Source organism: Hazenella coriacea, from assembly GCF_004341825.1.
GTDB classification, from domain to species: domain Bacteria; phylum Bacillota; class Bacilli; order Thermoactinomycetales; family Thermoactinomycetaceae; genus Hazenella; species Hazenella coriacea.
The window spans coordinates 57,672-115,342 of sequence record NZ_SMAG01000002.1; the positions used below are offsets into that span (position 1 = coordinate 57,672).

The 57,671-nt window shown below is 40.0% G+C and carries 59 protein-coding genes (2 of these 59 cut by a window edge); 40 read left to right on the top strand and 19 right to left on the bottom strand.

Annotated elements, in window-relative coordinates; translation table 11 throughout:
- On the bottom strand, positions 1-694 hold the 5' portion of the coding sequence (gene dnaN, locus EDD58_RS03580; RefSeq protein WP_131923483.1) for a DNA polymerase III subunit beta. The gene continues 440 nt to the left of window position 1, outside the view; 694 of the gene's 1,134 nt are visible here — the first part of the coding sequence; the start codon lies at positions 692-694; the stop codon falls past the left edge of the window.
- 396 nt (positions 695-1,090) lie between these two features.
- Positions 1,091-2,437 (bottom strand): chromosomal replication initiator protein DnaA, encoded by a 1,347-nt coding sequence (dnaA, locus tag EDD58_RS03585; RefSeq protein WP_131923484.1) that lies wholly within the window; start codon positions 2,435-2,437, stop codon positions 1,091-1,093.
- Between the two features lie 578 nt (positions 2,438-3,015).
- Here dnaA and rpmH point away from each other — a divergent pair.
- The 8 genes from rpmH (at position 3,016) to rsmG (ending at position 9,682) form a co-directional block, all read left to right on the top strand.
- Positions 3,016-3,150: a 50S ribosomal protein L34 gene (rpmH, locus tag EDD58_RS03590; RefSeq protein ID WP_131923485.1), complete on the top strand. Its 135-nt coding sequence runs from the start codon at positions 3,016-3,018 to the stop codon at positions 3,148-3,150.
- 160 nt (positions 3,151-3,310) lie between these two features.
- A complete protein-coding gene (gene rnpA / locus EDD58_RS03595; RefSeq protein ID WP_131923486.1) occupies positions 3,311-3,652 on the top strand; it encodes a ribonuclease P protein component in 342 nt (113 codons plus the stop codon).
- 41 nt (positions 3,653-3,693) lie between these two features.
- The gene (gene yidD / locus EDD58_RS03600) at positions 3,694-3,933 is read left to right on the top strand and encodes a membrane protein insertion efficiency factor YidD (RefSeq protein ID WP_131923487.1); all 240 of its coding nucleotides are present in this window, start codon (positions 3,694-3,696) and stop codon (positions 3,931-3,933) included.
- A gap of 35 nt (positions 3,934-3,968) precedes the next feature.
- Complete coding sequence (gene yidC / locus EDD58_RS03605) at positions 3,969-4,721, top strand: membrane protein insertase YidC (protein WP_131923488.1); 753 nt, start codon at positions 3,969-3,971, stop codon at positions 4,719-4,721.
- Positions 4,718-5,341 carry an RNA-binding cell elongation regulator Jag/EloR gene (gene jag / locus EDD58_RS03610; RefSeq protein ID WP_131923489.1) on the top strand — a complete coding sequence of 208 codons (624 nt, stop codon included), beginning with the start codon at positions 4,718-4,720 and terminating at the stop codon, positions 5,339-5,341. The genes yidC and jag overlap by 4 nt, the downstream gene beginning before the upstream one ends.
- 104 nt (positions 5,342-5,445) lie before the next feature.
- Positions 5,446-6,822: a tRNA uridine-5-carboxymethylaminomethyl(34) synthesis GTPase MnmE gene (mnmE, locus tag EDD58_RS03615; protein ID WP_131923490.1), complete on the top strand. Its 1,377-nt coding sequence runs from the start codon at positions 5,446-5,448 to the stop codon at positions 6,820-6,822.
- A 14-nt stretch (positions 6,823-6,836) separates the two neighbouring features.
- Entirely contained in the window at positions 6,837-8,723 is a 1,887-nt protein-coding gene (gene mnmG / locus EDD58_RS03620) for a tRNA uridine-5-carboxymethylaminomethyl(34) synthesis enzyme MnmG (protein ID WP_131923491.1), read from the top strand.
- Positions 8,724-8,962: 239 nt separating this feature from the next.
- Positions 8,963-9,682, top strand: coding sequence for a 16S rRNA (guanine(527)-N(7))-methyltransferase RsmG (gene rsmG / locus EDD58_RS03625; RefSeq protein WP_131923492.1), 720 nt, complete (start codon positions 8,963-8,965; stop codon positions 9,680-9,682).
- A gap of 53 nt (positions 9,683-9,735) precedes the next feature.
- Here rsmG and EDD58_RS03630 read toward each other — a convergent pair whose 3' ends face one another.
- Entirely contained in the window at positions 9,736-11,244 is a 1,509-nt protein-coding gene (locus EDD58_RS03630) for a hypothetical protein (RefSeq protein WP_131923493.1), read from the bottom strand.
- Positions 11,245-11,454: 210 nt separating this feature from the next.
- Positions 11,455-12,654, bottom strand: a complete 1,200-nt coding sequence (locus EDD58_RS03635; RefSeq protein ID WP_131923494.1) for a ParM/StbA family protein — start codon at positions 12,652-12,654, stop codon at positions 11,455-11,457.
- A 307-nt stretch (positions 12,655-12,961) separates the two neighbouring features.
- On the opposite strand from EDD58_RS03635, the gene noc reads away from it, so the two are divergent.
- From noc to EDD58_RS03655, 4 genes are all read left to right on the top strand, one after another.
- Positions 12,962-13,783, top strand: coding sequence for a nucleoid occlusion protein (gene noc / locus EDD58_RS03640; protein WP_243648646.1), 822 nt, complete (start codon positions 12,962-12,964; stop codon positions 13,781-13,783).
- Positions 13,784-14,396: 613 nt separating this feature from the next.
- Positions 14,397-15,161 carry a ParA family protein gene (locus tag EDD58_RS03645; protein WP_131923495.1) on the top strand — a complete coding sequence of 255 codons (765 nt, stop codon included), beginning with the start codon at positions 14,397-14,399 and terminating at the stop codon, positions 15,159-15,161.
- A complete protein-coding gene (locus EDD58_RS03650) occupies positions 15,154-16,014 on the top strand; it encodes a ParB/RepB/Spo0J family partition protein (RefSeq protein ID WP_131923496.1) in 861 nt (286 codons plus the stop codon). The genes EDD58_RS03645 and EDD58_RS03650 overlap by 8 nt, the downstream gene beginning before the upstream one ends.
- A 130-nt stretch (positions 16,015-16,144) precedes the next feature.
- Complete coding sequence (locus EDD58_RS03655; protein ID WP_131923497.1) at positions 16,145-16,834, top strand: DUF554 domain-containing protein; 690 nt, start codon at positions 16,145-16,147, stop codon at positions 16,832-16,834.
- A gap of 310 nt (positions 16,835-17,144) precedes the next feature.
- Here the strand turns inward: EDD58_RS03655 and yyaC are convergent, their stop codons facing one another.
- Positions 17,145-17,744, bottom strand: coding sequence for a spore protease YyaC (gene yyaC / locus EDD58_RS03660; RefSeq protein WP_131923498.1), 600 nt, complete (start codon positions 17,742-17,744; stop codon positions 17,145-17,147).
- 96 nt (positions 17,745-17,840) lie between these two features.
- Between yyaC and EDD58_RS03665 the strand changes: the two genes are divergently transcribed.
- The 13 genes from EDD58_RS03665 (at position 17,841) to EDD58_RS03730 (ending at position 29,081) form a co-directional block, all read left to right on the top strand.
- Positions 17,841-18,890 (top strand): YkvI family membrane protein, encoded by a 1,050-nt coding sequence (locus tag EDD58_RS03665; protein WP_131923499.1) that lies wholly within the window; start codon positions 17,841-17,843, stop codon positions 18,888-18,890.
- A gap of 50 nt (positions 18,891-18,940) precedes the next feature.
- The gene (locus tag EDD58_RS03675) at positions 18,941-19,561 is read left to right on the top strand and encodes a lysophospholipid acyltransferase family protein (protein WP_165875781.1); all 621 of its coding nucleotides are present in this window, start codon (positions 18,941-18,943) and stop codon (positions 19,559-19,561) included.
- 55 nt (positions 19,562-19,616) lie between these two features.
- Positions 19,617-19,823, top strand: a complete 207-nt coding sequence (locus EDD58_RS03680) for a DUF951 domain-containing protein (protein ID WP_131923950.1) — start codon at positions 19,617-19,619, stop codon at positions 19,821-19,823.
- Positions 19,824-19,998: 175 nt separating this feature from the next.
- The gene (gene ychF, locus EDD58_RS03685; protein ID WP_131923502.1) at positions 19,999-21,099 is read left to right on the top strand and encodes a redox-regulated ATPase YchF; all 1,101 of its coding nucleotides are present in this window, start codon (positions 19,999-20,001) and stop codon (positions 21,097-21,099) included.
- Between the two features lie 176 nt (positions 21,100-21,275).
- Positions 21,276-21,566: a 30S ribosomal protein S6 gene (rpsF, locus tag EDD58_RS03690; protein ID WP_131923503.1), complete on the top strand. Its 291-nt coding sequence runs from the start codon at positions 21,276-21,278 to the stop codon at positions 21,564-21,566.
- A 50-nt stretch (positions 21,567-21,616) separates the two neighbouring features.
- Positions 21,617-22,087, top strand: coding sequence for a single-stranded DNA-binding protein (gene ssb / locus EDD58_RS03695; protein WP_131923504.1), 471 nt, complete (start codon positions 21,617-21,619; stop codon positions 22,085-22,087).
- Between the two features lie 48 nt (positions 22,088-22,135).
- Complete coding sequence (gene rpsR, locus EDD58_RS03700) at positions 22,136-22,363, top strand: 30S ribosomal protein S18 (protein WP_131923505.1); 228 nt, start codon at positions 22,136-22,138, stop codon at positions 22,361-22,363.
- Positions 22,364-22,479: 116 nt separating this feature from the next.
- Entirely contained in the window at positions 22,480-22,791 is a 312-nt protein-coding gene (locus EDD58_RS03705) for a MazG-like family protein (protein WP_131923506.1), read from the top strand.
- Positions 22,792-22,798: 7 nt separating this feature from the next.
- Positions 22,799-23,704 carry a DUF2232 domain-containing protein gene (locus EDD58_RS03710; RefSeq protein ID WP_165875782.1) on the top strand — a complete coding sequence of 302 codons (906 nt, stop codon included), beginning with the start codon at positions 22,799-22,801 and terminating at the stop codon, positions 23,702-23,704.
- Between the two features lie 127 nt (positions 23,705-23,831).
- Entirely contained in the window at positions 23,832-25,799 is a 1,968-nt protein-coding gene (locus EDD58_RS03715) for a DHH family phosphoesterase (RefSeq protein WP_131923508.1), read from the top strand.
- Positions 25,799-26,245, top strand: coding sequence for a 50S ribosomal protein L9 (gene rplI / locus EDD58_RS03720; protein ID WP_131923509.1), 447 nt, complete (start codon positions 25,799-25,801; stop codon positions 26,243-26,245). Before EDD58_RS03715 ends, rplI begins: the two co-directional genes overlap by 1 nt.
- A gap of 71 nt (positions 26,246-26,316) precedes the next feature.
- The gene (dnaB, locus tag EDD58_RS03725) at positions 26,317-27,663 is read left to right on the top strand and encodes a replicative DNA helicase (RefSeq protein ID WP_131923510.1); all 1,347 of its coding nucleotides are present in this window, start codon (positions 26,317-26,319) and stop codon (positions 27,661-27,663) included.
- A 128-nt stretch (positions 27,664-27,791) separates the two neighbouring features.
- Positions 27,792-29,081: an adenylosuccinate synthase gene (locus EDD58_RS03730; RefSeq protein WP_131923511.1), complete on the top strand. Its 1,290-nt coding sequence runs from the start codon at positions 27,792-27,794 to the stop codon at positions 29,079-29,081.
- A 143-nt stretch (positions 29,082-29,224) separates the two neighbouring features.
- On the opposite strand, the gene EDD58_RS03735 is transcribed toward EDD58_RS03730, so the two are convergent.
- From EDD58_RS03735 to EDD58_RS03765, 7 genes are all read right to left on the bottom strand, one after another.
- Positions 29,225-29,443 (bottom strand): type II toxin-antitoxin system HicA family toxin, encoded by a 219-nt coding sequence (locus tag EDD58_RS03735; RefSeq protein WP_131923512.1) that lies wholly within the window; start codon positions 29,441-29,443, stop codon positions 29,225-29,227.
- On the bottom strand, positions 29,436-29,861 hold the full coding sequence (locus EDD58_RS03740) for a hypothetical protein (RefSeq protein ID WP_131923513.1): 426 nt from the start codon (positions 29,859-29,861) through the stop codon (positions 29,436-29,438). Before EDD58_RS03740 ends, EDD58_RS03735 begins: the two co-directional genes overlap by 8 nt.
- 262 nt (positions 29,862-30,123) lie before the next feature.
- Positions 30,124-30,570, bottom strand: coding sequence for an SUKH-3 domain-containing protein (locus tag EDD58_RS03745; protein WP_131923514.1), 447 nt, complete (start codon positions 30,568-30,570; stop codon positions 30,124-30,126).
- Between the two features lie 492 nt (positions 30,571-31,062).
- The gene (locus EDD58_RS03750; RefSeq protein ID WP_131923515.1) at positions 31,063-31,431 is read right to left on the bottom strand and encodes an HsmA family protein; all 369 of its coding nucleotides are present in this window, start codon (positions 31,429-31,431) and stop codon (positions 31,063-31,065) included.
- A 203-nt stretch (positions 31,432-31,634) separates the two neighbouring features.
- Positions 31,635-32,114, bottom strand: coding sequence for a 23S rRNA (pseudouridine(1915)-N(3))-methyltransferase RlmH (gene rlmH, locus EDD58_RS03755; protein WP_131923516.1), 480 nt, complete (start codon positions 32,112-32,114; stop codon positions 31,635-31,637).
- Positions 32,104-32,304, bottom strand: a complete 201-nt coding sequence (locus EDD58_RS03760) for a CxxH/CxxC protein (RefSeq protein ID WP_131923517.1) — start codon at positions 32,302-32,304, stop codon at positions 32,104-32,106. Before EDD58_RS03760 ends, rlmH begins: the two co-directional genes overlap by 11 nt.
- Before the next feature lie 102 nt (positions 32,305-32,406).
- The gene (locus EDD58_RS03765) at positions 32,407-33,582 is read right to left on the bottom strand and encodes a S1C family serine protease (protein ID WP_131923518.1); all 1,176 of its coding nucleotides are present in this window, start codon (positions 33,580-33,582) and stop codon (positions 32,407-32,409) included.
- Between the two features lie 297 nt (positions 33,583-33,879).
- Here EDD58_RS03765 and EDD58_RS03770 point away from each other — a divergent pair, with 297 nt between their 5' ends.
- Positions 33,880-34,125 (top strand): hypothetical protein, encoded by a 246-nt coding sequence (locus EDD58_RS03770; protein ID WP_207903243.1) that lies wholly within the window; start codon positions 33,880-33,882, stop codon positions 34,123-34,125.
- 35 nt (positions 34,126-34,160) lie between these two features.
- Here the strand turns inward: EDD58_RS03770 and EDD58_RS03775 are convergent, their stop codons facing one another.
- The 5 genes from EDD58_RS03775 to yycF form a co-directional block, all read right to left on the bottom strand.
- Positions 34,161-34,961: an MBL fold metallo-hydrolase gene (locus tag EDD58_RS03775; protein WP_131923519.1), complete on the bottom strand. Its 801-nt coding sequence runs from the start codon at positions 34,959-34,961 to the stop codon at positions 34,161-34,163.
- Positions 34,962-35,137: 176 nt separating this feature from the next.
- Positions 35,138-35,881, bottom strand: a complete 744-nt coding sequence (gene yycI, locus EDD58_RS03780) for a two-component system regulatory protein YycI (protein ID WP_131923520.1) — start codon at positions 35,879-35,881, stop codon at positions 35,138-35,140.
- Positions 35,882-35,884: 3 nt separating this feature from the next.
- The gene (gene yycH / locus EDD58_RS03785) at positions 35,885-37,288 is read right to left on the bottom strand and encodes a two-component system activity regulator YycH (RefSeq protein ID WP_131923521.1); all 1,404 of its coding nucleotides are present in this window, start codon (positions 37,286-37,288) and stop codon (positions 35,885-35,887) included.
- The gene (locus EDD58_RS03790) at positions 37,285-39,093 is read right to left on the bottom strand and encodes an ATP-binding protein (RefSeq protein WP_207903244.1); all 1,809 of its coding nucleotides are present in this window, start codon (positions 39,091-39,093) and stop codon (positions 37,285-37,287) included. Before EDD58_RS03790 ends, yycH begins: the two co-directional genes overlap by 4 nt.
- A 4-nt stretch (positions 39,094-39,097) precedes the next feature.
- Positions 39,098-39,817, bottom strand: coding sequence for a response regulator YycF (gene yycF / locus EDD58_RS03795; protein ID WP_279389090.1), 720 nt, complete (start codon positions 39,815-39,817; stop codon positions 39,098-39,100).
- Between the two features lie 307 nt (positions 39,818-40,124).
- Here yycF and EDD58_RS03800 point away from each other — a divergent pair, with 307 nt between their 5' ends.
- The 6 genes from EDD58_RS03800 to EDD58_RS03825 all read left to right on the top strand — a co-directional run bounded on the left by EDD58_RS03800 (position 40,125) and on the right by EDD58_RS03825 (position 45,789).
- A complete protein-coding gene (locus tag EDD58_RS03800; protein ID WP_131923524.1) occupies positions 40,125-40,880 on the top strand; it encodes a YheC/YheD family protein in 756 nt (251 codons plus the stop codon).
- A 215-nt stretch (positions 40,881-41,095) separates the two neighbouring features.
- Positions 41,096-41,701 carry a hypothetical protein gene (locus EDD58_RS03805; protein ID WP_131923525.1) on the top strand — a complete coding sequence of 202 codons (606 nt, stop codon included), beginning with the start codon at positions 41,096-41,098 and terminating at the stop codon, positions 41,699-41,701.
- 331 nt (positions 41,702-42,032) lie between these two features.
- Entirely contained in the window at positions 42,033-43,814 is a 1,782-nt protein-coding gene (locus tag EDD58_RS03810; protein WP_131923526.1) for an ATP-binding protein, read from the top strand.
- Positions 43,815-43,839: 25 nt separating this feature from the next.
- Complete coding sequence (locus tag EDD58_RS03815; protein WP_131923527.1) at positions 43,840-44,331, top strand: YwhD family protein; 492 nt, start codon at positions 43,840-43,842, stop codon at positions 44,329-44,331.
- A 902-nt stretch (positions 44,332-45,233) separates the two neighbouring features.
- Positions 45,234-45,425 (top strand): hypothetical protein, encoded by a 192-nt coding sequence (locus tag EDD58_RS03820; protein ID WP_131923528.1) that lies wholly within the window; start codon positions 45,234-45,236, stop codon positions 45,423-45,425.
- A gap of 133 nt (positions 45,426-45,558) precedes the next feature.
- Positions 45,559-45,789: a hypothetical protein gene (locus EDD58_RS03825; protein ID WP_131923529.1), complete on the top strand. Its 231-nt coding sequence runs from the start codon at positions 45,559-45,561 to the stop codon at positions 45,787-45,789.
- Positions 45,790-45,851: 62 nt separating this feature from the next.
- On the opposite strand, the gene EDD58_RS03830 is transcribed toward EDD58_RS03825, so the two are convergent.
- Positions 45,852-46,241, bottom strand: coding sequence for a hypothetical protein (locus EDD58_RS03830; protein WP_131923530.1), 390 nt, complete (start codon positions 46,239-46,241; stop codon positions 45,852-45,854).
- Positions 46,242-46,386: 145 nt separating this feature from the next.
- Positions 46,387-48,435 carry a transglycosylase domain-containing protein gene (locus EDD58_RS03835; protein WP_131923531.1) on the bottom strand — a complete coding sequence of 683 codons (2,049 nt, stop codon included), beginning with the start codon at positions 48,433-48,435 and terminating at the stop codon, positions 46,387-46,389.
- 493 nt (positions 48,436-48,928) lie between these two features.
- Here EDD58_RS03835 and speE point away from each other — a divergent pair, with 493 nt between their 5' ends.
- The 8 genes from speE to kamB form a co-directional block, all read left to right on the top strand.
- Entirely contained in the window at positions 48,929-49,768 is an 840-nt protein-coding gene (speE, locus tag EDD58_RS03840; protein WP_131923952.1) for a polyamine aminopropyltransferase, read from the top strand.
- Positions 49,769-49,771: 3 nt separating this feature from the next.
- Positions 49,772-50,644, top strand: a complete 873-nt coding sequence (gene speB / locus EDD58_RS03845) for an agmatinase (RefSeq protein WP_131923532.1) — start codon at positions 49,772-49,774, stop codon at positions 50,642-50,644.
- A 68-nt stretch (positions 50,645-50,712) separates the two neighbouring features.
- Entirely contained in the window at positions 50,713-51,213 is a 501-nt protein-coding gene (locus EDD58_RS03850) for a YwiB family protein (RefSeq protein ID WP_165875783.1), read from the top strand.
- A 4-nt stretch (positions 51,214-51,217) separates the two neighbouring features.
- Complete coding sequence (gene argS / locus EDD58_RS03855) at positions 51,218-52,870, top strand: arginine--tRNA ligase (RefSeq protein ID WP_131923953.1); 1,653 nt, start codon at positions 51,218-51,220, stop codon at positions 52,868-52,870.
- Positions 52,871-53,310: 440 nt separating this feature from the next.
- Positions 53,311-54,723: a sigma-54 interaction domain-containing protein gene (locus tag EDD58_RS03860; RefSeq protein ID WP_341539262.1), complete on the top strand. Its 1,413-nt coding sequence runs from the start codon at positions 53,311-53,313 to the stop codon at positions 54,721-54,723.
- A 471-nt stretch (positions 54,724-55,194) separates the two neighbouring features.
- On the top strand, positions 55,195-56,250 hold the full coding sequence (kdd, locus tag EDD58_RS03865) for an L-erythro-3,5-diaminohexanoate dehydrogenase (RefSeq protein ID WP_131923534.1): 1,056 nt from the start codon (positions 55,195-55,197) through the stop codon (positions 56,248-56,250).
- Positions 56,251-56,275: 25 nt separating this feature from the next.
- Entirely contained in the window at positions 56,276-57,568 is a 1,293-nt protein-coding gene (kamA, locus tag EDD58_RS03870; protein WP_131923535.1) for a lysine 2,3-aminomutase, read from the top strand.
- Between the two features lie 15 nt (positions 57,569-57,583).
- On the top strand, positions 57,584-57,671 hold the 5' end (the start) of the coding sequence (gene kamB, locus EDD58_RS03875) for a lysine 5,6-aminomutase reactivase subunit KamB (protein WP_131923536.1). 953 nt of this gene lie beyond the right edge of the window; 88 of the gene's 1,041 nt are visible here — the first part of the coding sequence; it begins with the start codon at positions 57,584-57,586; the stop codon falls past the right edge of the window.

The following is a 57,671-nucleotide window of genomic DNA, read 5'->3' on the forward strand; positions in this document are numbered from 1 at the left end:
TTTGATTTTCAGCCACAATAATATCTACCATACCACTAAAATCTGCCAAAGTCTTGGCTAACTCAGATAAGCTTTTACCGGGTATGACAACATTTTTCAGAGTAAGTTCCTCAGATCCTTCCACACGAGCTTGTTGACGCGATAAACGATGGCTGTCTGTGGCTACACAAGTTAAAACCCCATTTTCTAATTGCAATAACACCCCAGTAAAAATCCCTCTGGATTCTGTAGTAGCTACCGCAAAACCTGTTTGTCGAATCAGTGATTTAAGTGTATCTGCCTCGATGCTAAACATCTGCTCTGTAGACAATTGTGGTAAACGTGGAAAATCATCAGGATTAAAACCATTTAGTTGGAATTCAGCTTGTCCAGATCGAATCACTGCCTGAAAGCGTTCATTGATGATACATTCTACATCTTTTCCTGGTAGCTTACGTACAATATCGCCAAATATCTTTCCTGGTAAAACGACTTGACCTGCCTGTTCGACAAATACTTGATCTACTTCTTCTTTTTGTGTAGGTACAAAAACTTGAATCGTAATATCTGAATTACTTCCAGTTAGTGTGAGTCCCTCTTCATCAGCTAAAAGTTTAATTCCAGTCAATACAGGAATCGTCGTCTTTTGCGAAACGGCTTTGGAGACTTGTGAAACAGCTTCAACTAAAACTGATTTAGTCACACGAAGTTTCATGTGGATCCTCCTAGGTATGAATAATTTATATAAATAATGGCTTGTTACCTCTATGACAATATTACATCATCATTCACTTTTCGCTTTTAAGCTGACTGTTACAGCTGTTGTGTACAAAATGTGATTCATGATGAATAGGAATGGTTATGAATCATCTGTAAGATGGGGAACCGAGCAAAACGAAGATTCAAAAATACTCATTCTAGTTGAGTCATAAAGTTGAGGGCGTTGTGCATATATATATATATTATTTTTTAAAAAATAGTAGTACTAGTAGTAAGGGCTGTGGATATTGTGGATAACTAAGTTCGTATAAGTAAAACCGCCTATACACACTGTGGATAGATTGTGTATAGGCGTGTTCATTTTATCCACAATTATTCACAGAGAGGAATGTTAAGATCCGCGATTAATTCGCTTTTTTAACTCCTGAATAGCCATTTGAAGTTGTGGATCTTGTTCCAAGATGCGTCGAATTTTTTCGTGAGCGTGCATCACTGTTGTATGATCACGTCCACCAAAATCCTCACCGATCTTAGGGAGAGAGTGATCAGTGAGTTCTCGACATAAGTACATGGCGATTTGTCTTGGAAAGGCAACCGCTTTTGTCCTCTTTTTGCTCTTCAAATCCTCTACACGTAAGCGATAATACGTACTCACGACTTGTTGAATATCCGGAATATTAATAACCCGTGGTCGAGAACTGGGCATAATGTCTTTTAAAGCTTCTGCGGCTAAATCAGTAGTAATCTGCTGATTCATCAATGCCGAATAAGCAACGACACGGATTAAAGCCCCTTCAAGTTCACGGATATTTGTATCAATACGATCGGCAATAAAAGCTAACACTTCACTAGGAACATCCAACTGATCTGCGATTGCTTTTTTGCGGAGAATGGCAATTCTCGTTTCCAAGTCGGGGGGTTGTACATCTGTGATCAGTCCCCATTCAAATCGGGACCGTAAGCGATCTTCTAAAGTAGGAATCTCTTTGGGAGGACGATCACTCGAAATAATGATTTGCTTATTTTCTTCATGGAGAGCGTTAAAGGTATGGAAAAATTCCTCTTGAGTTTGTTCTTTTCCAGCTAAAAATTGAATATCATCAATCAATAAGATATCTACAGAACGATATTTGTTTCGAAAGTGAATGGTCTTATTATCACGGATCGAGTTAATAAATTCATTTGTAAATTTTTCTGATGATAGATAGACAACCCGACAAGCTGGATTATGACTTTGCACGTAATGACCAATTGCATGCATGAGGTGAGTTTTTCCTAATCCTACTCCTCCATAGATAAACAAAGGATTGTAAGCTTTGGCTGGGGCTTCAGCAACAGCGAGCGAGGCTGCATGAGCGAAGCGGTTCCCAGAACCAATTACAAACGTATCAAAAGTGTAACGTGGATTGAGCTGGGCTTTTGGGGGTTGTTCAATTTCTTCGATTTCTTCTTTAGGAAGTGCGGAATCAGCTTCTTCTTCAGTAGCATCTGTATTTTGACTAATAAATTTAACTCCGATTGAAGAACCTGTGACCTCCTTCAAAGAGTCACGTACTAAGTCTGCATATCTAGATTCCAACCAGTCTCTTGCAAAATCATTGGGGGCTGAAATACTAAGTATATCATTTTCCAATTCGATTGCTTCTGTTGTTTTTAACCAAGTTTCAAAGCTGGGTTTGCTGATTTTATCCTGAATGGCTTCAAGAGTCTTTGACCATAATTCTTGGATATGTAACATAGTGAAACCTCCTTCCAATAAAAAAAGTTTTAACAGACTTATCCACAGCCAAAAGACAAGCAGTTCAATAACTGAAACCAATTATTAACATTATCCACAACATACTTATTATTTTAATCCACAGCTTGTGAATAGATACCCACAAAGTTATCCACAGGCTGTGGATAACGTAGATAGGAATCCTAAATTATCCACTGGGAAAACAACATAAGAATATCAAAAGATACCAGTATATACAATGAAAAATAATAAGTTATCCACAAATCCACTTGGATGGGGAATCAGTTATACACAGGGAGTGGATACTGTGGATAATTGGGGGATAACGAGGGGATAGATAGTGGATAAGTAAAAGTTATCCACATGTGGATAAAGACAGGCTGTGCATAATTCAATTTCTTGACATGAACCTTATAGGATCGCTATAATAAGAGAGATTGTCATCGGGTGTTTGCCCCAAATTTATGTGAAGGGAGGAATTCCTGGTTCAGTGAGGGATTGGATGATTTTTTCACTGTCCTCAAGATCTAGTCCTTATGTAGATCTAGTGATTGAGTTGATCAACCAGGGAAACATATATGAAACGTACCTTTCAACCAAGTAACCGTAGACGTAAAAATGTTCATGGTTTCCGTGCTCGTATGAGTACAAAAAATGGTCGTAGAATATTAAGCGCACGTAGAAGAAAAGGAAGAAAAGTGTTATCTGCATAATTGAAGGCCACTCTATTTAGTGTGGCCTTTTTTTCCTATCAAAGGACAGTAGCTTATAGATCTTTCTTTTTTTTGTAATAAATTCTTATGTTTAAGTAAGTCCTTTTTTTTCTATAATGGAAAGAGCATCTATAGAATTTAACCGGGAGGAGGTCTATCTTTGCAACAGGAATATCGTCTGAAAAGGCGAAATGATTTTAGAAGAGTGTTCCGGGCAGGAAATTCGAGTGCCAATCGACAATTTGTAGTCTATGTCTCTTCACGATCAGATGATGGTCCCCCCCGAATAGGAATCTCTGTAAGCAAAAAAGTAGGAAAAGCTGTGGTGCGAAATCGTATTAAGCGCACAGTTAAAGAGATAACTAGGCATTGGGTTCCTCAACTGAAACCAAAGACTGATATCGTCATTATTGCCCGTAACCCTGTTGCTCAGATGGATTATCATCAGATGGAGTCCAGTTTGCGCCATGTTTTCTCGAGGGCCAAACTGTTTCAACATTAAGAGAAAGGCTCCAAGGTGAATCGTTTGGGAGGTTGATGGTGGTGAAGGCTCTTGCTTTAGGACTTATTCATATATATCGAAAGTTTATCTCACCATTAAAACCGCCAACCTGCCGATTTGTTCCTACTTGTTCTGAGTATGGTTTAGTAGCGATTCAGCGCCATGGTTTTTGGATTGGAAGTTGGTTGACTTTAAAAAGGATTTTGAAGTGCCATCCTTTTCACCCAGGTGGGTTTGATTATGTACCAGAGAAGAAAGATATTCATTCGTCACATAGATAAGTTTTTGGATTGTTAATCACGAGGAGGAGTTTCTTTTGCAAAAACGGCATCGTTATATCATTCTTACTTTAATAGTCGTTTTTGCCGCTGTAGCGCTTACGGGTTGTGCACCCGATCCGTCAAGTTTCGATAAACTGGACCCAAAAAATGCGGGTTGGTGGGATAAATTTTTAGTCATTCCGCTTTCCGGTCTTTTGGACTGGTTTAAAGATTTACTCGGCAATTACGGTCTGTCAATTCTAGTAGTTACTTTCCTTGTACGTCTTGCTGTTTTACCGTTAACTTGGAAGCAGCAAAAAAGTACAAAAGCTATGCAAGAGTTACAACCAAAGCTAGTCAAGATCAGAGAAAAATATAAAAATAATCAGCAAAAACTCCAGGAAGAAACAATGAAACTCTTCCAAGAAAATAATGTCAATCCGATGGCGGGATGTTTACCGTTACTTGTACAGTTCCCCGTCCTAATCGCCTTTTACCAAGCGATTATGCGTAATGAACATATCTCGGAGTCTAGCTTTTTATATATGGAGTTAGGTTCTCCTGACCCTTATTGGATTTTACCAATCTTAGCGGCATTTACTACATACATCCAATTCATTGCAACGGGTGCGGGAGATAACCCGCAGATGAAGATTATGGTGTGGATTATGCCGATTATGATTTTCTTCTTAGCGTTCCAGTTCCCCGCAGCGCTTTCTCTTTACTGGGTATATGGAAATATCTTTACCATTCTCCAGTATGTATTGCTCTTTAAACCGAAAAAAGCTCAGGAAGGTGCCACACGGTGATTAAAGTGGTTGTAGAGGCCAAAACTGTGGATGAAGCCGTAAAGCTGGCTTGTCAGCAACTTCATACGGATCAAAGCAAAGTGAACATCCATATTTTGGAGTACCCTAAAAAAGGCTTTCTTGGTCTTTTTGCTCGTAAAGCCAAGGTGGAAGTTGAACGAATCATAGATCCTGTGGATGAAGCACTTCACTTTTTAACCCAAGTGACGAAAAAGATGGGTTTTGATGTTCTCATCGATGTGGAGCGTCTAGCAAATTCTGCATCGGTTACGTTTCATATACGAGGATCAGACCTGGGACTTCTCATTGGAAAACGGGGACAAACTTTGGAGTCTCTACAACTTCTTACCAATATAGTAGCTAATCGCTCAGCAAAAAAATCGATTCGCTTTCTATTGGATGCAGATGGGTATCGGAAGCGCCGTGAGGAAGTTTTAATTGCACTAGCGAAAAAGCTGGCCAAACAGGTTTTGCACAATAAGAAGAATGTGGTGTTAGATCCCATGCCACCAAATGAGCGTAAAATCATTCACCATGTGATTCAAAAAGATAAAAATCTGACGACATATAGTGAAGGCATAGAACCTCATCGTTATGTTGTGATCAGTTGGAAAGCATAATAAAAAATCTCCCTCACTAGGGGGATTTTTTATTATCGGCGTTTTGTAATAAATGGAATAGATATGATAAAATGAAGTATTAGATGCTTTTTTGAGGTGAAATGATGGATACAGATACAATTGCTGCGATTTCAACTGCGATGGGAGAGGCTGGGATCTCTATCATCCGCGTAAGTGGACCCAAATCAATCTCAATCGTAGATCAAATATATCAAGGTAAACATACATTGCAAGAGGCTCTTACCCATACAGTTCATTATGGGTATATTGTTCACCCCGAAACCAAAGAGCGTATTGATGAAGTTTTAGTCACGATTATGAAAGCACCTAGAACTTTTACTCGAGAAGATGTAGTCGAGATCAGTTGTCATGGGGGACTGATTCCTGTACAAGAAGTTCTTGAGGCTGTTTTATCTGTGGGAGCTAGATTGGCAGAGCCGGGTGAATTTACAAAAAGGGCTTTTTTGAATGGGCGGATCGATTTATCTCAAGCGGAAGCGGTAATGGATTTGATTCGCTCTAAGACTGATCGGGCAGCCAAGATTGCTCTCCAACAACATGAGGGTAGACTTTCCCGTCTGGTTAGTCAATTGCGGAATGAAATTCTTGAAACTTTAGCTCACTTAGCAGTAAATGTCGATTACCCTGAGTATGATGCGGAAGAGTTAACGGGTCAATTCATTAAAAAGCGTAGTCTAGAGATTCTACGGAAGGTAGAAGAATTATTACAGACAGCACGACAAGGTAAAATTTACCGTGAAGGAATTGCAACTGCTATCGTAGGACGTCCGAATGTGGGGAAGTCTTCTTTAATGAATACATTAACCCAAGAAAATAAAGCAATTGTGACAGATATCCCAGGTACAACTCGTGATGTGATAGAGGAATATGTCAATGTACGTGGGATTCCGTTACGGTTACTTGACACTGCAGGCATTCGTGAGACTGAAGATGTAGTCGAGCGGATCGGGGTGGAACGTTCCCGACAGGCCTTACAACAAGCAGATCTGATCTTGTTGCTATTAAATTATGCGGAACCTCTGCAACAGGAAGATCTGCGATTACTCCAGCTAATTGAACCGATGACTGCCATTGTAATCGCTAATAAAATGGATTTGCCTCAACAACTTGATTTGGATGAAGTTCATAGACTGATTGGGGATAAACCATTGATCACGACTTCATTGAAAGAAGAAACAGGAATTATTCAACTTGAAGAGGCGGTAGCTAGCTTATTTAAAATGGGTCAGGTTCAAGCGATGGATGGCACTTATGTAAGTAATGCTCGCCACATTCATTTATTAGAGAAAGCAAGAAAAAGTATCACAGAAGTAGTAGATGGAATCGATGCAGGTATGCCTTTAGACATGGTGGAGATCGATATGAAGAATGCTTGGCAATATTTAGGGGAAGTCATCGGAGATGCCGTTGCTGAAGATTTGATTGATCAGATTTTCTCCCAATTTTGTTTAGGAAAATAAAGGGGTGAAAGAGAATGCTATATAAGGGTGGAGAATTTGATGTCATTGTAGTAGGAGCAGGTCATGCGGGATGTGAAGCTGCTTTAGCTACAGCCAGAATGGGATGTTCGACCCTGCTATTGACGATAAATTTGGATACCATTGCTTATATGCCTTGTAATCCTTCGATCGGAGGTCCTGCAAAAGGACACGTCGTGAGAGAGATTGATGCACTGGGTGGAGAAATGGGCAAAAATATAGATAAAACTCATATCCAGATGCGGATGTTGAATACAGGAAAAGGACCTGCCGTTTATGCTCTTCGGGCTCAAGCAGATAAAGTGATGTATCAGCGGGAAATGAAAAAAACATTGGAATTAGAACCAAACTTGGTATTATATCAAGGGTTGGTTGAACGGTTGATTGTAGAAGATGGAGTCTGTAAAGGTGTCGTAACACAAACCAATACCGAGTATCTCGCTAAAGCAGTTGTGCTTACGACAGGTACTTATCTCCGTGGAAAAGTAATTATTGGAGACTTGGCTTATGAAAGTGGTCCTAACAACCAACAACCAGCAGTGAATTTAGCACATCACTTGATGGAACTTGGATTTGATATGGTTCGCTTCAAAACAGGAACTCCCCCAAGAATTAATAAAAAATCGATTGATACTAGCCAAATGGAAATTCAGCCTGGAGATGAAGAGCCACGTGCATTTTCATATGAAACAACAGAATATATCACAGATCAACTCCCTTGTTGGTTGACCTATACCAACGAGAAGACGCATGAGTTTATCCAAAATAATTTACACCGTGCACCTATGTATTCAGGGGCGATTGAGGGAAGAGGTCCTCGATATTGTCCTTCGATTGAAGATAAGGTAGTTCGATTTGCAGATAAGAGCCGTCACCAAATCTTTATCGAACCGGAAGGTAGAGAGACATTAGAAATGTATGTCCAAGGATTATCTACAAGCTTACCCGAGGATATACAATTACAGATCGTTCGAACCGTTAAAGGGCTTGAAAATGCTGAAATGATGCGAACTGGATATGCCATTGAGTATGATGCGATTGTGCCAACACAATTATGGCCTACTTTGGAAACAAAACATCTGCCCAATCTCTTTACCGCTGGACAAATCAATGGAACATCTGGATATGAAGAAGCGGGAGCACAAGGGATTATAGCAGGAATCAATGCTGCACGAAAAATCCAAGGAAAAGATCCAATTATATTAGATCGCTCTCAAGCTTATATCGGGGTTTTAATCGATGATTTAGTGACCAAAGGAACGAATGAGCCGTATCGTCTGTTAACTTCACGTGCTGAATATCGATTGTTGTTACGTCATGATAACGCAGATTTGCGGCTCACAGATCTGGGATATGAAGTAGGATTGATTCCAGAAGATCGATACCGCCGTTTTACTACTAAAAAAGAAGCGATCAACAAAGAAATTGATAGGCTTCGGGAAATCAAAGTACGACCCACCCCTGATGTACAAGCTATTTTAAAAGGAATGGGAACAACTGAAATTAATAATGCTGTTGAATTAGCCAACTTAATTAAGCGCCCTGAACTGGGATACTCCGAAATTGCACGCATGTCTCCACCTCCAGAGCCGATTGCTCCAGATGTTGCCGAACAAGTAGAAATCCAGCTTAAATATGAGGGGTATATCAGTAAGTCGCTACAACAAGTGGAGAAAATGCGTAGAATGGAGGAAAAGAGGATTCCTGAGTGGGTCGACTATAGTAAGATCTCTGGAATCTCTTCAGAAGCACGCGAAAAATTAGAGTATGTTCGACCTCTTTCTCTCGGACAAGCTTCACGGATCTCTGGAGTCAATCCAGCAGATATATCGATTTTGATGGTTTATATTGAACAAGGTGGTAAGACTGCTTTAAAATCATAGTCCACTCAAGAAAATGTCTAAAGTGACTAGAAAGTACGTTGTTAATTAGAGGATAGCTGTTTTTCCAACGAGTGGCTTAGGAATAACTTTATCCACAACTGTTTTTTTGCAAGCTATGGGAGTGGGTTTGAGAAATATCTGCTTTGAGGAGATTTGGATCAAGCCGCTACTGAATTTACTCATCATCATGCGTAAAAGGTCTGGTCAACTGATCAGACCTTTTTTAGGAGGAATTATGGATGAATGTAGGAGAGTGGTTACAGAAGCAAGTGGACTCATGGGGAGTCCGTCTTTCTGATCAGCAATTAAAGCAATTCCATCAGTACTATGAATTGTTAATAGAATGGAACCGTGTTATGAATCTAACGGGGATCACGGAGGAGAAAGAGGTATATGTAAAGCATTTTTATGACTCTCTAACTTTAGCAAGGGTCCTTCCTGTAAATTCACTTCAATCCATGATTGATGTAGGAACAGGGGCTGGATTCCCTGGGATTCCATTAAAAATAGCTTTTCCTCACTTACAGGTCGTTCTTCTCGATTCATTGAAAAAGCGAGTGGGATTCTTAGAGGAAGTTTGCCAGGAACTTGGACTGACAGAAGTGAAGTGTATACATGGGCGAGCCGAAGAGTTTGCTCATAAAAAGGAATTTCGGCAGTCTTTTGACTTAGCAACCGCCCGAGCAGTGGCAAAGCTTAATGTCCTTTCTGAATACTGTTTACCGTTTGTAAAAGTGAATGGATGGTTTATCGCTATGAAAGGGATGGAAATTTCTGAGGAAGTCACGGAAGCCAAGCCTGCTTTACATAAACTCGGAAAAGTTTCTATGGAGAAAGTTAAGTTCTCATTACCCGAAGAAATGGGAGAGCGCCATTTACTTGTGATGAAAAAAAGAGATAATAGTCCCAAACAATATCCCAGAAAAGCTGGAATGCCCACGAAACAGCCCATTCAATAATGACAAAAAAGAGGAGAATGATAGATCGAAGATCTAATCAAGCTCCTCTTTTTTTAACCAAGGTTGTTAATGAGGCTGTGTAGCCCTCTTAAAGCAATTTTTCTTTTTTCAATTTGATCTATTTCTTGGCGCTTACGGTTGTTTTGAGAGAAGGGGGTTAAAAATTCTTCCCATGATCGATACCCACCGTAAGCATCTTCGAACTCAATGTTGTCTCTTTTTAGTGAATCATTCGTTTCTGGAGACTCTTCATACACGTCAGAAGTAAAGGCTGTGGTGTCTTGTTGGAGTCTTTGAAAAGGAAGCTCTTGTTGCATCGGTTGAGATGGTTGAGACGGTTGAGATAATTGAGCTTCTTGCTGAAATGGTTGAGCTTCCTGTTGAAATGGTTGGAATGGCATTTCTTGTGGGCTCGATTGAAATGGCTGAACACTTGTTGGTCCATTTCTGAAGAGAAAATCATCATACGGCTGATTTGGATTTACATTCCCGCCTTCGAATCCGGGACCTTCCCAGAGGGCAGGTGGATATGAAGGGGGCTGGATTGCCGAATGCATCTCTTCATTTGGAATGGGTTGATTCTGTTTCAAAAGGTTCTTTTTATGTGAGCGAGATCGTTTTCTGGTCGAGAAAGGGTGAACCCCTGACTCTGAGTAATACGGTGATGAAGGAGATTCTGGGATCTCTGGTTCTATCGTTGATTCAATGCTTGATGGTTCTACATTGGAAAAAGGAATATGTGTTGGCGGTTGCTCCATCGACCAAGAGGGAGGTTCATTGAGTCCCCAATTGGACTGTTCAGGTGTACCTAGTAGTGAAGAACGATGACCTCCAACCAACCGTTTTCTTAATCTAATTTCTCTTTCACGATAGATCGGCTGTTCATATACTGGTGCTTCTTCATGTGATGATTCCTCATGATCAATGATGTAAGTATTTTGTGCTTCCTGCCAGTGTTCATGAGGGATCTGGTTAGATTCATTCTTTTGAAATTCATCTAACTGATAAAAAGAAGTTGGCTCTGAGCTGGACGGCTCTTCGGAAAAAGGATGTATGGTGTTTCGCCGCATCATTTTGTCTCGAAGTGTATTTTCTCGCTCTTGTAAAAAAACATGTGGCGCATTAGTATGTTTTTCTACTTCTTCGGCAATTAATTCATGATGACTTTCATGTACAGATGATTCGATATCCAAATTCGTGTGATGAGAATGGATTTGTTGTTCATCTGGATAGAATGTAGTTGTTTGTTCTAATTCAAGTAGTTCCTCTACATGAAGCGTACTCGTCGTTGTTTTGTTGTTCGCTGTATGTAGAGTTTGTTGATTGAGAGTGATATGTGATTGCTCATCTCCAATAAAAATGGGCTCAGAAATTTCTGAGGAGGGGTGACCATCATGGACTGGTTGACGCGGAGTTTGACAAACCATCGTGGTCACCATCTCAGGCTTCAATTCAATAAATAATGCTGATTTCCCATCCTTTTTTAGAGCTTCCACTGCATCCCGTCCAGACTCACCGGTTCCGATAACGATCACATCATATTGAGTTTCCCTCTGCGACATGATTTCCCCCTCCTTATTTCCGATTACGGTACTACGTTATCGTATTCGATTCTTATCCTATTATCTCTTTTTTCACATGGAATAGCTAGTTACAATTTACAATCATCTACAAATACCGACATTTCCTTCTTCATGGCTGCTTCATTGACGTTTGATTTATAAGGAAATAGCAACATCCCCCCAGTATAGGTCTGGGGGGATTTTCATCATTTATTTTTTGCTTGGTTTTCCGGATTTTTTACCAGCGTTGATCGCTTGTTCATTTAATAGATCTGGTACAGAAAACTCTTGTTGAATCGATGTAGCAGCATCTAACATATCTTTAACTGGGCTTGTTTTTGATTTAGACTGAGCAAACTTGCAAAGACCAAATCCATTGGCAAACTGTGCTTCAATCCCATAATCTTCAGCAAATATTAGTTTGTCGCCAAAGCGTTCTCTATAGAAAGGCTTGAAGGGGATGGAGGCACCACCGGTTAAGATGATATAAGTAATATCGTCTCCATAATCAAGACGCTGCCATACTTCTTCGACGAGTGCTTCGCCCACTTCTTTAATGGACTCTTGGACTAAGTGACTAACATCATGTACTTTACCTTTAAAGCTGATTTCACCTGAACGTACAATTCGAGGTAAGTTCCAAACGGGGTACTCTTTTCCGTTGTTATCAGGATCAACGCTTCGAGTAAATTCTAGCAAACGTTTGGAAAGCTTTTGGTATACATTTAACATTGCATGGCGAGAGGTGAAGCTTTGACGTTTGATAATCGTTTCACCATGAAGGGTTTCAATATCAGATGTACCAAAGCCAAGGTCATTAATACTTACTTTTTGGATAAAGAGGTCTTCATTAAGGAGCTTTCCTTCTCGATCAAGTGCAATATGGAACAAAGTAGCCATGGGTTGGCTGATCACATATAGATTTTCTTTTTTAATTTCGAATTCAACTCTACGCCATGGTAGATTTCCTTGTTTAACATCGAAACTATGTTTCCCGATCAGTCTACGCTTTAACTCATCTTTATAATCAATATAACTATCTGTAGGTAGAGCAACGGATACGACGGGCTCATTGGTTCCTTGTAACATCAGACCTGTACTTACCCGAAACATAATCATATATTCTTGTTCACGGAACCATGTAGGACTAAACAGACGGCGTTTATGAGAATCAAAAAGTTCGTCATCTCCAGACTGTTCAATCGCTAATTTACCACAGAACCATTCCCGATCTCCTTCATGCTCACGGTACATGATGTTGTGTGGGTCATTGTTATAAGTGATTTCCCCTACACGGTTTGGAACAACCATATTACGAATAAACATTTTATAAAACTTTCCGTTAGCGCGACTGACTACTTTTGTACCATAGTAGCCTTGGTCATTTCCTATGTATACGGATGTACTCATCAATTTTCCCCCTATTACAAGAGTGCCCTCTTCTTTCCCCCGATTCTATCAATCAAAGAGGAAAAGGGTCAAGCAGAGAATGTAAATATTAATTCAATTCTACAAGAATAATATAACACAACTTAAACAATTTGATCTTTTGCTTCTTGTAAAATAAACAAACAGTTTTTATGTTTCACGTGAAACATATGGCAATTCAAGCCAAATAAGTTGTAATTTATTTAAGATAGCAGGGCATTCCATATAGATATCGAAATGTAATAAGAGATCATAGTGGCTTTGAGTTGATAGTAAGGTGGTGTTCACATTGAAAGAACCATTTTCACGATGGTTAGGTCTAATGGAAAAAGATCAAGATCAAGTAAGACATATACCGGTCAACAAGATTCAACCCAGCCCCTATCAACCGCGAACAATTTTTGATGATGAACGGATTGAAGAACTATGCCAGACGATTCGAATCCATGGGATTATTCAACCGATTGTAGTCCGAAAAAAAGATCTTTATTATGAGTTGATCGCTGGAGAGCGGAGGTTAAGGGCGGTCAAAAAATTAGAACTTCCCACCATTCCAGCTGTTGTGAAACAAATGACCGATAGCCAAGCAGCCTCGGCCGCATTGATCGAGAATTTGCAGCGTGAAGGATTAACTGCTGTTGAGGAGGCACACGCTTACCAAAAGTTGATTGAACTTCAAGACTTAACTCAAGAAAGCTTAGCCCAACGTCTCGGAAAAAGTCAATCAACGATTGCCAATAAGTTGCGCTTGTTACAACTTCCTTTACCCATTCAAAACGAATTGATCAAACGAACTGTGACTGAAAGACATGCGAGGGCTTTACTTTCACTAAAAGAAGAAGCGCTTCAACTTCAAGTATTAAAGGAAATCTTAGAGCGAGAATTAAATGTAAAACAGACCGAAGAAAGGATTCAGCGACTCTTAGAAGTAACTAAATTGAAGAAAAAACCTCAACGGAAATCCTACTCTCGTGATATGCGGATTGCAGTGAACACGATTCGCCAATCTGTTGATATGGTGAAACAGACAGGTATGTTTGTAGAATCATATGAGAAAGAGCATGAGCGGTATTATGAGGTAGTGATCCGCATCCCCAAAAGTAAATCCTAATTTAGATGAGGGTGAGAAGCTTATTTGAATTACATACTCTCAATGAGCATTTTTAGTAATATATTTATCTAAATTCCGTCGGGTCGCTGTTTCTCTCACTCTCGTAGCGGATCCGCAAAAGTCGTTCGCGAGAGAAACATCTCCTCTCCTAGATTCTCAGGATCAAGCCACTTCGTTTCCCATTCATTCAAGTGATTTTGCTCAAATCGAGTTACATAGATATACAAAGAAGATAAGTGAGGCAGAGCATGGCCTCTTTTTCTTTATCAAAGGTAAATTGGATAAAGGTAGGCTTGATCTGATGTACTACAATCTAAGATCGGAGAGGTGTGTTTTTAGACGTCCAGATCGACTTGATAATAAAAAGTCATGGAGTGCTGGCATCAGTTCATCTAGACGAGGGTTTAAACTAAAAAGTACTATTTTTTTATATAGTGTTATATGTTTAATAATGGCATAGTTAAAGAGAAGAGTTTTATTCTATGATGAAGCCACTTCTTGCTGAATCCCATACGGGCGAGAATTGGATTGATTTTATTAGCTAATAGAAGAATGGAAAGGTTAGGAAAACATCTATGAAAAATACTGTGTGATCTATAGGAGAGGTGGAAGTATGGGGAAAATAATAGCGATTGCAAATCAAAAGGGTGGAGTGGGTAAAACAACGACATCCATTAATCTAGCAGCTAGTTTGGCGGCGATGGGCAAAAAAGTTTTATTAGTTGATATAGACCCTCAGGGAAATACGACTAGTGGATTAGGCATTAATAAAGCGGATGTGAAAAGTTGCATCTATGATGTATTTATTAATGATACTCCAGTTAACCAAGCTCTACTACAAACCTCTGTAGAAAATTTATGGATCGTACCAGCAACGATTCAGTTAGCTGGTGCCGAAATTGAGCTTTCTCAAGCTATCTCCCGTGAATTGCGTTTAAAAAGAGCATTACAGCATGTGAAGAATGATTTCTCCTTTATTTTAATCGACTGTCCACCATCGCTTGGGATCATTACATTAAATGCTTTAACTGCAGCAGAATCTGTTCTAATCCCGATTCAGTGTGAGTTTTATGCATTGGAAGGATTAGGTCAGTTACTAAATACCATTCGGATCGTCCAAAAGCATCTAAACAAACACTTAGAAATAGAAGGTGTTTTATTAACCATGTTTGATGGACGAACGAATTTATCTGTACAAGTAATGGAAGAAGTGAAAAAATATTTTCAGAACAAGGTATACCAAACAGTGATCCCGCGGAATGTTCGGCTGAGTGAAGCCCCTAGCCATGGGCAACCCATTTTAGTCTATGATGCGCGATCCCGTGGTGCAGAGTGTTACAACGAATTGGCTAGAGAAGTGGTGATTCAAAATGAGTAAACGGTTAGGTAGAGGACTAGATGCACTGTTCACGCAAGTGGATGTTTCTGAGCAAGATGAAGTAAATGAAGTGAATATTGAAGAATTACGACCCAATCCGTATCAACCACGCAAATATTTTGATGAAGAGACTCTGAATGAACTGGCAGCATCTATTAAACAACATGGGATTGTACAACCTCTTGTTGTACGAAAAAGCATTCGGGGATACGAGATTATTGCAGGAGAACGTAGATGTAGAGCCGGAAAGTTAATCGGACTTGAAAAAGTTCCTGTTGTTGTTCGGGAATTTAATGACAATCAAATGATGGAGATTGCCTTAATAGAGAATTTACAACGAGATGATTTAAATCCGATTGAAATTGCGATGGCTTATCAAAAACTCATGGATCATCTGGCTGTAACTCAAGAAGTTTTAGCAGAGAGGGTAGGGAAAAGTAGGCCACATGTAACGAATTTTTTACGCTTACTTCAGTTACCCTCGGATTTACAAGAAGATGTTTCACGTGGAACATTATCGATGGGACATGCTCGTGCATTGTTAGGAATTAAAGATCGAGATTTACAAAAGAAACTAGCGGAAAAAGTAAAAACTGAAAAGGCTAGTGTACGTCAGCTAGAAGAATGGATTCAAAAGCTAAATCAATTAGGTTCCCGTAAAGAGAAAGTTCAGACCAAACAAACTGTGGAACCAGTCATCAAAAGATATGAGGATTTATTACAACAAGCTTTTAGTACACCGGTTCGAATTAAACATGGACGGAAAAAAGGCAGAATTGAAATTGAATATTATTCGGAACGTGAGTTAGAACGATTGATTGAATTGTTAAATCAAGAGAGAATGATGGATTAGGAAATTCACCATACATTCTAAGAGAATATGGAAATATTCACTTGCCATCCTTGGTTCACCTTGTAGCTTGTCTTAGCACATGTTACAGGACTGGGGGTGGCTTGATCATTGAATGAGAAGGGGGACATTTATGTTATTAGGAACAATTGTGAATGCAGTAGCGATTATTATAGGAGCACTCCTTGGGATTATATTTAAAAAAATGTCTGATCAGATGAATCAGACCATGATGAGTGGGATTGGATTAGTCACGATTGTGATTGGATTATCTATGGCGTTAAAAAGCAATAATCTGTTTTTAGTACTCTTGTCGATTGTTTTAGGAGGTGTGGTTGGGACTCTATTACAGATGGAAGAGCATTTAGAAAAGTGGAGCCAACGACTGGAGCGAAAGTTTGGGCATAACAATCAATTTGCGAGTAGTTTTGTAACAGGGGTATTAGTTTTTTGTGTCGGACCCATGGCGATCTTAGGAGGCTTAGATAGTGGACTTCGAGGACAACATGATATTTTATTTACGAAATCTTTATTAGATGGAGTAACCGCTACGATTTTTTCTTCTGCTTTGGGTATTGGCGTCTTATTTTCAGCCATTCCAGTATTTCTCTATCAAGGGCTTATCACGATTTTAGCAACATGGATTACTCAGTTTATAGATCAAGCGATGTTAGATCTTGTGATTCAGCAGATGACGGCAACAGGGGGTGTACTCATCTTGGCGATTGGCTGTAATCTGCTAGGGATTACTAAAATAAAGGTAGCTAACTTATTGCCAGCTCTGCCATTGGTCGTGATCGGTGCACCTTATATTCAATTATAGTCATGTCTATGATCTAATGACCATCTAATCTTGCTGGCACTCAAGCTTGAGTTTTATATTCTCTATCAGGTCACGAACCTTCATTTTAAAGTCTTTACAGAAAAGAAACCTCTTTACGATTCCAACTTCTATGAAGTGGGATCGCAAAGGGGCTTTTTTAATGGATAGAGGTTATTGCATACAATCGTGCCATTCCCTTATTGATATGATATCAAGCCTGTTTTTGGCGAAAAAAAACAAGTCATGGCACATAGATGAAGAGATGGGACTCAGATGATGCAATGCGTTCTGTAAAGATGTGTGATTCGATTTAGCTTTCAATGGTAGTGCGAGATGGATTTTGTAAGTCATAACTAGCTTCTAAGATCGAGGATGAAATGACTTCTGCCATTTTCATCACCATACTTAGTCGTGTGTTTTGTAACACAAAATACTCCATAAAACCCGCCACATTTACAATACCAGTAATATATATTTGACCAATCTCTGGTAAGTTTTTATTTACACCTGCTCCTGGACGAAGAGGACCCAATCCCACCTGAATCCAACCGACACTCTTCACCTTTCCAAGACAAGCATCGATCGCTAAAATACAAGCTTGTGGATGTTGCCGATGGATTTGCTCGATCGTTGCTGAAAGATTAACTGCGTGTACAGGATCATCTAATGTCCCATAAATCTGTAATGGACTGTTCACTCTGGATAATAGAGTACCTACTAAAGGACCAAGTGAATCACCTGTAGAGCGATCAGTTCCGATACAAATACAGACGATCTCTGGAGCTGGGTTCGACTGTAAAGCGTAGGATATTTGTTGTGAAAACTTCCTTTCAGCATGTGGGTTAGTAACTTCAATCCGAAAGGGTAAAGAAGAATACGAATTTTTTTGAATGAATGGAATCTCTCTCATATAGAATCCTCCGAGAAAAAGTTCCTTATCAGTATACGGATGAATGGACTGAAATATACATGTAAGGACAACCTGATTTGATAGAGGAGAGATTTTGTGAGAATCAATCTATTATCCACTTTAAAAGTGAGTATGACTATTGTAGGAACAACGATTGGAGCAGGATTTGCTTCAGGTAGAGAGATCTGGGAGTTTTTTGGTTCATATGGTGAGTCTAGTTATCCAAGTATTTTCCTGTCCATGGTTATTTTTTATATCGCTAGTATGATTTTGTTAACGATTAGTTGGAAGAGGAAAACGGAGCATTATTCAGAGCTACTTGAGCAGATTATGGGGAAGTCAATGGCACGAATCTTTGATGGATTGGTCACTTTCTCCTTATTAACTACAACCATTGTGATGATTGCAGGAAGTGGGGCTACTTTTGAACAATGGCAAGGTGAAGATCTCTATTTATTCGGTTGTCTTATACTCGTTTTAGCGGTATTTATCGCTCTCTTATTTGAAACTAATGGCATGCTTTCGTTAAACATGGTGATTATGCCTGTTTTGATCGTGATCCTTATATATGTGTGTCTACAATTTTCACAATCTCACTCAACAGAAGTCATAAATAGGGATCAGGAATTGGTCCTGTCATGGCCTTCAGCAGTGGCCTATGCAGCCTTTAATATTATTTCCTTATTAGCGGTATTATCCACAGTAGGACGTCAGATTCGTCATTCATGGGAGATCTGGACAGCTGGTCTGATCAGTGTTATTTGTCTTGGAGGAGTGGCTATTCTCTATAACCATTCTTTATTAAAAATTGAGCACTTGATTTCCCAATATGATATTCCCTTATTTGCTCTTGTTGAAGATTACTCACCGATTTGGATGCTAACTATTTCGTTACTGTTATGGTTTGCTATTTTTACAACCACACTTAGTAATATGCACGGACTAATTTTTCGGTTATCCCCCTATATATCTTGGCCTCGGTGGTTAGTATCTCTTTCTTGCTTACTCCTGTTGACGCCACTGAGCCAATTGGGTTTTGCTACATTGGTTCAATACCTATATCCCTTGTATGGAGTTTGTAATCTGTTTTTATTGGCCTCGATTTTGATGTATCCTTTTTCTAAGCAGGAGTCTAAGGAAGGGTAAAAAAGAATGTGGTAGAATGTTATTAAATATCAGAAAGGAGGCGAAACGATTTGATTTATGCCATAGCGAAATGGGTGATAAAAATGTTTCTTCATACTTATCACCGTGTAGAGGTTTATGGAATGGAGGACTTACCTCGTCAAGGATCATTAATTGTTGTAGGGAATCATGTTAGTTATTTAGACTCTTTTTATATTGCTTCTTTGCTTCCACGACCTGTTCACTTTATGGCTAGACAAGAGTCTTTCGCTCATCCAATCACCCGGCGTTTACTTCACTTTGCAGGTGCATTTCCTGTGAATCGAGAAAAACCTGAGATTAGAACAATGCGAACGGCGCTTCGATACTTGGAACAACAGGAAGTCGTAGGGATCTTTCCCGAAGGTGGGATTGATGGGGATGGTAGTTTTCAAGAGATCAAACAGGGTGCCTCTTATTTAGCGACCAAAGGAAATTGCCCTATCCTTCCTGTCTACATTGAGGGGACTCAGATCGCACTGCCAGAAGGTCAAAAGTGGATTAAACCTATCAAAATCACTTTATATGTAGGCAATCCCATCATCCCCCCAGATGTAGGGTCAAGTAAAGAAAAGCAGTTATTAGTGAGTGAGCAGATCCAACAACAACTTCGATCTTTAAAAAATGGCATCGACCTAGATCAAACAGGTTGAATGATGGGTCTTAACTTTTTATAATGTTAGCAACAACAAAAGAGGTGTGATGAAGTTGCAACGGAAGCCATTTGGACTCGGTGATCTTGTAGAGATGAAAAAAGCGCATCCTTGTGGAACCAATGCGTGGAAAGTGATTCGGATGGGGATGGATATTCGGATTAAGTGTACAGGCTGTGATCACAGTGTTTTGCTACCCCGAAGCCGCTTTGAACAACGCTTGAAGAAGGTATTAGTTTCAGCAGGTGAATCAGCTGAATGATAGGAATATGTTTCTGTCAAGAACCGAAGCACCTAAAGTGAGGTGCTCTCTTTTTTATGTAGAAGCGTGATATAATAGACAAGGTTTTTGTAAAGAGATGGTCGAGAAAGCAATTACTTAATTGTAGGACCATCTCATAACGGGAACGGAATTAGAGTAAGGGGATGATCCTTTTATGGCATTAACGACAGGCATAGTCGGATTACCAAACGTAGGAAAATCTACACTATTTAATGCAATTACTCAAGCAGGCGCTGAATCTGCCAACTACCCTTTTTGTACGATTGATCCGAATGTAGGGGTTGTGGATGTTCCAGATCCTAGATTGAAACGTTTAGCTGAAATTGTGAAGCCACAGCGGATTGTACCCACTTCTTTTCAATTTGTGGATATTGCCGGGTTGGTAAAAGGGGCTAGTCGAGGAGAAGGACTTGGCAATAAATTTTTATCTCACATTCGTGAAGTGGATGCAATTATCCATGTAGTTCGTTGTTTTGAGGATGAGAATATCACCCATGTGGCTGGAAAAGTGGACCCTGCCAGTGATATTGAAACCATTAGTCTAGAGCTCGTGTTTGCTGATCTTGAAACTGTAGAAAAACGGTTAGATAGAGTTCAAAGACTTAAGAAAAGTGGCGATAAATTAGCAATCGCCGAACATGATATTTTGGTTCGTTTACAAGAAGCTCTTTCAGAAGGCAAACCTGCTCGCTCTGTTGCCTTAGATCGGGACGAAAAGCTAACAATTAAAAGCCTGAATTTGTTGACCATGAAAAATGTTCTATATGCCGCCAATGTGAGTGAAGGTGACATTTCAAATCCATGGGAAAACCCTTATGTTCAGGTCGTACAACAGATTGCTGAAAGTGAAGGGGCTGGTGTAGTTCCAATCAGTGCACAAGTAGAGGCAGAAATTGCGGAGTTGGATGGAGAAGAAAGAGAACTTTTTTTAGAAGAGCTGGGTCTAGAAACATCAGGCTTAGATCGACTCATCTCTGCAGCTTATCATCTACTGGGCTTAATCACTTATTTTACAGCAGGTGAAAAAGAAGTAAGGGCTTGGACGATTCGACAAGGTACCAAAGCACCACAGGCAGCTGCTGTGATTCATACAGATTTTGAAAGAGGATTTATTCGTGCTGAAGTCACTGCTTTTGATGATTTAATGGCGTGTGGTTCATTAGCTACAGCTAGAGAGAAAGGCTTACTTCGGTTAGAAGGAAAAGAATATGTGGTCCACGATGCAGACATTATGACTTTCCGTTTTAATGTGTAAAAGTGATGAATATCAGCATGGAGAGAGTCTCAGAACTTAAATAGTAAAAAACGGGGCAAGCTTCTTGCTTTATTCTAAGTGCTTTGATAGAATATATTATCGTATATTAGTAAAAGTCGTTCTCCTTGCTCTACTGAAAAAAGTAGAGCCGTAGAGTCCAAAGGGAGGTGTAAACTATGCACAAATATGAACTTATGTTCATCGTACGTCCAGACGTAGATGAAGAAACCCTCAAAGCAACCCGCGAGAAAGTACAATCTATTATTGCGGAAAATGGTGGAGAAGTTACCAATGTTGATGATATGGGTAAGCGTCGCTTTGCATACTTAATTGATAAGTATCGTGAAGGATTCTATACAGTTGTCAACTTCCAAGGGAAAGCTGAAGTTGTATCTGAATTGGATCATGTATTGAACATTAGCGACTACGTCATTCGTCACATGACCATCAACATGGATGAAAAATAAGCACCAACGGAATAGGTCATTGACTACCGATCAAAAGGGAGAGGTTATCTATGTTAAATCGGGTCATCCTGATCGGTCGGTTAACTCGCGACCCTGAATTGCGTTATACCTCTGGTGGGATCGCAGTTTCTCGTTTTACTCTCGCAGTTGACCGTCGTTTCTCTAATCAACAAGGTGAGCGCGAAGCAGATTTTATTAATATAGTCACTTGGCGTAACCAAGCTGAGAACTGTGCGAACTACTTGAAGAAAGGATCACTTGTCGGCTTAGAAGGACGAATTCAAACTGGCAAGTATGAGAACCAAGAAGGTCGTACGGTTTATACCACAGAAGTTGTGGCTGATGATGTACGCTTTTTAGAGCCCAAAAATCGTAATGAGTCAGCTCCTTCCTCTTCGTTTGGTCGAGGAAACTACGGGGGAAGCCCTAGTGGTAGCAACTATGGTAATAAACCGATGGATGACCCATTTGCAGATGACGGTAAACCAATTGATATCTCGGATGATGATCTACCATTCTAATTGAACGGATCAACCAACCACCATGCTTAAGCTAAAGGAGGGAACGAGATGGCACGTCGTCGTGGACATAAACGTCGTAAAGTTTGCTTTTTTACAGTAAACAAAATCGAATATATTGACTACAAAGATGTGGATTTACTACGTAAATTCATCAGTGAACGTGGTAAAATTTTGCCACGTCGTGTAACTGGAACCAGTTCCAAGTACCAACGGCAATTAACCCGTTCAATCAAAAGAGCACGTCAAATGGCTCTTTTACCATATACCAACGATTGATTTCTCATACAGGGGCGGGAGGACCGCCTCTGTTTTTTATTTACTTAGCAGGAAAATGAGCCGGACATGTGGAAAGTTCTCCTTAATATGTATATTTTTGAGGGAGTGCTAGATGAATGAACCGGCCAGAACGAGGGGTGCAGTTTGCAAAAAGCGTCAAAGTGATTGATTGGCTTCGGACAGAAATTCTAGATCAGGTGGCTACTTTGTTTAAAGGTTTGCATCATGCCAACCAGCATGTCATTATAGATAGCCTTTCAAGCTTGGTCGTAACCATCTACATTATAGCTCGTCGGATCGGTTTCTCTTTTCGCGAATTGGATCAAGCTGTGATACAAAAGCTAAAAGAGCACGCAAGAGATGGACACCAATTGGAGCAGTGGTATGGTGATTTAACTTCTCTTGAAGAGTACATAAATAAGAGGTGAAACTCGCTTGTCTCATAATACAAAAGGAGTAGTGAAAGATAGTCTGATTACTTTTGGACTGTTCTTGCTACTTCTTGCCTCGTTAATCATCCCAGGTGTCAACTTAATCAGCTTATGGCTTCTCCCGCTCCCTTTTTTCTATTTAAAAGCAAAGCAAAGTTGGGGGATCACCCTTTTTTATACATTGGGAATGGGACTGATGTTTTTTATTTTTCCATTAACCCCTTTTCAATTTATCTATTTCCATATTGTAGCTGTTGGTTTAGTGATGGGAGAATTGTATCGTAGAGAAAACACGACAGGTACTGATATTGTATTAGGTGGAATGATTACAGGATTAGTGGGCTCATGGATTCTGTTGTTGATTAGTGAATATGTATTTCACTTGATGGCGCAGTTGCGTGAGGCTTGGAGTTCTGCTTGGGAAACAGCAAAAGGTATAGTGAATACTCCCACGGATCTTCCTGTTCCATCTTTAGAAATGATTATCCCTAATCTCCTGTTCTTTCTGATTGTTCCTACAGCATTGCTTACCTTTCTTGTTGGAATGAAATGGATGACTCGAATTGGCTATCCTAAAAAGTCGCTCCCGCTCTTTCGAGATTGGCGATTACCTCGGGTTTTCTTCTATTTCTACTTTTTAACGATCATCGTCACCTTTCTGGTAGGAGAAGAAGCAGACTCTTCATTGCAAAGCTTATTACTAGGCATTACTGGAGTCTTCCAATTTCTATTTATTATTCAAGGCATCTCCTTTATTGCTTTTTTACTACATCATAAAAGTAAAAGTAAAGCTTGGATTACTCTTCCTATTTTACTCACATTCTCCCCTCTAAATATCATCATCTTATTTATGGGGATTCTTGATAGTGGTTTACGATTGCGAGAGCGGATGTTTATGAATAAAAGTTAAGATTGGTGTATATTGGACATACATGTTTTTCTTCTTGGGGTTGCTCCTTGATCGAACAAGGGTACAATAATAATGTAGTGGATCCGGAAGAAGATGTTTTGTAAGGAGCAGTTTAGGGGATAGAACAATGCCGAAATTTATAATAAAACGATGGCATGGATATCATATGGTTTTTGCCATGTGTTTCTTGTTAATTGTAATTTCCTTGCTATCTACTTATACATGGGTGTTTGGAATCATTGGTTTTGTCATATTTATTGGCTTAGCTATTTTTTTATACCGTGCGGAAAAAGCATTTCGCAAAGATTTTACTGATTATATCCTGACTTTAACCCATCGCATTAAAAAAGCAGGTCAATCTGCAGTAGAACAATTGCCTACGGGTGTTCTACTTTATGATCGAAATGGATTTATTGAGTGGTTAAACCCATTTGCCCAGAGAATGGCAGTGCGTGATAAAGTGATTGGTTTGAAGGTGGATGAGGTTTTCCCTGAATTAAAGCATGTAGAAGTGGATGGAGAGCATCCCTTTGTGATTCATATAGATGACAAAACATATGAAGTAATTCATTATCAAGATGAGCGACTTTATTTTTTTAGAGATATTACGGTGTTAGATCAGCTACAACGTAAATATGAAAATGAACAGGTGGTCCTCGGTTTTCTTCACCTTGATAACATTGACGAAGCGGGTCAAGGGCTCACAGATCAAGAGGAAGCGTTACTCATATCTAATGTATCTAGTGCCATTTCTAAATGGGCTTTAGAAAATAACATTTCAATCAAGCGCATTGAGACAGACAAAATGTTTTTTGTGACACAACAGTCTACATTAACACAGATGATCAAGACTAAATTTGACATTCTAGACGCAGTTCGTGAGCTTACCAGACACAATAAAATCCCGATCACACTTAGTATTGGGGTATCCAGAATCGGAGAAACGATGACGGAACGATCACAAAATGCACAAGCCGCCCTTGATATTGCACTGGCTCGAGGAGGAGATCAGGCTGCTGTTCAAGAGGAAGAACGAGTTGTCTTCTTCGGTGGTAAAAGTAATGCTGTGGAAAAACGGACTCGTGTTCGAGCCAGAGTGATCTCTCATGCGATGAGGAACTTGATCCGTGATAGTAAGCGGGTAGTTGTGATGGGGCATAAGCAACCGGATATGGATGCATTGGGTTCTGCTATTGGTGTGGTGAAGTTTGCTTTAATCAATGATTGTGAAGCATTTATCGTGTTAGATGAAGGAAATGCATCGATTGAGCGTTTGCTTACTGCTGTTCGGCAACATGATTATTTAGGCGAACATCTCATTCAGCCAGAAAAGGCACTTCAATGGGTGGATAACCCAGAAACCTTATTAATCATCGTTGATACACATAAGCCAGGCTTGGTCATCGAGCCTAAACTATTGGAAAAGGCTAAGCGCACTGTAATCATTGATCATCATCGTCGTGGAGAAGACTTTGTGAAAGATCCAGTTCTTGTTTATTTGGAGCCTTATGCCTCTTCGACAAGCGAATTAGTGACAGAGTTACTTCAATACCAAGAAGGGCGTTTGGCGATGGATACTTTAGAGGCTACCGCCTTACTCTCTGGCATCATCGTAGATACTAAAAACTTTGCTTTTCGTGCGGGTTCACGAACATTTGAAGCCGCTTCGTTTTTAAGAAGGCATGGCGCTGATCTCATGATGGTGCAATCTCTGCTTAAAGAAGACTTATCACAGTATGTCAAAAGAGCGGATCTGATCAAAAATACAGAACTCCTATATGATGATATTGCAGTAGCTGTAGGGCTAGAAGATGAAGTATATGAACAGCTATTGATTGCTCAAGCCGCTGATACACTTCTCAATATGCAAGGGGTTATGGCATCCTTTGTCATTGGTAAACGGGAAGATGGGTGTATTGCGATCAGTGCACGTTCTCAAGGTGAACTCAATGTTCAACTGATTATGGAAGAGCTAGGGGGCGGTGGTCATCTGACTAATGCAGCTTGTCAGATGAAGAATTTAAGCTTACAAGAAGCTAAGCAAAGACTGATCGACACGTTAAAACAGACCATAGAGAATGGGGGATCAGAATAATGAAAGTCATTTTGCTTCAAGATGTGAAAGGAACTGGGAAAAAAGGAGATACCAAAGAAGTATCTGAAGGGTACGCAAATAACTTCTTAATCCCACGGAAATTAGCGATCCCAGCGACAAAAGGAAATATGAATTCCTTAAAAGAACAAAAAAGAATTAGTGAAAAACGAAAAGCTGAAGAGTTGGGGAAAGCACAACACTTGGCGAAACAGATGGATGATCTCATGATTACGTTTAAAACAAAAGTGGGAGAAGGGGGCCGTGTTTTCGGTTCGATTACTTCCAAACAAATCAGCCAAGAGTTAAAGAAAAAACACAAGTTAGACATCGATAAAAAGAAAATTTTATTAAGTGATCCCATCCGTTCATTAGGTGTAACGAAAGTCTCTGTGAAATTACATCATGAAGTAACTGCTACCTTATCTGTACAAGTTGTAGAAGAATAATCAAAACTAACATAGTGAAGCGCTCCAACAAGGGGAGGAGCGCTTTTTTATGACCAAGGAGGGGTGTGACTTTGAGTGATTTGTTTGCTGACCGACTTCCACCGCATCATCACGAAGCGGAGCAAGCGGTTTTGGGTTCCATTTTGATTGAGCCATCAGTCATGATGACCGTGAACGAGCAGATCAGAGCAGAAGATTTTTATCGTCAGGCTCATCAACGGTTATTTCAAGTTATGAATGATTTAGCGGAACAGGGCAAACCAGTCGATTTGGTCACCCTTACCTCCGAATTGCAAGATCGTAAGTTGCTTGAAGAAGTAGGCGGAGTTCCTTACTTAACGGAACTTGCAGGAGCTGTTCCAACTGCAGCTAACGCTGAGTATTATGCGAAAATAGTGGAAGAAAAATCACTTTTACGTCGACTGATTCGAACCGCAACCCAGATTGCGGCTACTGGATATTCAGGTACAGAAGATATTACCTCAGTCATCGATGATGCGGAAAAGAAAATCCTCGAAATCTCACAACGGCGGATTCGGGGTGGGGGATTTATACCGATCCGGGATGCCTTGTTGGAATCCTATGAGCAGATTGAACATCTGCACTTCAATAAAAGTGGAATCACTGGAACTCCCACGGGCTTTGTTGATCTAGATCGGATGACTTCTGGATTAAAAGGTTCAGAGCTTATTATTATTGCAGCTCGTCCAGCGATGGGAAAAACAGCCTTTGCACTCAATCTAGCTCAAAACGTGGCTGTTCGTTCCAATCAAACAGTCGCTCTCTTTAACTTAGAGATGTCTGCGCCACAATTAGTGATGAGGATGTTAGCGGCAGAAGGAAATATCGATGCACAAGCTTTTCGAACAGGTAATTTAAATGATGAAGATTGGGAAAAACTAACGATGGCGATGAGCACATTGAGTGAAGCTCCCATCTTTATTGATGATACCCCTGGAGTGACTGTATTCGACATTCGATCTAAATTACGACGTTTGCAAGCCGAACATAGTTTAGGCTTGGTTGTCATTGACTATCTCCAACTGATCACAGGACGTGGAGAGAGTCGACAACAGGAAATATCGGAGATTTCAAGGTCATTAAAGCTATTAGCTCGTGAATTTAACGTACCTGTCATTGCTTTATCACAATTATCCCGTGCAGTTGAACAAAGACAGGACAAACGACCCATGCTCTCTGACTTAAGGGAATCTGGTTCGATTGAGCAAGATGCTGACCTTGTAGCCTTTCTATACCGTGATGATTATTACAATGAAGAATCGGAGAAAAAAAATATCGCTGAGTTAATTATTGGTAAACAGCGGAGTGGACCTGTTGGAAAAGTGGAGCTTTTATTTCTGAGAAACTATAATAAATTCCTCAGTTTAGACACCCAACACAAGCAATTTAGCGAATAAATCTCTTTTATGATCATCATAACGTTCGTTTTTCAGTTTGACACCTACAATTAAATCAATGTAAAATAATTAAGTGTTAGAAAATTGTTCGGAAAAGGTGAACACCATCCGTCGAGGAGGAAATAACCATGTCTACGGTGGTTGTAGTTGGATCCCAATGGGGAGACGAAGGAAAAGGGAAAATCACTGACTACTTAGCGGAGAAAGCAGAAGTAGTTGCTCGTTATCAAGGGGGAAATAATGCGGGGCATACAATTGTATTCGGGGGTACCCGTTATAAACTGCATATGATTCCCTCAGGGATCTTTTACAAAGATAAAATTTGTGTCTTAGGGAATGGGATGGTCATCCATCCTGAAGCCTTATTAAAGGAATTGGACTACCTCCATTCCTTTGGAATTAGTACAGATAATCTTCGGATCTCAGATCGAGCTCACGTGATTATGCCTTATCACATTCGTCTCGACTTAGCAGAAGAGAAACGGAAAGGTTCTGGAAAAATCGGAACTACAGGCAAAGGAATTGGGCCCGCTTACATGGATAAAGCAGCTCGTGTAGGCATCCGAGTGGGAGATTTACTAAATCCTGCGCAATTTACTGAAAAACTGAAGCGGAACTTAGAAGAGAAAAATCAATTATTAGAACGGCTTTATCAGGTCGAAGGGTTTACCTTTGAAGAAATCTATGAGCCTTATCTCGCTTGTGCTGAACGGATTAGAGATTACGTGGTGGATACATCCGTGGTATTGAATGATGCGATTGATCAAGGAAAACGGGTGCTATTTGAAGGGGCCCAAGGGGTTATGTTGGATATCGACCAAGGCACTTACCCATTTGTCACTTCTTCTAACCCTGTGGCAGGTGGAGTTTGTATTGGATCAGGTGTTGGACCTACCAAGATCCATCAAGTTGTTGGTGTAGCCAAATCCTATACAACCCGTGTTGGAGATGGTCCATTCCCAACTGAACTCCATGATGAAGTGGGCGATCAAATCCGTGAAGTAGGCCGTGAATACGGAACCACGACAGGACGCCCTCGCCGCGTCGGTTGGTTTGACAGTGTTGTCGTGCGACATGCCCGCCGTGTCAGTGGCATAACCGGATTATCTCTGAACTCCCTTGATGTATTGACTGGACTAAAGACTGTTAAGATTTGTACCGCTTATCAAGTGGACGGCAAAGTGATCGAAAATTATCCCGCAGATCTCGAGCTTTTGGGAAGATGCCAGCCAGTTTATGAAGAAATGCCTGGTTGGAAAGAAGACATTACCAAAATTCGTAGCTTTGACCAACTTCCAATCGAAGCCCAACATTATGTGGAACGTGTAGCTCAGTTAACCGGGATTCCACTCGCTATGTTCTCAGTAGGACCCGGTCGGGATCAAACGATTCAAGTACGATCTGTCTATGCCTTGTAAGATGAATAAAAAAAGGAGATCAAAGGGAATTCCTTAGGTCTCCTTTTTTTAATTTGAACTGCATTCTGATCTCACCCTTAACACCAGAGTGAATCTAACATTTTTCTATTATTAAATAAAAAAGATCCGTCTTAGCGGATCGATCAAATTTTACTATTAAAGTATTTAGGGGACACTTTCAGTTGTTTTTTTAGTATTTGCTTAAATAAGAGTGAGGGAATTTCTCCGCTCCCCATAGAGACTTTTGTCAATCGTAAATGCCCATTTTGATCTATTTTGCGATAAAAGTAATGATCTGTTTTCTTGTACAATTCCCAACCGTCACGTTCACAAAACCTTTTTAACTCTTTCCAGCTAGGCATCGATTAAGCTTTTAACTCCTTCTAGATCAGGTTGGATTAATACATGTAATATATAAGGTAAATGAGCTTTGCGATTAGCTGCGAGATGAAAGCCATGAGTATAGTAGTCTTGGGCATATTCCAACAGATTATAAGCTAATTGATCTTTTAATTCATCAAGAGAACTACCTTCAGCTACAAGATCAATCTCATTGAGAGATCCAGCAAAAATTCCATTCTCTTCCTCGTAATCCAAAGTGAATCGATATTTTTCCAAAATGGTAGCCATATGCAAGTCGGAAATCATAAATGCTACATCTCGGTTTCGTTTGATGGCCAAAGGTTTTTCCCTAACCACCTTGTCATAGAACGATGACCAATTTTTCCTCGCTTCACTTGCATTGGTGATTTCTAAAGCATTCACGTTGAACAATATCATCATCCCCTTACCTCCATTGTACAATTTGTACATATTGTACGCAATGGAGGATAGGAATATTCTAGGATGAAATATTATTTATAGAGAGAAGTTAACAAAATGGAGCAGTTGGATGAAATGGCTCCATTTCTGCTTACTTTTATTCTTAATTGTTTAATCCTTGATAAACTTTCTCGAGTTTCAAAGGGTCATTAACTATCTCAAATTCTGCTAATAGCCCTACTATTAATCCTTTAGAAGTTGTAATACTATCTTCAATAGATTATTCTATTTCCTCACCAGGCAATGCTAAACATAGGGTATCTAATGCTTGATGAATGTCATTTCCAAATTTGACTAAACAGTAATCTGTTTCTCCATATACCTTCCCTGACTCCGACATAAACATCACCATATGCTCATGACGTGCTTCACCAATGGGGATTAACGATTCGTTTACACGCATTTCAATTTCGGTAAAGTCCTCTTTTTCATAATAATCGCCAAGGGCTTTTTCGGGAATAAGGTGAAATGAATCTTGATCACCATTAGAGCGAGTAAACGAACATCTGATCCCACCAAATTCACTTAATGTTGCGATGACAGACGGAAATAATTGATAACCTTTGGATTCTAGAAATTGTACTGTACTCTTGATGTCCGCTTTTCTTTGTGGATGCCAACCCGATTCGGTTAAGATTTTATAGGTTTCTGAAGATAATTGGTTCATTTCAGCATCAGCATTTCTTTTCTGCGAAATATTTGTTAATGATATTTGTGATTTTTTCGGTTCTTATCCCAAAATCAGTCAGACATTCAATAAAAAATTCTTCTATATACTTTTTATTGAATGTTAAATTTGGGTCATGCTGTTCTTTTTTTATATAATTTATTCTCATTCTGACCTTACACCTTTCATGTTAAAGTCGATATCCATCTCAATACTTAGAAGGGGTATTTGTTGGCGATATGAATATGGATTGAGTATATTTATTTAATATTCTAATTTTATGTAATATTACTAGTTATATCAGAGGATTGCAAGTATGATGAGCTATTTATCTTTATTGCGTGAAACAAGAAAGGTGAGAATAAATAAAAAAGGAGATCAAAGGATTTTTCCATGATCTCCCCGTGATTTACTACCAATTCCCTCTTTCGATCTGATTTCATCCCTCGGTGGATGATTCTTCTTCCGCCTCATTTATTTCTTTATATAGCGTTATTGTGTCATCCCAAATATTAATCCTGAAATATATGGAATAAGCCAAATGAACCATACAGGTACACTAAATTTGTGAAAGTTACTTCTCATATTCGTGTCTTTTTTCACGATCACAACAGTCGCCCAAATGGCATGAATGAACATGAATAAGATCGCTAACAACCCTGTGATTCCGTGAAAACTAAATAGGGAATGGTCTTCTGCAAGCATTCCCATGAATGTTGTTCCGATTGTATCACAGATGAGTCCGATCCAAAAAGTGATCACATGCCAAGACTTTAATCCCTTTTGGACTTTCTCACTCCAGACTCCGATTGTATAAAAAATTAGTGCTGATGTAATAAATATAATTGCATAGGGTAACATTATTTTTCACCTCATATTTTGCTGATTTCTTTGTCTTTCTTTATAATACTTAGGAAATATGAACTGGAAATGAACACTATAAATACATTACTTCGAATTTTCTGGGGGATTTTTTTGAGTTTACCTTCGTAAATTTATTAGATATAAAAAAGAGGTGGAATTATAATTTAAAATTCCACCTCTGTCTGTACATTATTTGCTATTTACTTATGATAGGTCTCCCCACGGTTAATTTTATAAGCTCGATAGATTTGCTCTAGCAGAAAGATCCGGATTAATTGATGGGGAAAAGTCATGGCTGAGAAAGATAATAATAAGTCCGCTCGTTTTAACACTTGGGGATCTAATCCATAAGAACCCCCAATGATAAAAGTGAAGTGACTTTTCCCATAAGTCGTTAGTTGATCTAGCTGTTGGGCGAAGGATTCAGAGGTGAATGATTTTCCTTGAATCGCTAGAGCGATGGTATAGGAATCGGGGTGTAGTTGCCGAAGGATTCGCTCACCTTCTTTGCTGATAATCTGGGTGATTTCGGCTTCCTTGACAGGGTCTTGGGCTTTCTCTTCAGCGATTTCTTTGATTTCTATTTTGGTATAGGCTTGAAGTCGTTTTAAATATTCATCAGCGGCTTGGCGAAAATGTTTTTCTTTTAATTTTCCAACAGTGAGGATTTCAATTTTCATGGATGGGCTCGCTTTCTTCTTGTTCGATGGTGAGGATATATTCTGCTGGTTGTTGGCACCAATGGCAGACTTGCTTTCCTTGTTCAATGAGTTCAAGGTCTGGGGCAACTGAGTATTGATCAATGATGTCATCTAGGACTAGATCGAGGTCATTTTGACAGGCATACCAAATGTGTTGAGGACTTTTCATAAAATCATTCCTTTGATTAATAAAATTATTCACAAGTTATCCACATTATCCACAGGCTCCAAAAAAAGAAATTGCCCCGCTGAAGCGGAGCAATGATCAATCTTATTGATAACGCTTGGGCACTTCCGATAAGGTGAGTGTGGTTGTCATTTTTTTACCACTTCGATAAAAGGTAACAGTTACTTTGTCACCAATCTTTTTATTTTTATAAAGGTATTTTCTGACTTCAGAGCTAGTTGTGATGTCTTGGTCATCTAAAGCAACGATTACATCTTTGGCACGCAACCCCGCAAAAGCCGCTGGAGTTCCTAAGTCAACTCCACGAATGACCGCACCCCCTTGTAGATTTGGAGGGATATTTAGGTCTTCCCATACATATTGTGGGAGTTGGGCAAGATCCATCATGCTTACTCCTAAAAATGGGCGAGGAACATGACCGTGTTGGATTAAGTTTTGGATGATGGGGCGTGCTTCATTGACTGGTATTGCAAAGCCAAGACCTTCGACGCCTTGTTGAGCAATTTTTAAGCTATTGATGCCCACGACTTGACCTGCTACATTGATCAAAGCCCCACCACTGTTTCCAGGGTTAATGGCAGCGTCAGTCTGGATGACATCTGTGGCCATATTTTCAGTAACACTGATCGAACGTTTGGGAGAGCTAATCACTCCGACTGTGACGGATTGCCCTAACCCTAAAGGATTACCAATCGCAATAGCTGGTTCCCCAGGTCTTAACATATCAGAGTTTCCAAAAGTAGCGACAGCAGAGACGTGTTGATCACTAATTTCTAGTATGGCAAGATCTGTATAGGGATCACTTCCCAGTACTTTGGCGTTAACTGTTCGATTTTTATTATCTTCGATTGGAAGAACGACACGGACTTGATTGCTTCCTTCAATCACATGATAGTTGGTAACGATTCTTGCTTTACCATTCCCTTTTTCAAAGATAATTCCTGACCCTGTTCCTCGTTGGACTTCTTCAGGATTAAAGGGATCTCCTGAGGTTCCTAAGTTAATAATCCCTACCACTGCGGGTCTCGCTTGATCTACTGCTTCGGTGATTTGTGAATTCACTTTCACATTGGTGGTTTGCGGGGGAGTATTGATCGTATTGTCTTTTGGGGAAGGCATGTTGATCATCCCACTATTAAAAATTTGAGGGGCAATCAATAACACAATAAAGCCACCGCAGATTGCTGAAGTGATGGATAGTAGGATCAGTGATAGACGTTTTTTCGGTCGATGTGGAGATGGGTCATCATAAAATCCCATAAAAAGATCCCTCCTGTATGTAAAGTAACTGAGTCATTGAAAAGTTGTCGAGTGATTATGAATAAATATTGAAAGGGCTTCTCTTCTCTTTATACAACAAGTTTCACATAGTGATCTGTTAACATTATTTGAACAGCTTAAATGTATTATACTAAAACATTCGTTAATTCTTAAGTGTATGTGGTTGAGTTTTGAAAATTTGTGAACCATCTACTTGGGAAAATAAGTATAAAAACTAGGGAAAGTGAAGAGAATAGTAGAAATATTATAGCATGGAGATCTCTAGGAGTGAGTGAAATGGATCAGTATAATCGAATGTCAACTCCAGAGGTGGATCGTTTTCAGGAGTTGGATGTTGGAGCCCAATTGGCTGATATCAAATTGACGATCTATCAACAGAGTTTAATGTTAACTGCTTTAATCGACCTCTTAGTGTCAAAGGGGTATTTACAACAGGAAGAACTCTCCTCCTTAGCCAAACGTTTAGATCATGATCTTCATGTCTCATTGGATGATGATTATTATGAGGAAAGTGATGAATAAAAAAGAGTAGCTCATGGAAGAGCCCATGAGCTACTCTAATTTTTTAGTTTTACTTTTTTTAGAGGAGTAGGGCGGTCATCATAGGTAGCCCAAAGATGAACATCTCTACCTACTTTCATCCCTGTTTCCTCTAGGATATTCTTTACCGTCAAATGTGCTAGTTCACTAATATTATTATCTTTACTGAGATGAGCTAAATAAATATGCTCTCCGATTCCTTTGACGATCTCCGTTAATGCTGCACCTGAGTCCTCATTGGAAAGATGGCCAACATCGCTTAAAATTCTACGCTTGACATTCCACGGATAGGCTCCCATTCGTAACATTTCCACATCATGATTACTTTCCCAGATGAGCGTATCTACACCTGTCACTTGATCGACAATTCGTTGATTGACATAGCCTAGATCGGTACAGATCGCTAACCTTTCTTCTCCCTGACCAAAGAAGAAGCCCATCGGTTCGGCGGCATCATGGGAAATAGGGATGGACTCAATGTGGATATCGTGAAAATCGAGAGAAGCACCTGTTTCAAAGATATTTTGGACTTCTTCAGGGATTTGCCCCACACTTGTGGGCAAGTTGGACCAAGTAGCTTCATTCATATAAATCGGTATTTGATAACGGCGAGACATGACTCCTAAGCCACGTACATGGTCAATATGTTCGTGGGAGACGAAGATCGCAGAGATGGTTGAGGCATCCACGCCGATCTGTTGCAAGCGATTTTCTAATTGTTTTCCACTGAGTCCAACATCCACTAAAATCCTTGTCTGCTCGGTTTCAATAAACAGGGAGTTCCCTGTACTTCCGCTAGCTAACACGCTAAATTTCATGGGTATTTCTTTCCTTTGTTTGATTTATTCCTCTATATGAGCATTTTATCTAGATCCCGTCGGGTCGTTGTTTCTCTGTCTCACTCCCGGATCGGATCCGCAAAAGTCGTTCGTTAAAGAATCATCTCCCCTCCTAGGTTCCCATTCAAGTGGTTTTACTCAAGTCGAGTTATTCTTTAATCGGAACTAATCTCCACATTATCATCAGCAGTCTTAGCGGTTGCATTCACATCGATCATTTGATTGTTGATATAAAAGCGCCAATGTGGAACCAAGATATAGTCTTCATTGGCATAGTAGACTTTCGCTTTGTAACCTAATTGGATTGCATGAATCTTAGAGTTTTTATCTACTTCACCGCTTGTAATCAATCGATATAAAGCATTGTTAAGAGGGACCACTTTTTCTGCTGGAGTTTGAGTGGGTTTAAAATGAATGATCCGTACCGATTGGATCTGATTACCAGATAAATAAACTTCTAATTTGCCATCAAAAAAAGGTTTTCCATCAAGCATTTGTAGATAAACTCTCTTGTTTTTTTCGATCGAGTGATGAGTTGAGAGTTGATAGTCAGTAAAATAAGGGACCTCTTTTTGCAAAAGCTTGTCTAACTCTTTTGGATCCTTAAATGGTATTTGAAAAGTTTTTTGGTAGACTCCTTGTGCATCCTTTTTCCAGTCTTCAGGTAGAGAAGTATGGACTGCCTTATAAAAATGGGCACTAGATGGTTCATCGGGCCTAGAAGCTACCAGTTGAATTTGATTATCTTTGAGAAGATTGTTGATCTCGGAATTAGTCAATTTGTCATTTCCGAGAGAACGTGATCTTTGCTCAATTGCTTGATTTAATTGTGCAGCCAAGAACAGATTCAAAATGATAAAAGCTACGATTAATATGTTTTTTGCGCGACTCCAGTCCATATGTCAGCCTCCCCGTTTACTGGAGGAGTTGAAAAAGAATGGGGAATCTTGGGTATTGGTATAGATTACCCAAACTGGTTCCAGCTTTACCTGATTGTCTTTGTTCATAAAATGGGCTTGATACCCCGGAAGCACACGTTCTATCGACTTTAGAGGAACTTTCTTTTCTTTCAGGCTTTGGAGTAATTCATTCTTACTAGGTAATTGACTAGCAGTAAGAGTAGGCTCCCCTTTTAAATAGTACAAGGAGCGACTATATTTACTCACTCCATTTGTCCCAGATCGTAAGTGGATTTGGTCTAAGTGGACAACTGAATCGATGGATGATGATTTCCAATAGATTGGATAACCTAGTACAAATAAACGAAAGGTATATTGATTGTAGTCTTCGGGATCAAGCGTTACTTTATCTAATAGATAGTTTCCAGACCATCCACGATGCCGTTGCATAAAGTTATTTACCTGAATCAATTCATCACCGATTGGCACAACATTAAGCTGAGATTTGCTACGTGCGTCATTGTATACCATGAAATTGCCATCTTTATACGATGTGAGCAATTGATCATTGTACATATAAACAGATTCATTTTTATTTAGCAAAATAGGCTCCAAACCTGGGTCACGGAAAAGCCATTGTTGCATATGATCGATTTCATATTTTCCTGTACTATAAACCGCTTCGTTGACCGCTAACGGTTGCTCAGGTATATAGAAGACTCGCGAAAAAGGAACATTTTCTGGAGTAGCTTCCCAAGGGAGCTTTCCATCACTGGATACGAGTGACAATTGAACGGTTGACTTTTGATTTGCGTCTACGAAGAGTTGTTCAAGCTTCGAATCTTCATATTCTACTTTTGCTTGTACAATCTTTTGTTCTTGGTCTGAAATAAACCATACATGAAGTAATTGAGACTGCGGGTCGATAAAGAAACAAATCCGACTAATCTGGTTGAGGCGATTCAAGACAGCGTCTTGTCTTAATGAGTCTTTAAAATATGGATCTAGTACACTGAGGGATTGATCATGAGTAAATAGAAATTCAACCCCCATGGACTGCTGGTAAAGTTTTTTCCAATCTTCGGGTGAAGGTTGGATGAAGGTGGTATCACGAAGTTTAGCTTCGCGGATCGTATCAAGCAATTGTTCATAGGTTGAGTTCTCTGGTAAAAGCCAACTAGTTTTAGTAGGGTGATGGACGATCATTTGAAAGGGTGAGATAAGCTGATAAATAGACTTTTGATTATATTTACCATCGTCAAAAGGATAAGGAGGTAATGGATATTCTGGTTTATTCCCTTTGTACGTTGGAGCACTGTACCAGAGAAAACCAGATAACACAAAACTGAGGATCACAAGTGAGACTAGTGTGACAGATTTGATGTGTTCGATCCATTTTTCATTCATGAGCGGACCTCCAGATTATAGGGAGGGAGAGTAAAAGTGACTGTTGTCCCTTTTCGGTAAACACTATCAATTTTAATGTCCCCTTTATGTGCATCAATGATTTCCTTTGCGATGGCTAGACCTAATCCAGTTCCTCCTAAACTTCGAGAGCGTGCTTTATCTACACGATAAAAGCGTTCAAATATCCTACTTAAATCTTTCTTGGGAATTCCGATTCCAGTATCCGAGATCGAGATCTCAATCATCCCATCAGTAGGGAGTGGGTGGGCACTTACGGTGACGCCTCCTTCTGAGGTGTGTTTCACCGCATTGGAGATCAGGTTGTCCAATACTTGATCCATTTTATCACGGTCTACCCAAACTTTGGGTAAGCTTTCAGAGAGTTGCAAGCTGAATTGAATCCCTTTCTGCTTACATTGAATAGAGAAACGATCGGCTGCATCTTCAAGGATATCTTCCACATAGGTTGCTTTTTTATTAAAATGCGATTGCTTGGCATCTAAGCGGGATAGTTGTAACAAATCATGGATTAGACGAGTCATGCGATCTGCTTCTTGCTGGGTGACCCGTAAAAAGCGAGTCGCTAATTCAGGCTCATGAATGGCTCCATCATCTAAAGCTTCGAGATAGCTTTTGATTGTGGTGAGGGGTGTGCGTAATTCATGAGAAACATTGGCTACAAATTCTTTTCGTTGCCGGTCTAACTTCTCTTGTTCAGTTACATCCTCAAGAACTGCTACCATTCCAATTGTATCATGTCCATGAATTCGAATCGGTGTAAAGGTGACTTTAATAATGGTATAAGCTTCTGGATCATCGCTATTCAGTTCAATAAATGTCTGTCGTTCTTCCAACAGTGGAAAATGAATCGGATCTGTAAGCTTTAAAATGGTGTTGATCGATTCTCCTAATTCAATCGAATGATCTAATAGATTTTCTGCCCAACGGTTTTTAACAATAACCTTTCCCGAGCGATCTGTAGCAATCACTCCGTCGCTCATATTGGCAAGGACAGTTTCTAACTTCTCCTTTTCTTCTTCTTTTTGTGCCAGTGCCATTCGTAAGTGAGAAGCAAGGTGATTAAATGCCATTCCGAGTCGCCCGATCTCATCCCCGCTTCGAACATCTACTTGTCGATCGAAATCTCCCGCTGCCATAGCAGTGGCCTGTTCGGTAACTTCTTTAACTGGAATGGTAATCGTTCGGGCTAAAATGACCACAAGTATACAAGTGATCACCAATGCTGCTATGGTGATTTGGATCAAGATTTTACTAATACCCCTGATGTTGCTATATGTCTCTTGAAGAGATGCTTCAACGCTGATATATCCAATGATATTTCCGTTTTTCTTCAGGGGTAGATTATAAAGTAAATAATCCCTATCATTATCGCTTCGAACGATGAGGGATTCTGCCATGGAGTTGGGTTGATCAAAAATAAAGCGGTTGTTTTTAATCAATTCTTCTTTTTTGGTACTTGCTAGGATAAAAGCTTTATCATCAATAATTCGCACTGTGGAGCGGTCGGGTCCTTTCATATTTAGATACACATACTGTTTGAGAATTTCTGCAAGCTGCTCTCCTTTGGTCTCATCGTCTAAAGGTTGGGAGAGCACTTCTTGGACTTTGTTCTGCATTAGATTCGACTGTGCCTCTAAATTATTTCTGAGTGTTAACTTGTAGTAATCTTCCAATTGGCGAATAAAATAGACCCCGATTAACTCCATCGCAATGATAATCAGGAGAATGAAGATAACCACAAGTTTCCACTGTACGCTGTTTAAGGATTGAACCCATTTTTTCATTTGATCACCGTTCATTTAAAGGATCTCGCATGGTGTAACCAATGCCCCGACGTGTGATGATATACTTTGGAGCTCCTGGATCATCTTCGATTTTCTCACGCAGTCGTCGAATCGCCACATCGACGGTGCGGACATCGCCAAAATAGTCATAACCCCAAACAGATTGAAGAAGGTGCTCACGTGTGAGAACTTGGTTGACATGTTTGGCGAGGTTTAACAATAAATCAAATTCTTTGTGGGTCAGATCAATCGTCTTTCCTCGTTTCGTTACCACAAAGCTATTGGCATCAATGGAAAGCTCTCCCACCGTTAACGAGTTTTTATTTTTAGCTTCTAAAGTGGTTGGCTCATTTTGCGTTTGAATTCGACGGAGATTGGCTTTGATTCGAGCTAATAGTTCCCGGTTACTAAACGGTTTCGTAACATAATCATCAGCCCCGATCTCCAGACCGAGAACTTTATCCAATTCTGAGTCTTTGGCTGTGAGCATGATAATAGGAAATTGGTGGTGTTGACGAACTCTTCGACACACCTCAATCCCATCTGCTCCTGGCAACATGAGATCGAGCAACATCAGATCAGGGGGTGAGGACAGGACGCTTTCAATTGCTTCACTCCCGTCATGAATACAATCTACCTGATAACCTTCTTTTTCAAGATTAAATTTAATAATATCAGCAATCGGTTTTTCATCTTCTACTACAAGGATTTTCGAGCTCACCAAAAGAACCTCCTTCTTTGTTATGAGAAGTGATTTGATCATGATGATGACAAGTGTTGCAACAGCCTGATATAGATGGAACTATTCTCCCATACTCTGAAGAGAGAGACAAGGTTTAACCAGTTAATCTTCTCGACTTGAGCAAAACCACTTACATGACGACCTGACGGATTTGGATCCATATGTGATTTAAAATACTTATATAGAGTAATCTTCTTAGATCATAGAGAAAAGAAAAATTAGGCACTCTAAACGTCTTCATTCCACGCAGAAACGAATAAGATATATCAAATTAAAGGAGGATTGTGGAATGGGGATTATCCGCCCTTATCAACAAATTGCAAGTAAACATTTGAAGACACAAGTATTAGAAAAGAACATGAAGATTCGCCCCTATCTCCCTGCAACCATCTGGTATCATTCACAAGGTTTACACCAGATGTTATCTCGATTTGGTAGTGTATTCATCAAACCAGATAAAGGTGGAGGTGGAGGTGGAGCAATCAAGCTGACGCTCTTACAAAGAGGTAAAATCGCATGTCAAAACCTTTACTCCAAAAAGATATTACCTTCCTATGAAGTTGAACATTGGGTAACAAAGAGAATGAACCCCAAAAGGAAATATTTGATTCAACAAGGCATTGATTTAGCCCTTATTCAAGGACGCCCCTTTGATTTACGTGTGAATATGCAAAAACCAGAAAAAAATTGGTTAATCACAGGAATGTGTGCTAAAATAGCAGCTCCAGGAAAGATTGTGACAAATCATTGTCAAGGTGGAAAGCCAGTCCATGTAGAAAAGGCCTTTTTAGCAGTGTCTAATCAGGATGATTACAAAGCAAAATCGTTACACATAGAATTATATACTCTTTCCAAAGAAATCGCTAAAACATTAAACCATCGTTTTACCAGTTTAAAAGAATTAGGGATCGATGTAGGGATCGATAAAAATAACAAGATATGGATATTTGAAGTGAATACACGCCCGGATTTCAAAATGTTTCGAGACTTATCAGATAAACGGATTTATCGAAATATCATGAAAATACACAGGAGAATTGTGTAGTCTTTTTAATTGATTTATAAAAATAATAATATTTTTAGTTTTGGTTTATTGTTCTTAAAATAATTTCAACATGCTCTGAGCATGTTTTTTTCGTTTCCGAGCATATATAACAGGATTCGACAAAGTATTCGGTTGACGGGATGAATTAGAAACTGTTACCATTAATATTAATTCGAGTAATTTAAAATTTTTTAATACAATTCGGAGGTGGAACTATGTCTTCCATTACAGTTGGAGTTTATTTAGGTAAAAAGGATCGTTTAGTTCGTTACTGGTACGAGATTCTTCCAAAAGGTCAATTCCCAATGTTGGTGAAGTACTGTATTCAGTCTTACTTAAGAAACAATTACTTTCCATTACAGTCGATTTGTGATGCTCGGACCTTGAAAGAGCAAATTCAATCTCGAAGCGAGTATGTACCTACACAAAGAAATGTTACCTTTACACCTGAAGATGGACCTGTTTATCAATGGATTAAAAGTTTGGAAAGTGGCTACCGTAGTGAGGAAATTAAGAATATTCTTAAAGAGACAGTGGTACATACTCTGTTGAATGATCAACCATTATTTCCTCCACACGGACTTGGGCAATCTCCTTTTAATCCGATGGAAGTCAATGAATCCCAAGGTTCTTTTCAACCTTATAGTGAAGAGTCCCAGAAGATCAAAGTGTTTAAGCGGGATCAAGTTCCTGTAGAGGAATCATATAGTGGAACTGCTTGGGAAAATGTTCCGAACTATAAGGAAGAAGTCGTAGGTGAACTAGAGGGGAAAGAAAAAGCATCTAAAGGGTTCACTCATCTTGTCAACTATTTAGGTTGAGGCATGAGATCAGTGACTAAAAGTGATTTTCAACCGTAACTTGGATCCGTTTGTCATGTAGGTGAACAATTTCCACACGAAAACAGACATCAAGTTTATAGACAATAAGGGATAGATCGGTGGAAAGATCGATGAGGAGTCAATCATAAAAGGAGTCCGTGATAAGTAAGATACGGGCTCCTTTCGGTTTTTTAATCGAAATTTGATAGAGTTTGTCGAAACAAGGAGAACCAGAAGGATTATTCTCGATCCTAGTTGAAGAAATCACAACGTAATGGTTCATAAAATGTAAAAATAGGTTGAAAAGGAGCATATTTTGACGGATGAGGGAGTGGAAGAAAGGGTGTTGGACTTTAGTAATACCTATGAGACGAGGCAGTTATATGATTGGATGAATCAATGGTTTGCCGATAGTCCCACTTTTCTTTGGACCATCGTGGGAGTGGTAACTGCGATGCTCCTTGGAGTTTTATTTTTTCCCCAAAAGTGGTTACTCCATATACCTGTATATGGCTATATGACATTCATCCTAGTTTTAGTTGCATTCCTTGATATATTAACTCAGAAAATTCCAATGATCACGATCTATCTCATCATGGTTGGATATGTTTTATTCCGTGCTAATGGTGAGGATCCCAAAATTGTAACCTCTGCTTTTGCTATTGTTTTTATACTTATTGAATCGTTTACAATTTGGCATCAACTGATGATCTTGGAATTACTTAGCCATTCCATACTTTTTCTTTGGATTGGTTGGATGAGTACTCAAGTAAGAACATTCTTTTATAAGGTTCGAAAAATGAAAGATAAGAATCGACACCTGATCGGCAAAATGAGAAATGCCCAGAAACAACTTCATCAATTTAACCATGAGTTACAACGAACCTATTATATTGATTATCTAACAGGATTATATAACTTTGGTGGGTTTCAAGAACAAGTGATTCGAAGCTTGGCTCGCTGTGGTTTTCATCAATCGTATCATGTGATTTGTTTGGATTTGACAGGCTTTAAGCAGATAAATATGTCAAAGGGAATGGACGTAGGAGACCAAATTTTAAAAGAGATTGCTTCCCAGTTAATGAGACGATTACCACCATCGGCACATGTAGCAAGATATGATGGTGATCAATTTGCTGTTGGGGTGATGGGAGATCAGGCAGTGTTTCGTCGCTGTTTGGAGACGATGGAAAAAGTGATGCTGGAATTACAAGCAGACCGGCGGGTGCTTCATCATTGCATTGGAACGGCTTCGTATCCTCGAGAGGCTACCTCGGGAGCCGAATTGGTACGACTCGCAGAACAACGATTAGCTACTGAACAACGCAGACTGAGACATAAAGAAGAAGAGCGTCGGCGTCACTTAGAAAAATTATCAGTGGTGGGACAGCTAGCAGCTGGTTTAGCTCATGAGATTCGAAATCCTTTGACTTCAATCCGTGGATTTGTACAGATTTCAGCGATGGAATCAGAGGCTGTGAAGAAATGGGAATCAATTATTCTCCCTGAGATCGATCGGATTAACGATTTACTCAAACAATTTCTAAACTTGAGTGAATCAAGACCCACTCGATATACCCGATTTGAACTGGATCAGCTGATGAATGATGTGATTCGATTATTACAGCCCAAAGCTTTTCTGATGGGGCATGATTTAATTGCTCAAGCCCCTTTAAAGCCTATCGAGATGGAAGCTGATGCTGAGCAGGTGAAACAGGTGCTGATCAACTTGATCCAAAATGGCTTGGAGGCCTTAGAGGATAAGGGAAAGATTGAAGTGAGATGGAAAGAGATGAAGGGGAGAGTTAGCATCCGAATTCATGATACAGGCAGTGGGATCCATCCCAATCACTTCGCCAAAATATTCGACCCCTTTTTTACGACGAAAGGAGAAGGGACGGGAATGGGGCTTTCGATCTGTCATCGTATCATTACGGATCATCAAGGACAGATCCAAGTTGCGAGCCAACCTAATCAGGGTACCACATTTCTATTACATCTTCCATTGAAGCGAAATAACGAAGAGAGTCATCAAGCCAAGCGGAAGGATCCCCATTTTTATCATACAGAGCCTCCTTCCCCATTTTTACACCAAGAACGCAGTGTGAGATAATAAGGCGAAAGAGGAGGATGAAGGGATGAATAACAAGAAAAATACCCAATTTAATATCATTAATAACAGATCGACCACTCACGGAAATTATTATACAGGTACGATCAGTTTAAATAACTTGTCATCGGTATTGATCGATGAGGATCGTGCTAAGATTGACTTAGGATTGATTCATGCTAAAAGTGCAGTAGAACGTGGGATCAAATTTGTTCCCAATAAAGATGAAGTCCCCAATGGAAAGTTATATTGGGTAGTTTGGGTTGCTGTAGACCGTAACGAACAAGGTAGCTACTATGCTGGAGTAGCTGCTTGTCCCATGATGATTGATCGGGAGAATCGAAGAGGCTGGAAAAACCTTGCGGATCATGTCAATCGGATGGATGATGTCCTCAAACGAAGAATCAAGTTAGATGGACTGGATGAAGTAGGAAGGAAGGCGTTAAAAGAGCTTTTGGTAAATCATAACCCAGAGATGTGGGAAAATAGTTGTCAAGAGCTAAAAGATCTTTTAAGTTGAAAATTGAATTGTATGTGAACAAATACGTTCACATCTTGTCGGTCTGATGGTCCGGGAGTACACTGGAATTATGGTTTCGGAACCTTTTGCTAGGACACAAAAATGGCGGGCCTTTATTTATATGGGTTCGCCATTTTTGTGTCCTTTTATGTATGAATGGGTGTATAGTTCCGCTGGATTTGTTGAATCTGTCGGGCTTCTTCGAATGACGATATTGTATATAGGGAAATCAGAGTCAATCATGAGTCGGGTATCTTCATTTACTTGATAATAACTCCATAACCATTTTAAATTTTCGACTAAATCATTGATATGACTGATACACCGAATTCCTGCATACCCGAGACTTAAACTATATGGAAATGTATGATTGTCATCAAGAGTTTTCACATAGAATTCAACGGCCTTTGGTGGATATCCTAGAATGATTCCTAGTTCACGATGAAATGCAGAGGAACGTGGAGAGAGATGATGAGTAGCTTGGAGAAATTGCTGTTTCAGTTTCTCACTTTGAAAGAATAAAAAAAATTGGTCATCTGTATCGAAAATCTAGATATCTTAGGTTACACGTTTAGTTTCACCACAACGTGGACAGGCAGGCTTGCCCATACATGATAACCCCAAATATTAATAATTTGACTGTGGTAATCAGTATGACTAGAGTGTATGATGTATTCTTATTACTGACATTATATAAGTCTAGGTACAAATACTCAACTGAATATTTGTAATATTAAATCCAAAATAACTTAAGTCCACCTTTCTTGTTACAGCCTTATAAATACACTTGTTTTGTAAATAAATACAACAATACGATAGATTATTTAGATATTTATAAATAGAAGGTATTTATCTTACTCGCATAGAAGTTTAGTGGAGCGAAGTATTAAGGGGGTTGCAATATGAAAAATAGATTACAAGAACCAGACCATAAAGAAATTTCAAACGAACAACAACGAATATATGAAAGTGGGAGTGAACGAAAAGAACGGATTCAAAGGGAGATTCAAGAACTTTATGAAGATTTGGATCAATGGATTGCTGTCACGGAAGAAGATAGTATCACAGGTCGGTGGCGATTAGGACTCTGGTAAGAAATCATTTGATCCATGTTCAATATATTGCAAATATAATTTAGTAAATATAACAAATATTTTTAAAAATTATAACTGCGACTTCTGATATTTCTCCTCTATTTGGTCAACCTAAAGGTAAGGAGGAGATGGTATGTCCCACTTAGGTGAAGTCGAATTGTATGCAAAACATGGGGGCGTTCACTTAATTGTGAATGTACCTGAAGAAAAAATCAACCAATATGTAAGTCAACTCCCTGAATCCAAGCGAGAAAGCATGTATACCGTCATGAAAGAATTAGAAAAAGTAGGTTATATTTCTTTGCCTAATGATGGTGTCTTTGCTGATGGTGAAGGAAATTTAGGGGGAAGTGACGATTGTTAGAAACAAGCTCACCTTCTTGAAGTGAAGGTGAGCTTGTTTCTAGATTAATCTTAGAGGGCTACTTATTCATCAAGCTCAAGGGTGTCATAATATGGTTTTTTACTAAAACGCATCCATCCATCCTCTTCGTCATCATCGAGACATGGATAGTGTAATCCTCCCCAGGTAGAGTTGCCCAGGGAAATAAGGTCAATGGGCTCATCCAAGTCTTCAGGTTGATATAACAAATCAAAGTCATTGGGCTCGGAGAAATAAAACATAGCTTTGAATAATGTTGTATCAACAACAACTGAAATAAGCTTTTGCACTGTTTTAATTTGCTCAGATGATAAGGTTGAGAGGAACTTTTTAAAGTCAGACTTAAAGCTGGATTCACTGCTGATAATTGAGCGATCTCTAATCTGCATGATTAACTTTGCGAACTCCTCAAGTGCTTTTTCTTCGAGATCCAAGGTTTAATAGCTCCTCCATAAGGGGTTATAATATATAGTTTATTTATACTTTTACTATAATACAGTAATTGTTCTATATATAAACAAATAAACCTTTCTATTACAGAAAGGTTTATCTATTTTCTATTTATCGCTTTGTCATGATCTAAATCCCCTTAATCCAATCGATGATTTTATCCCATAACGAAGGCTCTGGGGAAGGGAGGGTTACAGGTTTAGGATGAAGATGGCAGATTTGTTTAGGTTCTGTGCCACTGACAAAATATTCGATTCGTGTCTGGGTACAGGCTGGAGTGGCCAACTTACCGGTTTGGGTGTCGATGGTTACGCCTTTCACTCCGGGGGGAATCGCAAATACGCTGGAGGAGCGATTGGCGGTGGCCTGTTTCATGTAAGAGCCCCAGATGTATTGAGATAATCGTGCTTCTGCATGGGGAAGTTTACGTCCTCGATCATAGCCGACCCATACGGTGGTTACGAGGTCAGGGGTATAGCCAGCGAGCCATCCATCCCAGTCAGTGGTTCCTGTTTTTCCAGCGATGGGACGAGAAAACATTTGTTTCACTCGATGTCCGGTTCCGCCCGGTTCAAATACACTAGACATCAGGTGAGTTAACAGAAATGTGTGTGTGGGTGAAGCCACCTGTGTATAGGTGTTACTCTCTTCGACGAGGATTCGTCCATATGGATCAGTGATTTTGATAATCCCTGTTAATGGATATTGTTTTCCTCCCGCGGCAATGGTGGCATATGCTTGTGTCAGTTCAAAGGGTGACATTGGATATGCTCCTAAAGCGAGGGAAGGAGTTGGTTTCATCTCACTTTTGATACCTAGTTTTTTGGCGGTTTCGATCGTTTGGTCAATCCCGATTTGTAACTCAGTGCTGACAGCGTAGATGTTATCGGAGCGAGCGATCGCTTCTCGTAAAGTAATCGGTCTGTAGGCATATTGATTTCGATAGTTATTCGGTTTATAGACATTTCCTTGGAACGCAAAGGCAGTTGGCTGGCTATCGATCTGGGTTAGAGCAGTAAATCCTTGTTCTAGGGCTCCTAGATAAAGAAGTGGCTTAAAGGAAGAGCCGGGCTGGCGACGAGCAAAGACACGGTTAAATTGGGATTGACGATAATCTTTGCCGCCGATCATCGCTTTAATATGACCGTTATGGGGATCCACGGAGATGAGAGCCCCTTGAAGGTCAGAATGATTGTCTAGGTGTTGTTTGACGGCTTGTTCAGCCATGGTTTGAAGTTTAGGGTCTAATGTCGTATATATTTTTAAGCCACCATGTCGTACTACGGATTCTTCAAGACCATATTTTGCTACTACTGTCTGTACTAAATAATCTCGAAAATAGTTGGCTTTCACATGGTTGAGCTTCTGCGGTTGATAGATGGCGATGTGTTGATTCTTAGCAGTATCTGCTTCTTGAGCGGTGATCATCTTATTTTTAACCATTAGATTTAAAATATGTTGTTGTCGTTGTTGAATCCGCTCAGGGTGTTGATAAGGGGAATACATCTCAGGTCCACGAGGTATACCTGCGAGATAAGCCGATTCAGCCAAAGCTAGGTCTTTCGCAGACTTTTGTAGGTACATATGAGCGGCACTCCCCACACCATAAGCGCCATGACCATAGTAGATTTCATTTAGATACATTTCCAGGATTTCATCTTTGGAGTAATTGATCTCTAATTGAAGCGTATAGATCGCTTCTTTAAACTTTCTGGTCCAAGTCCGGTCATGGGTCAGATAAAGATTTCTGGCAAGTTGTTGTGTAATGGTACTAGCCCCTTGAACCACACGTCCCTCTTTGAGGTTAACAAGGGTGGCACGCAAAATCCCTTTGAGAGAGAAACCGCTATGCTCATAAAAGGTACGATCTTCTGCGGCTAAAGTAGCTTGAATCAGAGATCGTGGCATCTCTTCTAATCGGATGGGTTCTCTCTTTTGACCTGGTTCCATCTGTCCAATCCACTCCCCTTGTTCGGTGTAGATTTGGCTTGGGATGACGGAGTCAGGGGGAGGCAATGGCTTGGAACGTAGGTAGAGATAACTTAGCCCGATGATACAAATGAAGATCAAAAAAGTGAAAAAGAGGTTACGTATGAATCGTTGACTTTGTTTAACTATTTTCCAGCCGATCAATGACTGAAGAATAAGATGATCTGATGTGTTTTTTTGTTCATCCATGCGACAAACTCCTTCTCGGGGTTGTACCAGCGAATACCAAAATAAGGGAAGGCAAGAATATTATGCGGAATAACATGGAAGAATATACCTGATAAATAAATGACTCAAGTTAGATCTTAGAAAAAATAAATGGTGGAAAAAAAGATTGTACTTGATAAAGACATGCTTTATTCTTAGTAAAGATATCGAGGCTCTGGTCCATCGATGGGTTGACACTATTCCAATCAAATGATTGTTGTTTGGGGAATCGTGTTGATGTATCAACAATCAGGAGTCGATTTTTCGCATGAAATAGATTTTGTGCTGTTTCGGATCTCTAAGCTTTTTTGAGAGGTACAAGCACATGGAGAGTAAAAATCGAGCTGTGTGTTTTTGAGGATTTGGGAAATTGTTTCTCTGCTGAAGGGTATTTGTGGGCATGATGATCAGTATGAGAGAGACAATGATGTGACTTAGAGATGGGTTATACGAGGAAGGGGCAATCATGATGGATATGGAATTATGGTATACAGAAAAACAAACAAAAAATCATGGAATTACTACGAAAATAAATAAAACTATATATCATGATCAATCGGAGTTTCAAACTTTAGATGTGATTGAGACCGAAGAGTTTGGAAATATGCTGGTGTTAGATGGCATGGTGATGACAACAGATCGGGATGAGTTCGTCTATCATGAGATGATTACGCATGTGGCGATGAATACGCATCCAAATCCGCAACATGTACTGGTTGTTGGTGGCGGGGATGGAGGAGCGATTCGTGAAGTTCTCCGTTACCCTACTGTGACACAAGCGGTATTAGCCGAAATTGATGGAAAAGTGATCGAAGCCTCTAAAGAATATTTTCCGCAGATTGCTTCAGGGTTAACAGATGTACGGGTTGATCTTCAGGTTGCTGACGGAATTAAGCATATTCAAGAAAACAAAGGAAAGTATGATGTGATTCTCGTAGATTCGACAGAGCCAGTAGGACCTGCGGTGGGTTTATTTCAAAAGCCTTTTTATGAAGGGATCTATGAAGCACTGAAAGAAGATGGAATTATGGTAGCTCAGACGGAATCCCCTTGGTTTAATCAGGATTTAATTCGCCAAGTATTTCGTGATATCTCGAATACATTTCCAGTCACTCGGTTGTATACAGCGAGTATTCCTACTTATCCAAGTGGCTTGTGGAGCTTCACTATTGGTTCGAAAAAGTATGATCCGTTGACAGTAGCAGATAGTGATTTGCATTCATTTGATACGAAATATTATCGTCCTGAGATGCATAAAGCTCTTTTCCAATTACCTGTATTTGTACAGGAGCTACTCACTGGAGAGGAGAAATAGAGAATGCGTTTTGAGGAAGCTTATTCGGGAAACGTATTTATTGGCGCTAGCATGGATTTAGAGAAATCCCAAGCGGTTTTATATGGCATGCCCATGGATTGGACAGTTACATATCGTCCCGGCTCTCGATTTGGTCCCGCAAGAATCCGGGAAGCTTCTCTGGTTCATGAAGAGTATAGCCATTACTTGCGTCGGGAACTTACTGAAATGACTTATTATGATGCAGGAGATATCCCACTTGCCTTTGGGAATCCAGAGAAAAGCTTACAACAAATTGCTAGCTTTGTCGGAAAGGTACTTGATCTAGGTAAAGTGCCGATTGGGATGGGTGGCGAACATTTGGTGTCTTGGCCTGTTGTCCAAGAAGTTTACAAAAGGTTTCCAGATCTAGCCGTGATTCATATCGATGCTCATGCCGATCTACGAACAGATTACGAAGGAGAGCCTTACTCGCACTCGACTCCACTACGAAAAATTAGTGAATTAATTGGTGGCGAGCACGTATACCAATTTGGGATTCGTTCGATGACCAAAGAGGAAGTCACCTATACCGAAGAGGCAGGTATTCATTTTTATCCTTTTGATGTACTGGAGCCGCTTCAGAAGTGCTTACCCCAATTAGCGGGTCGACCTGTCTATGTTACTATTGATATCGATGCTTTGGACCCTGCGCATGCACCTGGAACAGGGACACCTGAACCAGGCGGAATCACTTCCAAAGAGATGTTGGCAGCGGTTCATGCGATCGCACAGTCACAAGTCCAAGTTGTAGGTGCTGATCTAGTTGAGGTAGCTCCTGTGTATGATCATAGTGAACAAACCCCAATCCTAGCAGCCAAATTAATTCGTGAAATGTTGTTGGGCTTTATCAAGTAATGATTCGTCGAGTTTATCAACAACCTTCCCCTTGATCAGTGAGGGAAGGTTTTTTCCATACATTCTGTTTGGCAGGTGGATCGAGTGGTGGTAAGATAGTTTTGTTCACATCGAAAGGAGCGGCATTGGGATTGATTCCAGTAGAGATACAGATCTGTTCAACGATTCGGCCAGAGGGAGAACAAGAGCCTGAAATCATTCGCCAACAGGTCAAGGGGAAGCTGACTGAAAAAGGTGAGGAATGGGTTCTCCGATATATGGAAAATGAGAATACTTCAGAAGAAGTGCGTACTTCCGTAAAATCACATACAGATCAAGTGACAGTGGTACGACAAGGCAGTGTATCCTATAGGCAAACTTATCAACCTGGAGCTTCTACCGAGAGTATGGTTTATACCCCAGCAGGTAACACGGAGATGTATGTGGAGACGCTCATCTATGGACGGGAAGGAACTCCCCAACAAGGGCAGATTTTCTTTTCTTTTCTATTATCGATGGGCGGACAACGACTCGGAACATATCAATTGGAGCTAGTGTGGAAGGAGGACCAAACAAGTGAATCCACTTGATCAAATGAAAGAAACGCTGATTGAACAAATTAAAGAAGCAGTTCTCTCATTCGGATTTGTCAGTGAGAACGAACTACCAACCATTATGTTAGAAGTCCCCAGAGAAAAAGCGCATGGGGATTGGGCCACAAATATTGCTATGCAATTAACCAAGAAAGCGAAGAAGAATCCACGTGTGATTGCACAAGAGATTGTGGAGAAGATTGATCAAGAAAAAGCGATGATTCAAAAGGTTGAAATTGCGGGTCCAGGCTTTATTAACTTTTTTATGGATCGTTCTTTTCTAACTAATATTCTACAAGAGATGAAAGAAGCAGGTTCCTCTTACGGACGGACGGATGCAGGGAAAGGGCAAACCATCAATGTAGAATTTTGTAGTGCCAACCCTACAGGGCATCTCCATCTAGGGCATGCCAGAGGTTCAGCGGTTGGTGATTCATTGTGTAATATATTAGATACAGCTGGCTACCAAGTGACTCGTGAATATTACATCAATGATGCTGGAAACCAGATGAATATGATGGCACTTTCATTAGAGGCACGCATTTTAGAAGGGTTGGGGCAAGAAGTAGAGTTTCCGGAAGATGGTTATCGCGGACAGGAGATTATTCATATTGCACAGGAGCTCATCCAATCGCAAGGTGATCAGATTCTTGCTATGAGTCATACAGAGCGGATCCATTATTTAAAAGAGATTGGACGGAAAAAGCTGTTAGATAAGATTGAGTCAGATCTCGGAAAATATCGAGTGAAGTTTGATGTCTGGTTTAGCGAACGCTCTCTCTATGAGTCGGGGGCTGTTGAGGAAACGGTGGAGGCACTGAAAAAGGGTGGCTACACCTATGAACAGGATGGAGCTTTGTGGCTGAAGTCTACACAATTTGGTGATGATAAAGATCGAGTTCTTATTAAAAATGATGGCTCTTATACTTATCTCACTCCAGATATTGCTTATCATCGTAATAAACTAAGTCGAGGACACCAACAGTTGATCAATATTTGGGGTGCTGATCACCATGGATATATTTCACGGATTAAAGCAGGCCTGGCAGCATTAGGTCATAATCCAGATCAGCTTGAAATTATCATTACTCAGATGGTGAAGCTTTACCAAGGCGGAGAGCTAGTTAAAATGTCGAAGCGGACAGGGAAAGCGATCACTCTTAATGAATTGCTGGATGAAGTAGGGATTGATGCAACACGTTATTTCTTCTCCATGAGAAGTCCTGATACACATCTAGATTTCGATATGGATCTTGCTGTTTCTCAAACCAATGAAAATCCTGTTTATTATTTACAATATGCTTATGCACGGATTTGTAGTGTATTTCGGCAAGCTGAGGCAAAAGGAGTCGCTCCTTCTTGGGAGGCAAACATATTAAAACTTCTGCAAGAGGAACAAGAGCTAGACCTCATCCAAAAGCTGGGTGAATTCCCTGGTGAAATTGCCTCTGCAGCTGGACATCGCTCTCCTCATCGGGTGATTCGGTACTTATTTGATTTAGCAACTCAGTTTCATAGTTATTACAACGCTTGTCATTTCCTTACAGATCAACGTGAACAATCCCAAGCCCGCCTAACACTAATTACAGGTGTAGCACAAGTGATTCGTAATGGTTTGAAGTTGGTGGGTGTCGAAGCTCCAGAACGGATGTAAAGTTGAATGGAATAGATTCTTTGTGAAATATAACCTCCGTATGGGGGTTATTTTCATAAGGTAGAGAAAAAGAGCCTGATGGGGTTTATGGGAAAGTGAAACCTTCTCGATCTGATGATCTTGCTAAGACTCATTTGCTCAGATGTAATAAGTAACAAGGTAAAACGGCTTCACTTGACTAAGTATAGCCAATAATGATAATGATATGGAAAGATTGGAAGCGTGAAACAATGACCCTTTATAGAGTGACTCAGGGATGTAAGGTCATGATCCTATTTGTGAGTGGAATCTTAGCTATGGTAATCTTGATGGTCTTGCAGTGGTTGATGAGTAAAAAAGAGGGAAGAGTAGACCGAGAGCAATGATTCTTACATTTCCGACGAAACTTTGTCATGCTGCGCCTAATTTTCGGCACACTACTGAAAACGAGGTGAAAACGTGTGTCTAATCAAACGTTCACACCTGTGTTGACAGATGATATGATTCAAGACTTTTTAGAGCGTCTTGATGAAGGGATTCATATTGTTAATGCAGATGGGTTCACCATTTTCTATAACCAGGCGGCTTCGGTTTTAGATGGATTAAAAGTTGATGAAGTATTGGGAATCCATTTGCTAAAGGCATTTCCTTCTTTAACTCCCAAGACAAGTACTTTATTAAATGTGATTCAGACGGGGATTCCGATTGCAGCTCATCAACAAGCCTATTCCAATTGTAAAGGCAGGCAAATCGTTACTATCAATAAGACTATTCCACTCCATCGTGAGGGGGAAATTGTGGGTGCGGTAGAGATTTCAAAAGATATTACCCGCATGAAGGAATTAGTGGAACAAGTGATTGACTTACAGGAACAAGTTCATGAGCCTAGAAAAAGGAAAGAGTCAAAGGCTAAATACTATCAATTTGAAGATATTATTACGAAAAGTCAGGCTTTACTTGCAGAGATTGAAAAAGCCAAACGTGCTTCTTTCACAAAATCACCTGTCTTAGTGATTGGAGAGACAGGTACTGGGAAAGAGTTAATCGTTCAATCTATTCATCAACACTCACCACGTAGAAGTCATCCATTTATTGCGCAAAACTGTGCGGCGATTCCAGCGACGTTGTTAGAAGGGATATTGTTTGGGACGGCTAAAGGTGCTTTTACAGGAGCCGTAGATCGCCCTGGGTTGTTTGAGTTAGCTGATGGAGGAACCTTATTTTTAGATGAAATCCATGCAATGCCCATGGATCTGCAAGCAAAACTACTGCGAGTCTTGGAAGAAGAAGCAGTTCGGCGAGTTGGAGGAACTGAACTGCGTGCTGTTGATGTACGAATCATAGTCGCTACCAATGAAGATCCGATTCAAAGTATTCAGGATGGACGTCTCCGACGGGATTTGTATTATCGAATTCATGTTGTAGGTATTCAACTTCCACCACTCAAAGAGCGATTTGAAGATATTGAATTATTAACCAAGTACTTTCTACAAAAAATGAAGTATCGCTTAGGGGCAAGGGTTGAAGAGGTTTCTCCTGAGGTGATTGAGGCATTTCAGAAATATCATTGGCCAGGGAATGTTCGAGAATTGGAACATATGATTGAAGGCGCTTGCAATTTGGCAACTGGCTTACAGATTGAGTTGGAACATTTGCCTGATCATCTGCGATCTCAAGAAAAAAGCTCGCTAGGACTCCAATTTTCTTTAGCGGAAGATCAGTCCATGCGTTCCCTTTTATCACAAGTAGAGAAACAGTTGATCCAACAAGCTCTAAAAAAGTCGGAGGGAAATATTAAACAAGCAGCTAAACATTTGGGGATTCCTAGACAAACACTCCAATACAAGCTAAAGAAAATACAGGCAGAAGCTTAAAAAGACCTTATGTTTATGTAGATTACTCTAAATGAACATTTTTAGTAATATATTTACCCATATCCCGTCGGGACGCTGTTTCTCTGTCTCACTCTCGTAGCGGATCCGCAAAAGTCGTTCGCCAGAGAAACATCTCCCCTCCTAGGTTCTCTGGATCAAGTCACTTAGTTTCCAATCAAGTAGATTAGATTCATATTACATTCTAAGACTCTAAATCACGACCACTTTTTTGTTCATTACATAAGCTGAAAGGGGGGCGAAAGTTGCAATCCTCGCACTAATGACTATATTTTCCTTGCTACTTGGTCAGGGATTGGATCTTATATTCAATATTATGTTAAAAAGAGTGCTGAAAAGTCAGCACTCTTTTTATGTTATAGCAAATAAAATCCTGATTTATCAACATGATAAGCCTTGGCATCTTTATTGCAAGTAATAAGAGTGATGATCTAAAGGAGGTGGCAAAGATTGATGAAATCAACCCAGAAAAAAGGACATCCGTATGGGTTACATCGAGTGATTCAACCAGAGGGTGTTCTTCCTCAACCGGCATGGAAAATCGATGCGACACCTGAAATTTATGACAATGAATTATTAATTGATGTCCTTAAACTCAATATCGACTCAGCATCTTTTACTCAACTAAAAGAAGAAGTAGATCATGACCCAGATCGTCTCAAACAACGAATGTTGGAGATCATTGAAGAACGGGGAAAAATGCATAACCCTGTGACGGGTTCTGGTGGAATGTTGATCGGCAAAGTGGAACAGGTGGGTCGTTTGTTTTCTCAATCGGACTTACCTGTGGGAACCAAGATCGCAAGTCTTGTCTCTTTAACTCTTACCCCGATGAAAGTAGAGAAAATTCACCGAATTGATATGAAAACAGGTCAGGTAGATGTGAGTGGAAAGGCTATTTTATTTGCCTCAGGTCCTTTCGCTGTTTTGCCACATGATCTTCCTGAGTCAGCCGTCTTGGCAACTTTAGATGTATGTGGGGCGCCTGCTCAAACAGCTCGCCTCGTACAAGCGGGGCAACGTGTGGTCGTGATGGGAGCTGGCGGGAAGTCGGGACTTCTCTGTCTATATCATGCTTGGAAAAATGCAGGTGAGACGGGTCAAGTGATTGCAGTGGAAGCTAACCCTGAAGCATGTGAGGAAATCCGTTCTCTGGGACTTGCACACCATGTTCTTCAATTAGACGCAGCGAATCCTGTGGCTGTTTATGAGGCAATTGCGGAGGTCACGCAAGGAAACTTAGCGGATCTAACGATCAACTGCGTGAATATCCCTCATACAGAGTTACCAGCCATCTTGGCAACTCGAGATGGAGGAATGGTTTACTTCTTTAGCATGGCGGTTCGTTTTACTACAGCTGCCTTAGGTGCAGAAGGAGTAGGAAAAGACGTTCAGATGATGATCGGAAATGGCTACGCACCTGGTCATGCAGCACTTGCCATTGATACATTACGGCAATCTCGAGCATTACGAAATCTATTTGTACAGAGGTATGGGCAGGAAAAATAAACTCTTGGTTGAGAGGAGAAATAAAATGAGAGATTGGCGCGAAATAGAGATCTGGAAAGATGTGACAGAAGAGCAATGGAACGACTGGCTTTGGCAACTGACCAACACCATTAAGAATTTAGAGGATTTAAGTAAGGTGATTAATCTGACTCCTGAGGAAATTGGAGGAGTAGATATTTCCAAGCAAACCATTCCCTTAAATATTACCCCCTATTTTGCATTGCTTATGGATCCCGATGATCCCAAAGATCCGATTCGTATGCAATCTGTCCCCATCTCATCTGAGTTATATCGTACTGCTTATGATATGGAAGATCCTCTGCTCGAGGATACAGATTCACCCGTGAAAGGATTAACACATCGTTATCCTGACAGAGTTTTATTCCTGATTACCAACCAATGTTCCATGTATTGTCGATACTGTACACGCCGTCGTTTTTCTGGACAGATCGGTATGGGTGTCCCTAAGAAGCAGATGGATGCTTGTATTGACTACATCCGCAATAATCCACAAGTTCGTGATGTGCTGTTATCTGGTGGAGATGGGTTATTGGTCAATGACCGGATCTTAGAATATCTACTAAAAAGCTTACGTGAGATTCCACATGTAGAGATCATTCGGATTGGGACGAGAGCTCCTGTTGTTTTCCCGCAGCGAATCACCGAAAATTTATGTACCATTCTTAAGAAATACCATCCAGTCTGGCTCAATACTCACTTTAACCATCCTAAAGAGTTAACCCCCGAAGCACGTCGTGCCTGTGAAATGTTAGCAGATGCGGGAGTTCCTCTAGGAAACCAAGCGGTCATCTTGGCTGGGATCAATGATTGTCCTTTTACCATGAAAAAATTAATGCATGAGCTTGTAAAAACAAGAGTAAGACCTTATTACATCTATCAATGTGACCTATCTGAAGGAATTGGACATTTTCGTGCTCCTGTCTCTAAAGGGTTAGAAATTATGGAGTATTTACGTGGGCATACTTCTGGCTATGCTGTACCTACCTTTGTAGTGGATGCTCCTGGTGGCGGTGGTAAAATTCCATTGAATCCAAATTATATGATTTCACAAAGTCCAACTAAAACGGTATTGCGTAACTTTGAAGGTGTGATTACGAGCTATCCAGAACCTGAAAACTATCAGCCACATGATGCTGACAACTGCGAATATTGTCAAGCAGCTGGTACTTCGGTAGGAATCGCCTCGATTATGAGTGACGAACGTATTAATTTGGAGCCCAAGCATTTATATCGGGAAGAGCGTAGAACTGAGACCACAGTCAATAAAGAAACCGCAATGACCAAAGAAGGAGTATAGAGTCAAATACTTCACATGAGAAAAAAGATTTCTACCTTAATTCCTGATGATGTGGAAACGGTTTCAATGATTGGTTTATCTAAAAATGCTGGAAAAACAACAG

Excerpts from the sequence above, each read along its gene's own strand:
- dnaA (WP_131923484.1), bottom strand. The coding sequence starts at position 2,437 with ATGTTACATATCCAAGAATTATGGTCAAAGACTCTTGAAGCCATTCAG.
- rpmH (WP_131923485.1), top strand. The coding sequence starts at position 3,016 with ATGAAACGTACCTTTCAACCAAGTAACCGTAGACGTAAAAATGTTCAT.
- mnmE (WP_131923490.1), top strand. The coding sequence starts at position 5,446 with ATGGATACAGATACAATTGCTGCGATTTCAACTGCGATGGGAGAGGCT.
- mnmG (WP_131923491.1), top strand. The coding sequence starts at position 6,837 with ATGCTATATAAGGGTGGAGAATTTGATGTCATTGTAGTAGGAGCAGGT.
- rsmG (WP_131923492.1), top strand. The coding sequence starts at position 8,963 with ATGAATGTAGGAGAGTGGTTACAGAAGCAAGTGGACTCATGGGGAGTC.
- EDD58_RS03630 (WP_131923493.1), bottom strand. The coding sequence starts at position 11,244 with ATGTCGCAGAGGGAAACTCAATATGATGTGATCGTTATCGGAACCGGT.
- EDD58_RS03635 (WP_131923494.1), bottom strand. The coding sequence starts at position 12,654 with ATGAGTACATCCGTATACATAGGAAATGACCAAGGCTACTATGGTACA.
- EDD58_RS03645 (WP_131923495.1), top strand. The coding sequence starts at position 14,397 with ATGGGGAAAATAATAGCGATTGCAAATCAAAAGGGTGGAGTGGGTAAA.
- EDD58_RS03650 (WP_131923496.1), top strand. The coding sequence starts at position 15,154 with ATGAGTAAACGGTTAGGTAGAGGACTAGATGCACTGTTCACGCAAGTG.
- EDD58_RS03655 (WP_131923497.1), top strand. The coding sequence starts at position 16,145 with ATGTTATTAGGAACAATTGTGAATGCAGTAGCGATTATTATAGGAGCA.
- yyaC (WP_131923498.1), bottom strand. The coding sequence starts at position 17,744 with ATGAGAGAGATTCCATTCATTCAAAAAAATTCGTATTCTTCTTTACCC.
- ychF (WP_131923502.1), top strand. The coding sequence starts at position 19,999 with ATGGCATTAACGACAGGCATAGTCGGATTACCAAACGTAGGAAAATCT.
- rpsF (WP_131923503.1), top strand. The coding sequence starts at position 21,276 with ATGCACAAATATGAACTTATGTTCATCGTACGTCCAGACGTAGATGAA.
- ssb (WP_131923504.1), top strand. The coding sequence starts at position 21,617 with ATGTTAAATCGGGTCATCCTGATCGGTCGGTTAACTCGCGACCCTGAA.
- rpsR (WP_131923505.1), top strand. The coding sequence starts at position 22,136 with ATGGCACGTCGTCGTGGACATAAACGTCGTAAAGTTTGCTTTTTTACA.
- EDD58_RS03705 (WP_131923506.1), top strand. The coding sequence starts at position 22,480 with ATGAACCGGCCAGAACGAGGGGTGCAGTTTGCAAAAAGCGTCAAAGTG.
- EDD58_RS03715 (WP_131923508.1), top strand. The coding sequence starts at position 23,832 with ATGCCGAAATTTATAATAAAACGATGGCATGGATATCATATGGTTTTT.
- rplI (WP_131923509.1), top strand. The coding sequence starts at position 25,799 with ATGAAAGTCATTTTGCTTCAAGATGTGAAAGGAACTGGGAAAAAAGGA.
- EDD58_RS03730 (WP_131923511.1), top strand. The coding sequence starts at position 27,792 with ATGTCTACGGTGGTTGTAGTTGGATCCCAATGGGGAGACGAAGGAAAA.
- EDD58_RS03735 (WP_131923512.1), bottom strand. The coding sequence starts at position 29,443 with ATGCCTAGCTGGAAAGAGTTAAAAAGGTTTTGTGAACGTGACGGTTGG.
- EDD58_RS03740 (WP_131923513.1), bottom strand. The coding sequence starts at position 29,861 with ATGATATTGTTCAACGTGAATGCTTTAGAAATCACCAATGCAAGTGAA.
- EDD58_RS03745 (WP_131923514.1), bottom strand. The coding sequence starts at position 30,570 with ATGAACCAATTATCTTCAGAAACCTATAAAATCTTAACCGAATCGGGT.
- EDD58_RS03750 (WP_131923515.1), bottom strand. The coding sequence starts at position 31,431 with ATGTTACCCTATGCAATTATATTTATTACATCAGCACTAATTTTTTAT.
- rlmH (WP_131923516.1), bottom strand. The coding sequence starts at position 32,114 with ATGAAAATTGAAATCCTCACTGTTGGAAAATTAAAAGAAAAACATTTT.
- EDD58_RS03760 (WP_131923517.1), bottom strand. The coding sequence starts at position 32,304 with ATGAAAAGTCCTCAACACATTTGGTATGCCTGTCAAAATGACCTCGAT.
- EDD58_RS03765 (WP_131923518.1), bottom strand. The coding sequence starts at position 33,582 with ATGGGATTTTATGATGACCCATCTCCACATCGACCGAAAAAACGTCTA.
- EDD58_RS03770 (WP_207903243.1), top strand. The coding sequence starts at position 33,880 with ATGGATCAGTATAATCGAATGTCAACTCCAGAGGTGGATCGTTTTCAG.
- EDD58_RS03775 (WP_131923519.1), bottom strand. The coding sequence starts at position 34,961 with ATGAAATTTAGCGTGTTAGCTAGCGGAAGTACAGGGAACTCCCTGTTT.
- yycI (WP_131923520.1), bottom strand. The coding sequence starts at position 35,881 with ATGGACTGGAGTCGCGCAAAAAACATATTAATCGTAGCTTTTATCATT.
- yycH (WP_131923521.1), bottom strand. The coding sequence starts at position 37,288 with ATGAATGAAAAATGGATCGAACACATCAAATCTGTCACACTAGTCTCA.
- EDD58_RS03790 (WP_207903244.1), bottom strand. The coding sequence starts at position 39,093 with ATGAAAAAATGGGTTCAATCCTTAAACAGCGTACAGTGGAAACTTGTG.
- EDD58_RS03800 (WP_131923524.1), top strand. The coding sequence starts at position 40,125 with ATGGGGATTATCCGCCCTTATCAACAAATTGCAAGTAAACATTTGAAG.
- EDD58_RS03805 (WP_131923525.1), top strand. The coding sequence starts at position 41,096 with ATGTCTTCCATTACAGTTGGAGTTTATTTAGGTAAAAAGGATCGTTTA.
- EDD58_RS03815 (WP_131923527.1), top strand. The coding sequence starts at position 43,840 with ATGAATAACAAGAAAAATACCCAATTTAATATCATTAATAACAGATCG.
- EDD58_RS03820 (WP_131923528.1), top strand. The coding sequence starts at position 45,234 with ATGAAAAATAGATTACAAGAACCAGACCATAAAGAAATTTCAAACGAA.
- EDD58_RS03825 (WP_131923529.1), top strand. The coding sequence starts at position 45,559 with ATGTCCCACTTAGGTGAAGTCGAATTGTATGCAAAACATGGGGGCGTT.
- EDD58_RS03835 (WP_131923531.1), bottom strand. The coding sequence starts at position 48,435 with ATGGATGAACAAAAAAACACATCAGATCATCTTATTCTTCAGTCATTG.
- speE (WP_131923952.1), top strand. The coding sequence starts at position 48,929 with ATGGAATTATGGTATACAGAAAAACAAACAAAAAATCATGGAATTACT.
- speB (WP_131923532.1), top strand. The coding sequence starts at position 49,772 with ATGCGTTTTGAGGAAGCTTATTCGGGAAACGTATTTATTGGCGCTAGC.
- argS (WP_131923953.1), top strand. The coding sequence starts at position 51,218 with ATGAAAGAAACGCTGATTGAACAAATTAAAGAAGCAGTTCTCTCATTC.
- kdd (WP_131923534.1), top strand. The coding sequence starts at position 55,195 with ATGAAATCAACCCAGAAAAAAGGACATCCGTATGGGTTACATCGAGTG.
- kamA (WP_131923535.1), top strand. The coding sequence starts at position 56,276 with ATGAGAGATTGGCGCGAAATAGAGATCTGGAAAGATGTGACAGAAGAG.